Annotated in this window: 57 protein-coding genes and 1 pseudogene (2 of these 58 cut by a window edge); 29 read left to right on the top strand and 29 right to left on the bottom strand. The window is 71.3% G+C overall.

Features of this window, described 5'->3' with window-relative positions; translation table 11 throughout:
- Nucleotides 1-37 carry the 5' end (the start) of a glycosyltransferase family A protein gene (locus KKZ08_RS35200; protein ID WP_223778287.1) on the bottom strand. The gene continues 1,019 nt to the left of window position 1, outside the view, so 37 of the gene's 1,056 nt are visible here — the first part of the coding sequence; the start codon lies at nt 35-37; the stop codon falls past the left edge of the window.
- Nucleotides 38-277: 240 nt separating this feature from the next.
- On the opposite strand from KKZ08_RS35200, the gene KKZ08_RS35195 reads away from it, so the two are divergent.
- The 5 genes from KKZ08_RS35195 to KKZ08_RS35175 all read left to right on the top strand — a co-directional run bounded on the left by KKZ08_RS35195 (nt 278) and on the right by KKZ08_RS35175 (nt 5,584).
- Nucleotides 278-1,462 carry a pyruvate carboxyltransferase gene (locus tag KKZ08_RS35195; RefSeq protein ID WP_223778286.1) on the top strand — a complete coding sequence of 395 codons (1,185 nt, stop codon included), beginning with the start codon at nt 278-280 and terminating at the stop codon, nt 1,460-1,462.
- Complete coding sequence (gene leuC / locus KKZ08_RS35190; RefSeq protein WP_223778285.1) at nt 1,459-2,853, top strand: 3-isopropylmalate dehydratase large subunit; 1,395 nt, start codon at nt 1,459-1,461, stop codon at nt 2,851-2,853. Before KKZ08_RS35195 ends, leuC begins: the two co-directional genes overlap by 4 nt.
- Before the next feature lie 51 nt (nt 2,854-2,904).
- The gene (gene leuD / locus KKZ08_RS35185) at nt 2,905-3,510 is read left to right on the top strand and encodes a 3-isopropylmalate dehydratase small subunit (protein ID WP_223778284.1); all 606 of its coding nucleotides are present in this window, start codon (nt 2,905-2,907) and stop codon (nt 3,508-3,510) included.
- Between the two features lie 15 nt (nt 3,511-3,525).
- Nucleotides 3,526-4,560 carry an isocitrate/isopropylmalate family dehydrogenase gene (locus KKZ08_RS35180; protein ID WP_223778283.1) on the top strand — a complete coding sequence of 345 codons (1,035 nt, stop codon included), beginning with the start codon at nt 3,526-3,528 and terminating at the stop codon, nt 4,558-4,560.
- A gap of 97 nt (nt 4,561-4,657) precedes the next feature.
- A complete protein-coding gene (locus tag KKZ08_RS35175) occupies nt 4,658-5,584 on the top strand; it encodes a hypothetical protein (protein WP_223778282.1) in 927 nt (308 codons plus the stop codon).
- A 3-nt stretch (nt 5,585-5,587) separates the two neighbouring features.
- On the opposite strand, the gene KKZ08_RS35170 is transcribed toward KKZ08_RS35175, so the two are convergent.
- Nucleotides 5,588-6,751: an acyl-CoA dehydrogenase family protein gene (locus KKZ08_RS35170; protein ID WP_223778281.1), complete on the bottom strand. Its 1,164-nt coding sequence runs from the start codon at nt 6,749-6,751 to the stop codon at nt 5,588-5,590.
- A 293-nt stretch (nt 6,752-7,044) separates the two neighbouring features.
- Between KKZ08_RS35170 and KKZ08_RS35165 the strand changes: the two genes are divergently transcribed.
- The 6 genes from KKZ08_RS35165 to KKZ08_RS35140 all read left to right on the top strand — a co-directional run bounded on the left by KKZ08_RS35165 (nt 7,045) and on the right by KKZ08_RS35140 (nt 13,604).
- A complete protein-coding gene (locus KKZ08_RS35165; protein WP_223779320.1) occupies nt 7,045-8,052 on the top strand; it encodes a UDP-glucuronic acid decarboxylase family protein in 1,008 nt (335 codons plus the stop codon).
- Between the two features lie 1,139 nt (nt 8,053-9,191).
- On the top strand, nt 9,192-10,157 hold the full coding sequence (locus tag KKZ08_RS35160; RefSeq protein ID WP_223778280.1) for a hypothetical protein: 966 nt from the start codon (nt 9,192-9,194) through the stop codon (nt 10,155-10,157).
- Between the two features lie 153 nt (nt 10,158-10,310).
- Complete coding sequence (locus KKZ08_RS35155) at nt 10,311-10,484, top strand: CsbD family protein (RefSeq protein ID WP_223778279.1); 174 nt, start codon at nt 10,311-10,313, stop codon at nt 10,482-10,484.
- A gap of 468 nt (nt 10,485-10,952) precedes the next feature.
- Entirely contained in the window at nt 10,953-12,137 is a 1,185-nt protein-coding gene (locus KKZ08_RS35150; RefSeq protein ID WP_223778278.1) for an alcohol dehydrogenase catalytic domain-containing protein, read from the top strand.
- Nucleotides 12,138-12,197: 60 nt separating this feature from the next.
- Nucleotides 12,198-13,211: an SDR family NAD(P)-dependent oxidoreductase gene (locus KKZ08_RS35145; protein ID WP_223778277.1), complete on the top strand. Its 1,014-nt coding sequence runs from the start codon at nt 12,198-12,200 to the stop codon at nt 13,209-13,211.
- A 66-nt stretch (nt 13,212-13,277) separates the two neighbouring features.
- Nucleotides 13,278-13,604: a plasmid stabilization protein gene (locus KKZ08_RS35140; protein ID WP_223778276.1), complete on the top strand. Its 327-nt coding sequence runs from the start codon at nt 13,278-13,280 to the stop codon at nt 13,602-13,604.
- Between the two features lie 93 nt (nt 13,605-13,697).
- On the opposite strand, the gene KKZ08_RS35135 is transcribed toward KKZ08_RS35140, so the two are convergent.
- Nucleotides 13,698-14,681 carry a Ku protein gene (locus KKZ08_RS35135; protein WP_223778275.1) on the bottom strand — a complete coding sequence of 328 codons (984 nt, stop codon included), beginning with the start codon at nt 14,679-14,681 and terminating at the stop codon, nt 13,698-13,700.
- Entirely contained in the window at nt 14,681-15,601 is a 921-nt protein-coding gene (locus KKZ08_RS35130) for a hypothetical protein (protein ID WP_223778274.1), read from the bottom strand. The genes KKZ08_RS35135 and KKZ08_RS35130 overlap by 1 nt, the downstream gene beginning before the upstream one ends.
- 164 nt (nt 15,602-15,765) lie before the next feature.
- Here KKZ08_RS35130 and KKZ08_RS35125 point away from each other — a divergent pair, with 164 nt between their 5' ends.
- Nucleotides 15,766-16,815: a glucose 1-dehydrogenase gene (locus KKZ08_RS35125; RefSeq protein WP_223778273.1), complete on the top strand. Its 1,050-nt coding sequence runs from the start codon at nt 15,766-15,768 to the stop codon at nt 16,813-16,815.
- Nucleotides 16,816-16,855: 40 nt separating this feature from the next.
- Here the strand turns inward: KKZ08_RS35125 and KKZ08_RS35120 are convergent, their stop codons facing one another.
- From KKZ08_RS35120 to KKZ08_RS35110, 3 genes are all read right to left on the bottom strand, one after another.
- Entirely contained in the window at nt 16,856-17,959 is a 1,104-nt protein-coding gene (locus KKZ08_RS35120; protein ID WP_223778272.1) for a metallophosphoesterase, read from the bottom strand.
- Nucleotides 17,902-18,069, bottom strand: coding sequence for a hypothetical protein (locus tag KKZ08_RS35115; protein WP_223778271.1), 168 nt, complete (start codon nt 18,067-18,069; stop codon nt 17,902-17,904). Before KKZ08_RS35115 ends, KKZ08_RS35120 begins: the two co-directional genes overlap by 58 nt.
- Before the next feature lie 81 nt (nt 18,070-18,150).
- Nucleotides 18,151-20,058 (bottom strand): ABC transporter ATP-binding protein, encoded by a 1,908-nt coding sequence (locus tag KKZ08_RS35110; protein WP_223778270.1) that lies wholly within the window; start codon nt 20,056-20,058, stop codon nt 18,151-18,153.
- Between the two features lie 179 nt (nt 20,059-20,237).
- Here KKZ08_RS35110 and KKZ08_RS35105 point away from each other — a divergent pair, with 179 nt between their 5' ends.
- A complete protein-coding gene (locus tag KKZ08_RS35105) occupies nt 20,238-22,553 on the top strand; it encodes a glycoside hydrolase family 3 N-terminal domain-containing protein (protein WP_223778269.1) in 2,316 nt (771 codons plus the stop codon).
- Nucleotides 22,554-22,644: 91 nt separating this feature from the next.
- Entirely contained in the window at nt 22,645-22,836 is a 192-nt protein-coding gene (locus KKZ08_RS35100) for an antitoxin (protein ID WP_223778268.1), read from the top strand.
- Nucleotides 22,837-22,958: 122 nt separating this feature from the next.
- Here KKZ08_RS35100 and KKZ08_RS35095 read toward each other — a convergent pair whose 3' ends face one another.
- Complete coding sequence (locus tag KKZ08_RS35095) at nt 22,959-23,816, bottom strand: GNAT family N-acetyltransferase (protein WP_223778267.1); 858 nt, start codon at nt 23,814-23,816, stop codon at nt 22,959-22,961.
- Nucleotides 23,817-24,070: 254 nt separating this feature from the next.
- On the opposite strand from KKZ08_RS35095, the gene KKZ08_RS35090 reads away from it, so the two are divergent.
- Nucleotides 24,071-24,961, top strand: coding sequence for a glycoside hydrolase family 19 protein (locus KKZ08_RS35090; RefSeq protein ID WP_223778266.1), 891 nt, complete (start codon nt 24,071-24,073; stop codon nt 24,959-24,961).
- Nucleotides 24,962-25,001: 40 nt separating this feature from the next.
- Here the strand turns inward: KKZ08_RS35090 and KKZ08_RS35085 are convergent, their stop codons facing one another.
- Entirely contained in the window at nt 25,002-25,439 is a 438-nt protein-coding gene (locus tag KKZ08_RS35085) for a nitroreductase family deazaflavin-dependent oxidoreductase (protein WP_223778265.1), read from the bottom strand.
- Between the two features lie 29 nt (nt 25,440-25,468).
- On the bottom strand, nt 25,469-26,020 hold the full coding sequence (locus KKZ08_RS35080; protein ID WP_223778264.1) for a TetR/AcrR family transcriptional regulator: 552 nt from the start codon (nt 26,018-26,020) through the stop codon (nt 25,469-25,471).
- A 145-nt stretch (nt 26,021-26,165) separates the two neighbouring features.
- On the opposite strand from KKZ08_RS35080, the gene KKZ08_RS35075 reads away from it, so the two are divergent.
- The 3 genes from KKZ08_RS35075 (at nt 26,166) to KKZ08_RS35065 (ending at nt 28,758) form a co-directional block, all read left to right on the top strand.
- A complete protein-coding gene (locus tag KKZ08_RS35075) occupies nt 26,166-26,645 on the top strand; it encodes a nuclear transport factor 2 family protein (protein ID WP_223778263.1) in 480 nt (159 codons plus the stop codon).
- Between the two features lie 132 nt (nt 26,646-26,777).
- The gene (locus KKZ08_RS35070; RefSeq protein WP_205036042.1) at nt 26,778-27,194 is read left to right on the top strand and encodes a CBS domain-containing protein; all 417 of its coding nucleotides are present in this window, start codon (nt 26,778-26,780) and stop codon (nt 27,192-27,194) included.
- A 166-nt stretch (nt 27,195-27,360) separates the two neighbouring features.
- A complete protein-coding gene (locus KKZ08_RS35065; protein ID WP_223778262.1) occupies nt 27,361-28,758 on the top strand; it encodes an NADP-dependent succinic semialdehyde dehydrogenase in 1,398 nt (465 codons plus the stop codon).
- A 37-nt stretch (nt 28,759-28,795) separates the two neighbouring features.
- On the opposite strand, the gene KKZ08_RS35060 is transcribed toward KKZ08_RS35065, so the two are convergent.
- On the bottom strand, nt 28,796-29,023 hold the full coding sequence (locus tag KKZ08_RS35060; protein ID WP_223778261.1) for a DUF5133 domain-containing protein: 228 nt from the start codon (nt 29,021-29,023) through the stop codon (nt 28,796-28,798).
- A 163-nt stretch (nt 29,024-29,186) separates the two neighbouring features.
- Here KKZ08_RS35060 and KKZ08_RS35055 point away from each other — a divergent pair, with 163 nt between their 5' ends.
- Nucleotides 29,187-29,708 (top strand): DUF6328 family protein, encoded by a 522-nt coding sequence (locus KKZ08_RS35055; protein WP_223778260.1) that lies wholly within the window; start codon nt 29,187-29,189, stop codon nt 29,706-29,708.
- Nucleotides 29,709-29,751: 43 nt separating this feature from the next.
- Here KKZ08_RS35055 and KKZ08_RS35050 read toward each other — a convergent pair whose 3' ends face one another.
- Nucleotides 29,752-30,930, bottom strand: a complete 1,179-nt coding sequence (locus KKZ08_RS35050) for a 4-hydroxybenzoate 3-monooxygenase (RefSeq protein WP_223778259.1) — start codon at nt 30,928-30,930, stop codon at nt 29,752-29,754.
- A 228-nt stretch (nt 30,931-31,158) separates the two neighbouring features.
- On the opposite strand from KKZ08_RS35050, the gene KKZ08_RS35045 reads away from it, so the two are divergent.
- From KKZ08_RS35045 to KKZ08_RS35035, 3 genes are read left to right on the top strand one after another with little or no spacing between them, the layout of a single operon-like run.
- Nucleotides 31,159-31,854: a HemK2/MTQ2 family protein methyltransferase gene (locus tag KKZ08_RS35045; protein ID WP_223778258.1), complete on the top strand. Its 696-nt coding sequence runs from the start codon at nt 31,159-31,161 to the stop codon at nt 31,852-31,854.
- Nucleotides 31,838-32,095: a CDGSH iron-sulfur domain-containing protein gene (locus KKZ08_RS35040; RefSeq protein WP_223778257.1), complete on the top strand. Its 258-nt coding sequence runs from the start codon at nt 31,838-31,840 to the stop codon at nt 32,093-32,095. The genes KKZ08_RS35045 and KKZ08_RS35040 overlap by 17 nt, the downstream gene beginning before the upstream one ends.
- Complete coding sequence (locus tag KKZ08_RS35035; protein ID WP_223778256.1) at nt 32,092-33,138, top strand: iron-containing redox enzyme family protein; 1,047 nt, start codon at nt 32,092-32,094, stop codon at nt 33,136-33,138. Before KKZ08_RS35040 ends, KKZ08_RS35035 begins: the two co-directional genes overlap by 4 nt.
- Nucleotides 33,139-33,155: 17 nt before the next feature.
- Here KKZ08_RS35035 and KKZ08_RS35030 read toward each other — a convergent pair whose 3' ends face one another.
- The 4 genes from KKZ08_RS35030 to KKZ08_RS35015 all read right to left on the bottom strand — a co-directional run bounded on the left by KKZ08_RS35030 (nt 33,156) and on the right by KKZ08_RS35015 (nt 35,965).
- The gene (locus KKZ08_RS35030) at nt 33,156-33,839 is read right to left on the bottom strand and encodes a DUF6766 family protein (protein WP_223778255.1); all 684 of its coding nucleotides are present in this window, start codon (nt 33,837-33,839) and stop codon (nt 33,156-33,158) included.
- An 83-nt stretch (nt 33,840-33,922) separates the two neighbouring features.
- Nucleotides 33,923-34,327, bottom strand: coding sequence for a hypothetical protein (locus KKZ08_RS35025; RefSeq protein WP_223778254.1), 405 nt, complete (start codon nt 34,325-34,327; stop codon nt 33,923-33,925).
- Nucleotides 34,328-34,505: 178 nt separating this feature from the next.
- Nucleotides 34,506-34,922: a hypothetical protein gene (locus KKZ08_RS35020; RefSeq protein WP_223778253.1), complete on the bottom strand. Its 417-nt coding sequence runs from the start codon at nt 34,920-34,922 to the stop codon at nt 34,506-34,508.
- A gap of 77 nt (nt 34,923-34,999) precedes the next feature.
- Nucleotides 35,000-35,965 carry an LLM class F420-dependent oxidoreductase gene (locus KKZ08_RS35015; protein WP_223778252.1) on the bottom strand — a complete coding sequence of 322 codons (966 nt, stop codon included), beginning with the start codon at nt 35,963-35,965 and terminating at the stop codon, nt 35,000-35,002.
- 146 nt (nt 35,966-36,111) lie between these two features.
- On the opposite strand from KKZ08_RS35015, the gene KKZ08_RS35010 reads away from it, so the two are divergent.
- The 3 genes from KKZ08_RS35010 to KKZ08_RS35000 all read left to right on the top strand — a co-directional run bounded on the left by KKZ08_RS35010 (nt 36,112) and on the right by KKZ08_RS35000 (nt 38,054).
- Entirely contained in the window at nt 36,112-37,251 is a 1,140-nt protein-coding gene (locus tag KKZ08_RS35010) for a glutamate--cysteine ligase (RefSeq protein ID WP_223778251.1), read from the top strand.
- Nucleotides 37,252-37,335: 84 nt separating this feature from the next.
- Nucleotides 37,336-37,833: a DUF2975 domain-containing protein gene (locus KKZ08_RS35005; protein ID WP_223778250.1), complete on the top strand. Its 498-nt coding sequence runs from the start codon at nt 37,336-37,338 to the stop codon at nt 37,831-37,833.
- Complete coding sequence (locus tag KKZ08_RS35000) at nt 37,833-38,054, top strand: helix-turn-helix transcriptional regulator (RefSeq protein WP_223778249.1); 222 nt, start codon at nt 37,833-37,835, stop codon at nt 38,052-38,054. Before KKZ08_RS35005 ends, KKZ08_RS35000 begins: the two co-directional genes overlap by 1 nt.
- Nucleotides 38,055-38,084: 30 nt before the next feature.
- Here the strand turns inward: KKZ08_RS35000 and KKZ08_RS34995 are convergent, their stop codons facing one another.
- Together KKZ08_RS34995 and KKZ08_RS34990 are read right to left on the bottom strand one after the other, a co-directional pair.
- Nucleotides 38,085-38,492: a RidA family protein gene (locus KKZ08_RS34995; protein ID WP_223778248.1), complete on the bottom strand. Its 408-nt coding sequence runs from the start codon at nt 38,490-38,492 to the stop codon at nt 38,085-38,087.
- 107 nt (nt 38,493-38,599) lie between these two features.
- Nucleotides 38,600-39,070 (bottom strand): MarR family transcriptional regulator, encoded by a 471-nt coding sequence (locus KKZ08_RS34990; protein ID WP_223778247.1) that lies wholly within the window; start codon nt 39,068-39,070, stop codon nt 38,600-38,602.
- A 170-nt stretch (nt 39,071-39,240) separates the two neighbouring features.
- On the opposite strand from KKZ08_RS34990, the gene KKZ08_RS34985 reads away from it, so the two are divergent.
- Nucleotides 39,241-40,764, top strand: a complete 1,524-nt coding sequence (locus tag KKZ08_RS34985; RefSeq protein ID WP_223778246.1) for an MFS transporter — start codon at nt 39,241-39,243, stop codon at nt 40,762-40,764.
- A gap of 110 nt (nt 40,765-40,874) precedes the next feature.
- Here KKZ08_RS34985 and KKZ08_RS34980 read toward each other — a convergent pair whose 3' ends face one another.
- The 11 genes and pseudogenes from KKZ08_RS34980 to KKZ08_RS34930 form a co-directional block, all read right to left on the bottom strand.
- Nucleotides 40,875-42,449 carry a carbohydrate-binding protein gene (locus KKZ08_RS34980; protein ID WP_223778245.1) on the bottom strand — a complete coding sequence of 525 codons (1,575 nt, stop codon included), beginning with the start codon at nt 42,447-42,449 and terminating at the stop codon, nt 40,875-40,877.
- 221 nt (nt 42,450-42,670) lie between these two features.
- Nucleotides 42,671-43,062 (bottom strand): annotated as a pseudogene (locus tag KKZ08_RS34975) (sigma factor-like helix-turn-helix DNA-binding protein); the annotation flags it as partial.
- Between the two features lie 99 nt (nt 43,063-43,161).
- On the bottom strand, nt 43,162-45,015 hold the full coding sequence (locus tag KKZ08_RS34970; protein WP_223779319.1) for an ABC transporter ATP-binding protein: 1,854 nt from the start codon (nt 45,013-45,015) through the stop codon (nt 43,162-43,164).
- Nucleotides 45,016-45,083: 68 nt separating this feature from the next.
- Nucleotides 45,084-45,518, bottom strand: a complete 435-nt coding sequence (locus tag KKZ08_RS34965; RefSeq protein ID WP_223778244.1) for a lasso peptide biosynthesis B2 protein — start codon at nt 45,516-45,518, stop codon at nt 45,084-45,086.
- Entirely contained in the window at nt 45,515-45,769 is a 255-nt protein-coding gene (locus KKZ08_RS34960; RefSeq protein WP_223778243.1) for a lasso peptide biosynthesis PqqD family chaperone, read from the bottom strand. Before KKZ08_RS34960 ends, KKZ08_RS34965 begins: the two co-directional genes overlap by 4 nt.
- A gap of 49 nt (nt 45,770-45,818) precedes the next feature.
- On the bottom strand, nt 45,819-47,675 hold the full coding sequence (locus KKZ08_RS34955) for a lasso peptide isopeptide bond-forming cyclase (RefSeq protein ID WP_223778242.1): 1,857 nt from the start codon (nt 47,673-47,675) through the stop codon (nt 45,819-45,821).
- A gap of 26 nt (nt 47,676-47,701) precedes the next feature.
- Entirely contained in the window at nt 47,702-47,812 is a 111-nt protein-coding gene (locus KKZ08_RS34950; protein ID WP_223778241.1) for a keywimysin-related RiPP, read from the bottom strand.
- Nucleotides 47,813-48,198: 386 nt separating this feature from the next.
- Nucleotides 48,199-49,029, bottom strand: coding sequence for a TIM barrel protein (locus KKZ08_RS34945; RefSeq protein ID WP_223778240.1), 831 nt, complete (start codon nt 49,027-49,029; stop codon nt 48,199-48,201).
- 37 nt (nt 49,030-49,066) lie between these two features.
- Nucleotides 49,067-49,903 carry a carbohydrate ABC transporter permease gene (locus KKZ08_RS34940; RefSeq protein WP_223778239.1) on the bottom strand — a complete coding sequence of 279 codons (837 nt, stop codon included), beginning with the start codon at nt 49,901-49,903 and terminating at the stop codon, nt 49,067-49,069.
- On the bottom strand, nt 49,897-50,790 hold the full coding sequence (locus tag KKZ08_RS34935; RefSeq protein ID WP_223778238.1) for a sugar ABC transporter permease: 894 nt from the start codon (nt 50,788-50,790) through the stop codon (nt 49,897-49,899). Before KKZ08_RS34935 ends, KKZ08_RS34940 begins: the two co-directional genes overlap by 7 nt.
- A 21-nt stretch (nt 50,791-50,811) precedes the next feature.
- Nucleotides 50,812-52,131, bottom strand: coding sequence for an extracellular solute-binding protein (locus KKZ08_RS34930; RefSeq protein ID WP_223778237.1), 1,320 nt, complete (start codon nt 52,129-52,131; stop codon nt 50,812-50,814).
- Nucleotides 52,132-52,491: 360 nt separating this feature from the next.
- Here KKZ08_RS34930 and KKZ08_RS34925 point away from each other — a divergent pair, with 360 nt between their 5' ends.
- The 3 genes from KKZ08_RS34925 to KKZ08_RS34915 form a co-directional block, all read left to right on the top strand.
- Nucleotides 52,492-53,493, top strand: coding sequence for an SIS domain-containing protein (locus KKZ08_RS34925; protein WP_223778236.1), 1,002 nt, complete (start codon nt 52,492-52,494; stop codon nt 53,491-53,493).
- 172 nt (nt 53,494-53,665) lie between these two features.
- The gene (locus KKZ08_RS34920; RefSeq protein WP_223778235.1) at nt 53,666-54,577 is read left to right on the top strand and encodes a PfkB family carbohydrate kinase; all 912 of its coding nucleotides are present in this window, start codon (nt 53,666-53,668) and stop codon (nt 54,575-54,577) included.
- Between the two features lie 13 nt (nt 54,578-54,590).
- Nucleotides 54,591-55,093, top strand: partial view of a LacI family DNA-binding transcriptional regulator gene (locus KKZ08_RS34915; RefSeq protein WP_223778234.1) — the 5' portion only. Its footprint extends 595 nt past the window's final position; 503 of the gene's 1,098 nt are visible here — the first part of the coding sequence; the start codon lies at nt 54,591-54,593; the stop codon falls past the right edge of the window.

Here is a 55,093-nt window from a genome sequence, read left to right as displayed (position 1 = left end):
CGCAGAGGACGTCGATCCGGGAATCATCGGGAGACATACGGTGTCCACACTCCTGCACGCTGAGTCGTGAGTCGGCCGAGTTACGCTAGCGCGGAAATCGGTCGGCGACGCAGGCCGCATTTCACTGATATCTGGGTCTTTCAAGCGAGCATGAAAAACTGTTCGCGAGCTGTCCCCGACATTTAGCATCCCCCCATGCCGATGCCCGACGGGCAGCCGCCGACGAGCGCACCCGTCCGAAGAGGAACGGCACTTGCCACGGTCAGGGGGCCAGCACGTGACCACAGAAAGCGCATCCCATCTCCGCCGCATCTCGGTCTTCGACGCCACGCTGCGAGACGGCGAGCAGGCGCCCGGCAACGCCATGTCGGCGCGGAGCAAAGTCACACTGGCCCTGGCGGCCGAGGCGTACGGCGCCGACGTGGTGGAGGCCGGCTTTCCCGGCTCCTCCGCCGAGGACGCCGAGGCGACCCGGTTGATCGCCGAGGCGCTGACCACCGCGAAGTTCGCCACGTTCAACCGCGCCTTCACCTCCGACGTACGGCAGTCCATGCTGGCCGGCGGCGCCCGCCCCAACCATCAGGTGCAGATCTGCGGCACCGGCAGCGACATCCACCTGGAGCACAAGCGCGGCATCACGCGCGCGGAGTCGGTCCAGGAGGTGCGCGACTCGATCGGGCTCGCCGTGGAGATGGGCGCGACCGACATCTCGTTCGGCGTGGAGGACGCGAGCCGCAGCGCCAAGAGCCATGTCAGGGCGCTGGTCACCACCGCGGTCGAGTGCGGCGCGGGCACGGTCATACTCGCCGACACGACCGGCTGCGCGACGCCCGGCGAGTACGGCGACCTGTGCGCCGCCGTGCGGTCGTGGATACCGGACGAGGTGATCCTGTCCACCCACTGCCACGACGACATGGGGCTGTCGCTGGCCAACGCCCTGGCCGGCGTCGAGGCCGGCGCCGACCAGATCCAGGCGACCCTCGGCGGCATCGGCGAGCGGGCGGGAAACACCGCTCTCGAAGAGCTGTCCGCCGTCCTCACGTACAAGGGCGAGCAGTTCGGCGTCACCATCGACGTACGACTCGACCTTCTCTACCCCGCCTACCAGCTGCTCGCCGAGACCATCGCGCTGCCGCCGTACCGCAACAAGGCCGTGTTCGGCGTCAACTCCTTCGCGACGGAGGCCGGCATCCACCAGGACGGCATCCTCAAGAACCCCGTCAACTACGAGTACCTGAACCCGCACCGGTTCGGCCGGGAGCGGTCCCTGCTCGTGGGCCGGCACTCCGGCCGGGCGGTCCTGCGCTACCTCCTCACCCGCACCGGGATCGCCCAGGACGAGGCCCTCGTCGACGAGTTGTACGAGGAGTTCATCGCGTCGACGCCCCTGGGCGCGTGCGAGGAACTGGACGACCTCGCCAAGCGGCTCGCCGACCGCACCACCGCGCGGGCCGACACATGAGCCGTCCCACCACGCTGATCGACAAGGTGTGGGACGCGCACGTCGTGCAGCACCAGGATGGCGCCGACCTGCTCTACGTGGACCTGCACCTCATCCACGAGGCCACGTCGGCGCAGGCGTTCGACGGGCTGGCGCTGGCCGGGCGCCGGGTGCGCCGCCCCGATCTGACGCTGGCGGTCGAGGACCACAACGTACCGACCGACTCGCTCACCATCGGCGACCCGGTGGCGTCCCTCCAGGTGCGCACGCTGCGGCGCAACTGCGCGGAGCACGGCATCCGGCTGTTCCGCCACGGTGACGCGCGCCAGGGCGTGGTGCACGTGGTCGGCCCCGAACTGGGCGTCGTCCTGCCCGGGACGACCGTCACCTGCGGCGACAGCCACACCTCGACCCACGGCGCGTTCGGGGCGCTGGCGTTCGGCGTGGGCACGAGCGACGTCGAGCACGTACTCGCCACCCAGACGGTCGCGCTGCGGCGGCCGGGAACGATGGCCGTCGAGTTCGCCGGCCTGCCCCCGGACGACGTGACGGCCAAGGACCTGGCGCTCGCCCTGCTGGCACGGCTCGGCGCCAACGGCGCGCACGGGCACGTGCTGGAGTACCTCGGCGACGCCGTGCGGGCGCTGTCGGTCGAAGGCCGGATGACCTTGTGCAACATGAGCGTGGAGGCGGGCGCGCGGGCGGGACTCGTCGCACCGGACGAGACGACGCTCGACTATCTGCGGCAGCGGCCCGAGAGCCCGCGGGGCGCCGCCTGGGAGCGGGCCGCGGCGCACTGGAGCGGGTTGCGCACCGACGCGGGGGCCGTGTTCGACCGCACGGTGCGCATCGACGCGACCTCCCTGACGCCGCACGTCACCTGGGGGACGAACCCCGGGCAGGCGGTGGGCATCGGCGACCGCGTTCCCGACCCCGGCCGGTTCACCGGCGCCGAGCGGGCCGTGGCCCTGCGGGCACTCGAGTACATGGCTCTGACGCCCGGCACAGCGATGCGGGACATCGCGGTCGACACGGTGTTCATCGGCTCCTGCACCAACGGCAGGCTGGAGGACCTGCGCGCCGCGGCCGACGTGCTGCGCGGCCGGGCCGTCGCGCCCGGGGTGCGGATGCTGGTGGTCCCCGGATCGACGCAGGTGCGCCGCGCCGCGGAGGCGGAGGGCCTGGACGAGGTGTTCCTCGCCGCCGGCGCGCAGTGGCGTCTCTCGGGCTGCTCGATGTGCCTCGGCATGAACCCCGACCGGCTGCCCGGAACGCAGCGCTGCGCCTCCACCTCCAACCGCAACTACGAGGGGCGCCAGGGCAACACGGCCCGCACCCACCTGGTGTCGCCCGCCATGGCGGCGGCGACCGCCGTCACCGGGCGCTTCGCCTCGCCCGCCGACCTGGACTGACCGCCCGGGCGGTGCGAGCGGCGCATTGCCACCAAGCGAGAGAGCCCCGACATGGACCCGCTCACCGAGCACACCGGCAGGTGCCTGCCGTTGCGACGCAGCGACGTGGACACCGACCAGATCATTCCGGCTCGGCACTGCCGCAGACTGACCAAGACCGGTTACGCCGACGCGCTGTTCGGCCACTGGCGCAAGGACCCCGGGTTCGTGCTGAACCGGCCGGAGCACCAGGGGGCGAGCATTCTGCTGGCGGGCCCCCACTTCGGCACCGGCTCCTCGCGTGAGCACGCGGTGTGGGCACTGCGGGACTGGGGGGTGCGCGCGGTGCTCGCCGCCAGCTTCGGCGACATCTTCCAGCGCAACGCGCTGCGCAACGGCGTGCTCGCGGTGCGGTTGCCGGACGCGGTCGTGGACGGCCTGCTGGACCGCGCGGAGCTGGACCCCGCGGTCACGCTCACCGTCGACCTGCGCGGGCAGGAAGTGCGCGCCGACGGCCGGCGGTGGCCCTTCGAGGTCGACGCGCGGGCCCGCCGGCTGCTGCTCGAAGGGCTCGACGACATCGAGGTGGCCCTGCACGCCCAGGACGCCATCACCCGGCACGAACAGACCCGGCCCGACTGGATGCCCCGGCCGTCGGCGGCCGTGAGGCGCCGCTGAAGGAGGAAGCGAACCGTGCGACGCATCGCCGTGATCCCGGGTGACGGGATAGGCCCAGAAGTCACGGCGGAGGCGCTGCGGACACTGCACGCGGTGGCGCCCGATCTGGAGTTCGACGTGCTCGACCACGTCAACGCCGACCGGTTCCTCGCCACCGGAACCGCGCTGTCCGACGACGACTTCGCACGCGTGGCGAGCTGTGACGGCGCCCTGTTGGGAGCGGTCGGCGACCCCCGTGTCACCAGCCCCGACTACGCGCGCGACGTCCTGCTCCGCCTCCGCTTCGAGCTGGATCTGTACATCAACCACCGCCCGGCGCAACTCCTGCACGACCGGCTCAGCCCGCTGCGCGACCGGGGCCGCAGGCCGATCGACTGCACGGTGGTGCGCGAGAACACCGAAGGTCCGTACGTGGGCGTCGGCGGCGCGCTGCGCGTCGGCACCCCGCACGAGACGGCGATCGACACCGAGGTGAGCACCTACCGCGGGGTGCGCCGGGCGATGGAGTTCGCGTTCGCCAGGGCCACCCGGTCGGTGTGCCTGGTGGACAAGGCCAACGCCGTACCGCACAACGGAACACTGTGGCAGCGCTGCTTCCGCGAGGCGGCGGCGCTCCGTCCGGACCTGCCCACCCGCCACTTGTACGTGGACGCGGCGGTCATGCTGCTCGTGCAGGACCCGACGGCCTTCGACGTGATCGTGGCGAACAACGCGCACGGTGACGTGCTGAGCGACCTCACCGCGCAACTGGCGGGCGGCCCCGGCACGGCGGCGTCGGCGAACCTCAACCCGCAGACGGGTTACGCGCTGTGCGAGCCCGTCCACGGCTCGGCGCCCGACCTCGCGGGCACCGGCCGGGCCAACCCGCTGGCGGCCGTCCTCAGCGCCGCGCTGCTCCTGGACTGCGCGGGCCGCGCCGAGCAGGCGGAGCGGATACGCACGGCGGTGCGCACCGTGGTGCGGGACCTGCGGTGCACGGCCGACATCGGGGGCTCCCTGACCACGTCCGGCGCGGGCGCCGCCGTACGCGACGCGTTGCACGGGGAGTGACGACACAACACCACATCTCTATCGCCTTCTGCTCAACTCCAGGTAAATTCCGCCTGTTTCGTATCCGACCGTCATCCATTCCGAAGGGCATCCCGTGATGACCGGAGTACGCGGGTCCTACCACCTCCGCCCCGTGGCCGGCCGGGTCGAGGGCGAGGTGGGTGACACGCCCTTCGCCGTCACGACGTCCCACGGGCTACTGCTGTGGAACGGGCGGCACTTCGAGCGCATCACCCGGGGTCCGGCCTGCGGCCTGACGGTGCGGGACGGGGCGCTGTGGGTCTTCCAGCGCGCCGGGCGCCACGGCCGTGTGCTCTCCGTGCACCTGGAGGGGGAGGATGTCGAGGTCGTCCCGCGCATCTGGGGTCTGCCGGGTAACGGGTACTGCATCGACTTCGTCGACGACGAGCTCATGGTCACCGACCCCTCCCACAACCAGGTGCTCGCCTACCGGATCGGCGACGGCGGACCCGCGGTGCACGCGGCGCACGCCGCACGCTCCTTCTGCCTGGAGGACCGGGCGGCCCGCGTCCCCTTGCGCATCAGCGCGCTGCTCCGGCACGGGCCGCTCCTGTTCGTCATGGCGAGCAAGGGCCGCGGGCACGACTCCCGGCAGAGCGAGATCTGGGCCTTCGACAGCCGGGCGCGGCTGGTCGCGGTGGTCCCCGCGGGCGGCACCCACTGCCATGACCTGTTCTTCGACGGCGAGCAGTTCGTGCTGTGCAGGTCACGGGAGCGGACGGTGGTGCGCGGCCCGCACCCGGTGTACCGCGCGGACGGCTTCCCGCGCGGTCTCGCGGTGGGCGAGGACCGGGTTCTCGTGGGCGTCTCGGCCCACGCGCGCTCCCGGCACGCCCGCGAGTCGGGCGCGGCGAGCGTGGACTTCCTGGACCGCGACTTCCGGTGGCAGGGCCGGATCACGTTGCGCCACGGCCAGATCAGGAACGTGCGGCTGCTCTCCGACGACATCGCCACCAGCAACGCGGTGCGCCGGACGGCGAAGACGAGCGCGCACACGCGGTGAAGGTCATCCCAGCACCACCGAGCGGTCGAGGAGCATGAGCGACCCGGTCGCGGTCAGCAGACGGTCGTTCGCGTAGTTGAGGCTGGCCGCCCGCAGGTCGCGGAAGGTCCGCTCCACGGGGAGCGGGGACGTCTTGGAGTAGCCGGCGGCGAGCCCGGCGAACTGCATCATGCGGTCGGCGGCGCGGAAGGTCAGCTCGGACGCGGCCACCTTCAGCGTGTTCAGGTGGATCTGCACGACCGTCTCCCCCAGCGACCGGCCGGCCGCCCGCGCGGCACTGACCTCCTGCTCGACGCGGTGGAGGTATCCGCTGGTCAGCTCCAGGTCGATGCGTATCCGGGCCAGCCGCTCCCGTACGAGCTCGGACGCGGTGTCCGGGCCCCGGCGCCCCGGCCCCCGCAGTCCGGTGACCAGCTCGCCCAGTGCCGCGCGCGCCGCCCCCAGCCAGCAGGCGGACCAGCCCAGATGGGCCATGGGGATCATCGACTCCACGGCCACGTCGCGGAACCCTCCGGGGCCGCCGACGACCTGGTCGGCGGGGACCTCACCGGACAGCCGGACGCCGAGGCTCTGCGTCCCGCGCATGCCGAGGGTGTCCCACTCCCCGGTCTCCGCGACCGAGAGGGCGTCCCGGTCGGCGTACACCAGGGACACCGCGTTGGCGGGCAGCTCGGCACCCTCCTTCATCGTGATGAGGAATCCCTCTGCGACGGAGGCCCCCGTCACGACCGGCGCGTCCCGCTCGATGCGCAGCCGTCCGCCCCGTGCGTCCAACGGGGCGTCGGCGGACAGGAGATGGCCGCCCTTGCCCCGCTCCGTGGTCACCGACGCGATGTACAACTCGCCGCGGGCGACGCGGGGCAGCACGCGCTCGCGCAGCTCGGGGCCGCCGAAGCGGGCGATGGCATCCGTCTGCTGGCAGTGCATTGCCCAGGCGAGGGCCGTGGACAGACAACCGCCCGCGAGCACCTGGGCCACGTCGACGTAGACGTCCAGACCGGCGCCGGCGCCTCCGTACCCGGTCGGCACCACGAGCCCCAGCAGCCCCGCCTCGCGGAGCGCGGCGAAGCTCTCCACCGGGAACCTCGCCTGATCGTCCACTTCCGCCGCGTACTTGCGCAGCACGCTCGCGGCCGTCAGCGCCGCCTCATGGCACGAGTCACTCATCGCTGCCCTCTTCCCTGCCCCGCGCAGGCATTCCCGTACGCGACGCATTCGCTGCCTCGGACGGCGAGGAATTCCATGGCCCAGGGGGAATGCTCAAAGTGAACGGAATTAGATGTCGGCAGGCAGCCTAATGGCGCAACCTGCCGCACCGTCAAGAACTTTCAGCCTCTGCTGCATGACCGAGCACACCGCTGCCGTCGATCCGAAACGGCTGCTAGGCTCCCGTTTTCAAACCGGCGCCCGTGCACCACTCATGCGCCAGGACAGTGCACACGGATTTCTTTCCCATGGATATGGACACCGGTGACGGTGAGAGATGCGGAGGCGGCATGGGCGGCGACCGGCGAAATGCGGTGGTGACCGGCGGCGCCGGCTTTCTGGGGTCGCATCTGTGTGAACGTCTGCTGCGCGAGGGCGCGTCCGTGGTGTGCGTGGACGACTTCTCCACCGGGAACCCGGACAACATCGCCCACCTGATGTCGGACGACCGCTTCAGCCTGGTGAAGCGGGACATCTGCACCGGTCTCGAGATCGACGGCCCGGTGGACGCGATCGTCCACCTCGCGTCACCGGCCAGCCCGCAGGACTACCTGCGCCTGCCCGTGGAGACGCTGCGCGTGGGGTCGGCCGGCACGCTGGCCGCCCTGGAGCTGGCCAGGCGGACGGCCGCGCGCCTCGTCTACGCCTCGTCCAGCGAGGTGTACGGGGACCCGCTGGTCCACCCGCAGGACGAGACGTACTGGGGCAACGTGAACCCGCTCGGCCCGCGCTCGGTGTACGACGAGAGCAAGCGGTTCGGCGAGGCCGCGGTGGCCGCGTACGTCCGGGAGCACGGCGTCGACGCGTGCGTCGTGCGGCTGTTCAACACCTACGGGCCGCGCATGAAGCCCGACGACGGACGCATGGTGCCGAACTTCGTCGTCCAGGCCTTGGAGGGCAAGCCGCTGACCGTCTACGGATCGGGGCGGCAGACGAGGTCGCTGTGCTACGTGTCCGACACCGTTGAGGCCCTCCTGCGCGCGGTCGGAAGCGACCACCCGGGGCCGATGAACCTCGGCAACCCGGTGGAGATGACGGTCCTGGAGGTCGCCGAACTGATACGCGACCTCACCGGGTCCACGTCGGAGATCACCTTCCTGCCCGGCATGGAGGACGACCCGCGGCTGCGTCGCCCGGACATCGCCCTCGCCCGCCGGGTGCTCGGCTGGCAGCCGGAGGTGCCCCTGCGGCAAGGCCTGGCCGAGGTCATCTCGTCGTTCAGGGACCTGCGAGCGGCGGCGCGGCTCGGCGCAGTCGACTGACCGTGCATGTGCCAGGTCGACCGTCGTGACCTCTCAGAAGGTAGACGCGACGAGCTCACCCGCTAGCGGCGGGGGCTCGGCGCGGGGACGGTGAGCAGTCGCATGGAACAGGCGGCGGTTCCCTGACGTTGTTCCGCGCGCGTAGACCCGTCCTGCCACTGAGCCCACCACGTGAAAGCTCCCGCTGCCGCCCGCCAAAGTCGCTTCGGGACCACCGACGTCGTGAACGCCACGTAGTCGGTGCTCCAGTTGCGCCGGGGCGAGACTGCACACGCCGAATACCGCCAGCCGAACCTCACCGACCTCGACCGCTTGCATTTCGTCCGCAGTCCAGCAACCCGCCAGCCAGGGACGCCCGGAGTCATGCCGCAGAACCTGGCACGCCGAGGAGCGGAAATAGTGCTCGGAAACGGCGGACGCCGCCTCGCAGTGCGAAAGGACCACAAACCAGCGACCACAGCGCGAAGGCATTACCACGAGCGGTGGAAGCCGGCCCAGCCATTCCTTCAGTCGCGCGGCCGGCACCGAGCGACACGCCGTCGATTCCCTCACACGAAAGGCGGAACCCGCCTCACCCCAAGTGGGTTATTGACATGAATCACCGATATGTCGCGCGGTGTCCGTCCAGCCGCCCATAGCGCCGTGTCGTCGGCGGTACAGCCCAGCAGCCGCGCCACCAGGCCTCGGGCCCGATCACGCAGCGCGCCGAGCGCCTGGTGCTGAGCGGTACCCGAGACGGCAGGGCACGTCAGTGCGCGCTCTACTACCGCCCCACATCCCGCGCGGCCGCGCAGGGGGCCAAACCGACGCAGGCGGCATCCAGGTAGGCGAGTCCCGCCAATGCCGGGAACTGGCTACGGGCCGCGGACAGCCACCAGGCTCTGACGTCACCCACCTGGGACCACTCTATGCGTTCAGTTGACCGCGCACGGTCACTCTTGCGCGGGACTACGTGGCGTCCCCCAGGAATTTCAGGGCTCACGCCAGTTCCTGTCAGGAACAGGGCAACCATTCGAGGCAGGTGCGGGTCTACCGACCGAGCACACCACGAGGAGACCATCATCATCGCCATACGCAAGACCCTGACCGCCACCGCAGTCGTCGGCGCGGTTCTCGCCGGTTCGGCCGCCTGCGGCACCGTGGAGCAGCTGTCCGCCGGCCAGAAGCTCGACGAGGCCTTCGAGAAGCTGAACCAGGAGAAGTCACTCTCCTTCGAGTTCTCCCTGGACACCGACGCCGCGTCGCTCAAGGCGATGGACGGCTCCTCGTCCCCGGAGCCCGGCGAGGAGATGCCGGACGAGGTCGCGCAGCTGCTCAGCGACGCGAAGGTCAGCGTCACCGTGCAGTCGAAGAAGCCGTTCGGCAAGTCCGGCGAGAAGGACTTCGACCGCATGGCCATGAAGGTCAGCGGCCCGGACGGGCGCCTGGTCGAGTACCGGGTCATCGGCGACCAGACGTACCTCCGCACCGACGCGAGCACGCTCGGCAAGGCCATGGGCGCCCCCCTGCCGAAGGCGGCGGATCTGCCCCCGGAGGCCGGGGCGCTCAAGAAGGTTCTCGAGGGCGATTGGGTGAAGATCGACACCAAGCAGATGGAGGAGCTCGCCGCCGAGAACGGCGCAGAGCCCGGGGCCGAGCCCTCGCCGCAGCCCACCCTCGACGCCGCGACGCAGAAGAAGCTCATGAAGGCCGTGCGCGAGGTCGTCGCCCGTGAAGTCACGTTGAAGTCGGCCGGGAGCGGGGACGGGACCGAGCGCGTCACCGCCACCGCACCCTTCCGCACCCTGGCCACGGAACTGGTCGGCGAGCTGCGCCCGCTGGCGAAGAAGCTGCCGACGGACAAGGAGCTGAAGGACGCCCCGGACGGCAAGGTCAAGGCGGACATCACGCTGAAGAACGGGGAGCTGAAGGAGGTCCGTCTCGACCTCGCCAAGCTCGCCGAGAACACCAAGGTCAAGAAGCTCGGCCTGGTCATACGGATGACGGACGGCGTCAAGCCGACCGCCCCGGTCGGCGCCACCGAGCTGGACGTCGAGCAGCTGATGGCGGGAATGTTCGGCGGGATGGGCGCGGAAGGCCCGGGCGGGGCTGTCGACGGCATGTGACGGCAGGGCGGCTTCCCCGAGAGCGGGCCGGTCGGGGAAGCCGCCCACGCGGTCGGTCGGCGCAATGTGTGACGGGGACGTTTGGACGGTGGATGAGCGGCCAGACGAACCTCAGAACACGATGTTGTCGATGCCAAGGGAGCGTGAGCGGACATGACCGCCGACGAGAAGGCCAAGGCGAAGACCGAGCAGGCCAAGGGCGCTGCCAAGGAGGCCGCGGGCCGAGCCGTGGGCAACGAGCGCCTGACCGCCGAGGGCCGCGCGGAGCAGATGAAGGGCGACGCTCGCCAGGCCAAGGAGAAGACCAAGGACATCGGCAAGCACTAGCTCCATCCATCACGCGCGTGTCCGGGCCCCGGGGAATCCTCCCCGGGGCCCGAGCCGTGCGGGTCGTAGGACGGGTCGGCGCACTGGGAATTCCGTGGTGAAGAACTGGGGAAATCAGGGTCGGCCCTCTTTTCCGGCGAGTTCTGCGCTGACCGGGTGGAAGCGGTGGCGGTGGCCGCCGACGACCCGGCGTACCGGCGGACGGTCAGGCACCGGCCTGTATCTGGCGAGCCGGGTGTACCCCGAGTGCAACCCCTCCTCTTTGGGCGAGTTGCAGGCGGCGAGTGACGGCACCCGAACGCGCCGCTGCTGTTGGCAGGCCCGCGCGGATCTGGGTTTGCTGGACGACGAGGTACGCGCGCCGCATCGCCGCAGTCGTGCTCGCATGACGCCACCGGCCCGGGGAACCCGCGCACCGTAGACCTCCTGGTCCCTAACACCATCACCAGCTGCCACGAGGAGAGAGTCATGCGGGCACTGACGTGGCACGGCAGGCGCGACGTGCGGGTCGAGACCGTACCGGACCCCGTGCTGAAAGAACCGACCGACATCGTCATCCGCGTCACCTCCACCGGCATCTGCGGATCCGACCTGCACCTGTACGAGGTGATGGGCCCCTATCTGGACGCCGGTGACATCCTCGGCCACGAAGCCATGGGAATCGTCGAGGAGATCGGCTCCGGTGTGACGGAGCTGGCCGTGGGCGACCGCGTCGTCGTGCCGTTCAACGTGTCGTGCGGCGACTGCTTCATGTGCGACGCGGGGCTGCACTCCCAGTGCGAGACGACGCAGAACCGCGAGCACGGCACGGGTGCCTCGCTCTTCGGTTACACCAAGCTGTACGGGCAGGTGCCCGGCGGCCAGGCGGAGCTGCTGCGCGTGCCGTTCGGCAACACCCTTCCGATCAAGGTCCCCGAGGGTCCGCCCGACGACCGGTTCGTCTACCTCTCCGATGTCCTGCCGACCGCCTGGCAGGCCGTGGAGTACGCCGCTATCCCGCCCGGCGGCACCGTGACCGTGCTGGGCCTCGGGCCGATCGGCGCGATGGCCGCCCGTATCGCCCTGCACCGCGGGGCCAGTCTGGTCGTGGGCGTCGACCTGGTCCCCGAGCGGCTGAGCCGAGCCGCGCGGGACGGCGTCAAGGCCCTGGACCTGCGCCGCCACGGCAAGGACATCGGTGAGGCGGTGCGCGACCTGACGCAGGGGCGCGGCACGGACGCCGTCATCGACGCCGTCGGCATGGAGGCCCATGGCGCGCCGCTGGTCAAGGCCGCGCAGTGGGGTGTGGGCATGCTGCCGGACGCCGTCGGCGCGAAGGTCATGGGGAAGGTGGGCGTCGACCGTCTCGGCGCCCTGTACGCGGCGATCGACATCGTCCGCCGGGGCGGCACGATCTCCCTCTCCGGCGTGTACGGCGGGGCGGCCGACCCGATGCCGCTCCTGACGATGTTCGACAAGCAGCTCCAGCTGCGCATGGGCCAGGCCAACGTCAAGCGCTGGGTCGACGACATCCTTCCGCTGCTGACCGACGACGACCCTCTCGGCGTCGACGGCTTCGCGACCCACCACCTCCCCCTGGAGGAGGGCCCGAAGGCGTACGCGACGTTCCAGGCGAAGGAAGACAACATGATCAAGACGCTCCTGCGGCCCTGACCGCGCCCGTGCCCGACCGGCAACCGGCTTGTACGAACCGAGCGATCCAAGGAGGCCCCAGTGGGCCAGGCATCACCTCTCCCCGGCCGGGGCGCCGACGACCTCAGCGGGCGCTCGGCCGTCGTGGCCGGCGGGTCCCGCGGGCTGGGTCTCCTGCTGGCGGACCGGCTGACCGCCCGCGGCTGCGCCGTCACGCTCGCCGCGCGCGACGGCGCGGAGCTCGACCGGGCGCGCGCCAAGCTGCTCAAGCGGCAGCCTGCGGCGACGGTCCGTACGGCGGTCTGTGACCTGCGTGAGCGGGCGGACGTGCGGGACCTCTTCACCACCACCCAGGACGCCTGCGGCGGCGTCGACCTCGTCATCGCGAACGCGGGCATCATCCAGGTCGCGCCGCTGGAGTCCCTGGACGCGGCGGACTTCGACGACGCGATGCGGTCGATCTTCTACGCGGCCCTGCACACGTCGCTCGAAGCCCTTCCGTACCTCAAGGAGAGCGCGAGCGGCGGGCGCCTCGCGCTCATCTCCTCCGTGGGCGGACTCCTCGGCGTCCCTCATCTGCTGCCGTACGCGTGCGCCAAGTCCGCGGTCGGCACCCTCGCCGAGGGGCTGCGCGCCGAGACCTCCGGGACCGAGGTGAGCGTCACGGCCGTGTACCCCGGCCTGATGCGTACGGGATCCCATCTGCACGCCATGTTCGGCGGCGCGCAGGGGCAGGAGTACGGGTGGTTCTCCACGGTGGCGGGCACCCCGCTGGTGTCGATGAACGCGCAGCGCGCCGCCGAGCGGATCGTGCGCGCCACCGTCCGGCGCCGGGCCCGGCTGGTCCTCACGCCCGCGGCGCGCGCCGCCGATCTTGCGCACGGGATCGCCCCCGCGACCACCACCCGGCTGAGCGGGGTCGCGGCGCGCCTGCTGCCCCGCGCGCCCGTCCGCCCCCGCGGCATGCGCGAGGGCAAGGACATCGACCCGCCGCGGGGGCCGGTGACGCGGAGCGTCCAGCGGGCCGGGAGCGCGCTGAACGAACGAGCCGCCGACGCATACAACGAACGGGACCGGGACACCCCAGAACGGTGAGCCCAACACCCGTCGCAGGGGGGCCGGAAGAACTGGGCGACATGCCCGAGAGAGAGCGAGGTCACCATGCCGGCTGGATCCAGCAACAAGCGTGAGCGTCAGTACGAGCACATCAAGGAGAGCGCCGAGGAGCGCGGAGCCTCCAAGGGCCGGGCCAAGGAGATGGCGGCCCGTACGGTCAACAAGGAGCGGGCCCGCTCCGGGGAGTCGAAGACGGCGAGCAGGACGTCGACGAAGGACCCGAAGTCCGCGTCGCAGCGCGGCGGCGAGCGCTCGCACAGCGGCTCCGAGGGCCCCACGAAGGACCAGCTCTACGAGGAGGCCAAGAAGAAGAACATCGACGGCCGTTCCTCGATGAACAAGCAGGAGCTGAAGAAGGCGCTCGGCCGCTGAGCGAAGGGCTGTCGGTGGCTGTCTGCGGCTGTCGGTGGCTGCCTGTGGGGTTTCATGGCGGGTGTCCGCCGCCATGAAACCCCACCGCCGTGTTCAGGCCGCGGCCCGCTGCTTGCCGAGGGCCTCGACCAGCTGCTCGCGGGTCATCTTCGAGCGGCCCGGGATCTTCGCGTCGGTAGCGCGCCGGTACAGCTCGCTCTTGGTGAGCGCGGAGACGTCCTCCTGCTCGCTCTCGCTCTCCTGTGACTGCTCGCTGCGGCCCTTCTTGGTGGCGCTCTTCCCGGTACCGCCCTTGGCGCGGTTGCGCTCGACGCTCTGCTTCAGCGCCGACATCAGGTCGATGACGTTGGTCGCCTCCGGCGGCCCGGCCTCGCCGACGATCTCCTTGCCCTCGCGCTTGGCCTCGACGAGTTCCTTGACGCGCTCCTCGAAGGTGTCCTGGTAGTCCTCGGGGTTCCAGTCGACGGTGAGCGCGTCGATCAGCTGTCGCGCGGTCCTGAGCTCGCCCGAGGTGACCTTCTGGCGCCGGTCGGGCAGGTTCTCGACCTCGTCGCGGGGGTCCCGTACCTCGTCGGCCCACCGCATGGTGTGCATCACCAGGACGTTCTCCTGGGCGCGCAGAGCGGTGAGGTACTGCTTGCCGCGCATCGTGAAGGTGGCGATGCCCGCCTTGTTCGCCTGCTCCAAGGCGGCGCGCAGCAGTTCGTACACCTTGAGGTACTCCTTGCCGCGCGGCGCGACGTAGTAGGTCCGGTCGAAGTAGACGGGTTCGATCTGGCCGAGGTCGACGAAGCCGGCCATGTCGACGACCTTCGACTTGCCCGGGGCGATCTCGTCCAGCTCCTCCGGCTCGATGACGACGTACTCGCCGTCCCCGAGGTCGTAGCCCTTGACGATGTCGCGGCTGTCGACCTCTTCGCCGGTGCGTTCGTTGATCCGCTTGTAGCGGATACGGTCGCCGGTGCCGCGTTCGAGCTGGTGGAAGTGGACGGTGTGGTCCTCCGTGGCCGTGAACAGGCCGACGGGGACCGTGACCAGTCCGAAGGTCAGTACGCCGCTCCAGATCGATCTCGCCATCACCCATCGCCTCCTTCGGTCCCCCGGTGGTCACGTGTCTCGCCGGTCAGCCGCTCGACGAGGGCGGCGGCGGTCCCGGCCCGGCCCGCGGCCTCGCGCACGGCGTGCTCGGCCGCCCGCGCCCGGTCCCGCGCCTCACGCTCCTCGGCGCGGGCGTGCCGGTGCCGCTCCTCGGTGCTCTCGCGCTCCCGGGCGAGTTCTTCGAGGCGCCGCCGGAGGTCTTCCGTCAGCTTCGCGGCCCGCTCCGCGTCGCGGTCGGCCGCCGCGGCCTCCTTCTCGCGGTCCCGGAGCCGGCGCTCGGCGTCCTCCGCGTCCTGGCGGGCCTCGGCCAGCTTCTGCCGCCGCCGCTCCCGCGCCCGCGCGTCCCGCTCGGAGTGCGGCGACTTCGCCGGGGCCCGTGGGGCGGAGGCCCGGCGCGGTGGCGCGGCGTCGGCGGCGACCGCGACGACATCGAAGCCGGTGGTCGCGCTGAGCGCCTTGGTCAGGCGTCCCGAGGCCCAGTCCCGGGCGGCCCGCTCATCGGCGAGGACCGCGTGCAGGGTCTCCTCGATCTCGCGCCGGGCGCCTTCGCCGACCGGGTGACCGGCCTCGTCGGCGAGCTGCCCGGCCTGCCGGGCCAGCGCGTGGATCAGGGCGTGCTGCTGACGGGACAGCTCGCGCAGCCGCTCGCCGTCCAGGCCCCGGTGCGCCTGGCGCAGTCCTTCACCCAGTTGGACGAGCGGTTCCACTTCGTCGGGCTGCTCGCGTACGAGGAGGTTGCTGGCCCAGGCGGCCAGGCTGGGGCGCCGCAGCGCCTTGATCCGCTCGGCCAGGGGGCGGTCGCCGCTCTCACGGGCCTGTGCCGCACGCTGGTCCCGGGCGGCGGTGAACTCGTCCGGCCGCAGCCCGTACAGCTCGTCGGTGACGGTCTCCAGGTCCACGGCCGCCCTCCCTCCTGCCCCTTATGCCTTTTACGGGTAGTTATGGGGTGATTGTTCCGGGTCGTCGGTGAAGCCGAAACCCGCCCCGTTCGGTTTCGACCGCTGATCCGGTGAAAAGCGAGAAACGACAGCAGAGGGGGGCACAGCACGACCGGGAGATACGTATGCGCGCCGTCACCGTCCGTCCGTCGTCCGCCGATTCCCTGGAGGTGCGCGACGTACCCGATCCGGTCCCCGGCGACGGTGAGCTGCTGGTGGACGGGCTTGCGGTCGGGGTGTGCGGCACCGACAAGGAGATCGTCGCGGGCGATTACGGGTGGGCGCCGCCCGGCGAGGACCGCCTCGTCATCGGCCACGAGTCGCTGGGCCGGGTCCGCGAGGCACCGCGGGACAGCGGGTTCGCGGCCGGGGACCTGGTGGTCGGGGTGGTGCGCCGTCCGGACCCGCAGCCGTGCGGGGCCTGTGCGCGCGGCGAGTTCGACATGTGCCGCAACGGCCGCTACACCGAGCGCGGCATCAAGGAGCGCCACGGCTACGCCAGTCAATCCTGGACGGTGGAGAGCGACTACGCCGTACGCCTCGACCCCGGCCTGGAGTCGGTGGGGATGCTGCTGGAGCCGACCACGGTGGTGGCCAAGGCGTGGGAGCAGGTGGAGCGGGTCGGCGGCCGGGCCTGGTTCGAGCCCCGGCGGGCGCTGGTCACCGGGGCGGGCCCGATCGGCCTGCTGGCCGCGCTGCTCGGCGTGCAGCGCGGCCTGGACGTACATGTGCTCGACCGGGTCACCGAGGGGCCGAAGCCGGAGCTGGTCGCCGCCCTCGGCGCGACGTACCACAGCGCGGACATCGGCGACGTGACCTCGGCGATCGAACCCGACGTGGTCATCGAGGCCACCGGTGCGGGCTCCCTGGTCTTCGCGTCGATGGCGGGCACCGCGACGTACGGGGTCGTGTGCCTGACCGGCGTCTCACCCGCGGGGCGGAAGCTGTCGGTGGACGCCGGCTCGATCAACCGGGACCTGGTCCTGGAGAACGACGTGGTCGTGGGCTCGGTCAACGCGAACCTCCGCCACTACCGCAAGGGAGCCGACGCCCTGGCCAAGGCGGACCGCGCCTGGCTGGAACGGATGATCACCAGGCGCGTACCGCTGGAGCGTGCCGCCGAGGCCTTCACCCCGCAGGACGACGACATCAAGGTCGTCATCAGCCTCACGTGAGACGACCCCCGCATAAGACGACCCTCACGTAAGACCGCCCTCACATAAGGGCGGCCGCCGACCGGACAGGGCTCTTCGTGCGGACGCTTCGGGCGAGGCGGGCCGTGCGGGTGGCGACATCGACCGTATACGCGTCCACGGTCATCGCCCGCCCTGACACCTTCAGCACCATGAAGCCGTGGTCGGAGAAGTTCTGCCAGGTCGCCGGGTGGCCGAAATGGGCTCTGCCGTCACCGGCCTTGCCCGCGGCCCCGCACACGATCTGCCGCGTGCCGCCGGTGCGGGTGGTGGGCTCCAGGATCTGGAGCGTGTGGTCGTGCCCGGACAGGATCAGGTCGGCGCGGCCGCACACCACCTCCTCGTACAGCTCCTTGAGGTGGATGCCGCTGGTGTAGTGGCCGATCACGAAGCCGTCGTACGAACCGGCGCTGCCGTGCTTGCCGTTGTTGAGGTAGGGGTGGTGACCGAGGACGATCTTCCAGCGCGCCCGCGACGCCTTGAGCGCGCCGTCCAGCCACCGGCACTGCTCGCGCATGTAGGGGCCGTCCCACCGGTAACGCGGGTCGAGTTGGGCGACGTAGGAGGAGACGGGGTTGGTGTCGATGGCGAAGAACTCCACCAGCGGATCGCCCCCGTCGGCCGAGGGCAGCGCGACGTTGTAGTAGCGGCTCGGCATGTACCAGCGGGGCGACCCCTTGGCGTACGAGACCTCGCGGTCGCCGCGCGAGGGGTCGCCGCCGCTGCCCGGGATCAGCCCCGAGCAGTCGTGGTTGCCGAGGGCCATCAACCACGGGAAGTCCAGTCCCGAGTTGGGCTCCTCGAACTTGGTGCGGAACTCCGAGTCGTGGTCGGACTCGGGGCCGTTCTCGTAGATGTTGTCGCCGAGGCCGACCGCCAGAGAGACCCCTTCGGCGCGGCAGACCGCACGCGCCGCGGCGGCCACCGCGTGCTGCGCCTCCTCACCGGTGCCGGCGTCGCCGGTGAGGAGCACCGCGTACTCCCCGGACCGGTTCGGCGCGGTCGGCAGCGGGAACTTCCCGTCGCGTGCGGCCGCGGCGGCCCGCGTCCCGCCGCCCGGCAGGACCGTCAGCGCCGCGGCCCCGCGACCACGCCGCCGAGGACGGCCCGCCGCCGGGGCGCGCACATGGCGCGGACCCGCTCCCCCACCGGTCCTTCGGCGAGGGCCGGGTCCGCCCGCAGCCACTGCTCCTCCGTCATGTCCGCGCTCGGCGGTATCAACTCGTCGTCGCACATGGGGGGTTTCTCTCACGGCGGGGCGTGAGGTTGGTGGGGAATCGATGAACTCCTGGTGGACGTCCGGCCACGGACGACGCCTCAGACCGCGGCCGCGTCCGTGGACTCCACCTCGGCCGTCCCTTCCGTCCCCTTGGCGAACTGCGTCCGGTAGAGCTCGGCGTACCGCCCGTCCATCGCGAGCAGTTCGTCGTGCGTGCCGCGCTCCACGATCCGGCCCGCCTCGACGACGAGGATGAGGTCGGCGGAGCGCACGGTCGACAGGCGGTGGGCGATCACCACGGCGGTGCGTCCCGCGAGGGCCTCGGCGAGGGCCTCCTGGACGGCGGCCTCGGAGGTGTTGTCGAGGTGGGCCGTCGCCTCGTCGAGGATGACGACCCGCTGGCGGGCGAGGAGCAGTCGCGCGATGGTCATCCGCTGCCGCTCGCCGCCGGAGAGCCGGTAGCCGCGCTCGCCGACCACCGTGTCCAGGCCGTCGGGCAGGGAGCGCACGAGGTCTTCGAGCCGGGCGCGGCGCAGCACGTCCCACAGTTCGTCCTCGCTCGCGCCGGGCCGGGCGAGGAGCAGGTTGTCGCGGACGGACTCGTGGAAGAGGTGGCCGTCCTGGGTGACCATGCCGAGAGTGGCCCGCATGGACGCGGCGGACAGGTCCCGTACGTCGACGCCGCCGATCCGCACGGTCCCCTCGTCGGCGTCGTACAGCCGCGGCAGCAGTTGGGCGATGGTCGACTTGCCCGCTCCGGAGGAGCCGACGAGGGCGACGGTCTGGCCGGGCTCGGCGCGGAACGACAGTCCGTGCAGGACCTCGTCGCCGCCGCGGGTGTCGAGTGCGGCGACCTCTTCGAGGGAGGCGAGGGAGACCTTGTCGGCCGCCGGGTAGGCGAAGCGGACGTCGTCGAACTCGACGGCCACGGGCCCGTCGGGGACCGGTACGGCGTCCGGCTTCTCCTCGATGAGCGGCTTCAGGTCGAGGACCTCGAAGACCCGCTCGAAGCTGACGAGCGCGCTCATCACCTCGACGCGCGCTCCGGCCAGGGACGTCAGCGGCGCGTACAGCCGGGTCAGGAGCAGGGCGAGCGAGACGATGGCACCGGCCTCCAGGGTGCCCTCCAGCGCGAAGTACCCGCCGAGGCCGTAGACGAGCGCGAGGGCGAGGGCTGAGACCAGCGTGAGCGCGGTGATGAACGCGGACTGCGCCATGGCGGTACGTACGCCGATGTCACGCACCCGGCGGGCCCGCGCGGCGAACTCGGCGGACTCGTCGCCGGGCCTGCCGAAGAGCTTGATCAGGGTGGCACCGGGCGCCGAGAAGCGCTCGGTCATCCGGGTGCCCATGGCGGCGTTGTGGTGCGCGGCCTCCCGCTGGAGCTTGGCCATGCGGGCCCCCATGCGGCGGGCGGGCACGACGAACACCGGCAGCAGCACCAGCGCGAGCAGCGTGATCTGCCACGAGAGGGTGAGCATGACGGCGAGTGTGAGCAGCAGCGTGACGATGTTGCCGACGACTCCGGAGAGCGTGTTGCTGAAGGCGCGCTGGGCGCCGATCACGTCGTTGTTCAGGCGGCTGACCAGCGCGCCCGTGCGGGTGCGGGTGAAGAAGGCGACGGGCATGCGCTGGACGTGGTCGAAGACGGCGGTGCGCAGGTCGAGGATGAGGCCTTCCCCGAGGTTCGCCGAAAGCCAGCGGCTCAGCAGGCCGAGGCCGGCCTCGGCGAGCGCGATGGCGGCGATCAGCAGGGCGTAGCGCACGACGGTCGAGGAGTCGGCGTCGGAGACGATGGCGTTGACGACTCCGCCGGCCAGGACGGGTGTGGCCACGGCCAGGAGCGCGGTGATGACGCTCAGCAGCACGAAGTACCAGATACGGCGGCGGTGGGGCCGCGCGAAGGCGCCGATGCGGCGCAGTGTGGCGCGGGCGAAGGGGCGGCGGTCCTGCTGTGCGTTCATGACGCTGTGCAGCTGACTCCAGGCGGTGACTTCCATGCTCATGAGGAGAACGTTAAGACCTCGACCAAACTTGAGGTCAAGGGTTCACCCGCCCGCGTGGATCTCGTGGCTTCCGCCCCTGCCGCGTCTGTTGACCCGCGTGTATCAGGAACGTACTTTCGCTTCAACTCTTGTGGCCACCACAGAAGTTAACCCCCGCCCCGAGGTGAGAAGGCGAACGCATGCGTGATGTACGAAGGCGTACTCTGCTGTCCGCGATCGGCGCTACGGCGGCCACGGGAGGCGCGGTGGGCGCCGCCGGAGCAGCGGGGGCGGCCGCCGACCCGCACGACCCTCGCGTCCGGCGGCTGCTGGACCGTATGACTGTCGAAGAGAAACTGGGGCAGCTCCAGCAGCTGCCGTGGGGCTGGGACACGGGCCCCGGCGGCGGCGCGTCCGAGGCCGTCAGGAAGGCCGAGGACGCGGCGCGCGCGGGCCGGCTCGGGTCCGTCCTGAGCATCTTCGGCGCGAAGGCCACCAACGCCCTCCAGCGCATCGCCGTCGAGGAGTCCCGGCTCGGGATCCCGCTGGTGTTCGGGCTCGACGTCATCCACGGCTTCTGGACGACGTTCCCGATCCCGCTGGCGCAGGCAGCGAGCTTCGACCCGGAAGTGGCGCGGAAGGACGGCGAGGTCTCGGCGAAGGAGGCACGTTCGAACGGCGTGCACTGGACGTTCTCGCCGATGATGGACGTGACCCACGAGCCGCGCTGGGGCCGTATCGCCGAGGGCAACGGCGAGGACCCGTATCTGACGGCGGCGTTCGCCGCGGCGAAGGTGGCGGGCTACCAGGGCGAGCGGGGCGAAGACGGCTCGGACGGCTCGGCGGCGTACGGCGCGAAGGACCGCGTCGCCGCCTGCGCCAAGCACTTCGTCGCCTACGGCGGCGCGGAGGGCGGGCGCGACTACAACACCGTGGACGTCTCGGAGTCGCGCCTGCGCAATCTCTACCTGCCGCCGTTCAAGGCGGCGCTGGAGGCCGGTGCGGCGACGGTGATGGCCTCCTTCAACACCATCAGCGGCGTCCCGGCGCACGGCAACTCCCACACGCTGACCGACATCCTGAAGAAGGAGTGGGGCTTCGACGGTGTCGTCGTCAGTGACTGGAGCGGTGTCCAGGAGCTGATCCCGCACGGCTTCGCCGAGGACGGCGCGGCGGCGGCCCGCCTCGCCCTCAACGCGGGCGTCGACATGGAGATGACCAGCACGCACCTGCTCACGTACGGCAAGAAGCTGCTGCGCGAGGGGAAGATCAGCGGGGACCGGCTCGACGACGCGGTCGCCCGCATCCTGCGCCTCAAGTTCGACCTCGGGCTCTTCGACGATCCGTACGTCGACGAGGGCGACGCCGTCGACGGGCCGACCGCCGCCGCGCGCGAGGCGGCTCGCGAGACCGCCGCGCGCTCGATGGTCCTCCTGAAGAACGAGGAGCACGCGAAGAGCAAGCAGAAGGTGCTGCCCCTGAAGCCGTCCGTCCGGTCCATCGCGGTCGTCGGCCCGTTCGGCGACTCCGACGACCTCCTCGGCACCTGGTCCTTTCCGGCGGCCGTGAAGAAGTACCCCTCGGTGAAGGTCCTGGGCGCCGTCCGGCGCGCGGCTCCGGGCGCGAAGGTGACGTACGCCCGAGGTGTGGGTCCCGGGGGCGAGGACACCGGTGGCATGGGGAAGGCGGTGGCCGCGGCGGGGGCCGCCGAGGTGACGGTGGTGGTGGTCGGGGAGCCGCCCGCGATGAGTGGCGAGGCGGCGGCGCGCGGCGACATCGGTCTGCCCGGCGGGCAGGGGAAGCTGGTGGCGGCCGTCGCCGCGACGGGGAAGCCGTTCGTGGTCGTCCTCGTCAACGGCCGCCCGCTGACCATGGGCGGCTGGCTGGACTCGGCCCCCGCCGTCCTGGAGGCCTGGCATCCGGGCCTTGAGGCGGGGAACGCCATCGCCGACGTGCTGTTCGGCAAGGTCGTGCCCGGCGGCAAGCTGCCCGTGTCGTTCCCGCGCGCGGTCGGCCAGATCCCGGTCCACTACAACCACGAGTCGACGGGCCGCCCCTACGACGCGGACAACAAGTACTCGTCGAAGTACCTGGACCTGCCCCCGGACCCGCAGTTCCCGTTCGGCCACGGCCTGAGCTACACGACGTTCGAGACCGGCGAGCCGAAGCTGAGCCGCGACCGGATCGCGGCGCACGCGCTGCGCCGGGGCGACACCCTGGAGGTCTCGGTGGCCGTCACCAACACCGGGGACCGGGCGGGCGACGAGGTCGTCCAGCTGTACGTCCATGACGTCACCGCGAGCATCACCCAGCCGGTACGCAGGCTGCGCGGCTTCCGGCGGGTGACGCTGGGGCCCGGCGAGTCCCGGACGGTCCGCTTCCGGATCAGCGCCGACGACCTCGGCTTCTGGACGAACGCGCCGGACGGGGAGTTCCGCGTCGAGGAGGGCGCGGTCGATCTCTACGTGGGCAGCAGCTCGCGGGCCACGGCCAGGCGGAGGCTGACGATCACCTGACGGAGAAGACGAGCACCCGATGGGGGCGAGATGCGGTGAGCCGGACGAGCCTCCATGCTGAGAAGAACGGCTCACACCTAGGAGGCCGACGATGTCTGTGATGGACAAGCTCAAGCAGATGCTCAAGGGTCACGAGGACAAGGCCGGCCAGGGCATCGACAAGGCCGGCGACTTCGTCGACGGCAAGACCCAGGGCAAGTACCAGGGTCAGGTCGACACGGCTCAGGAGAAGCTCAGGGGACAGTTCGGCGGGGATCAGGGCCACGAGCCTCCGCGGCAGTGACGCGCGCGGCCGCCGCCTGAAGCGGCTGCGACCGATATGAACGCCTGAGCGCCACGGGCCAGGGCATACACGCCCGGCCCGTGGCGCTCAAGCGTTCATGAGCGGCCGCGGCCCCAGGGCCGCTAGCCCAGTTCGAGCGTGGTGACCCCGAAGACCCGCTCCTGCGCGAACTCCCTGATGGGCCCGGTGTACATACGGGCCGTGTCGAAGGTCGGCTTCATGCCGCGTGCCTCGGCCAGCGCGACGGCCTCGGCGTTGGACTCGGGCACGTCCATCGCGACCGGTCCGCCGTCCGCCTCGGCGACCAGCGCGTCCAGGAGCGCCTCGGCGTCGGCGCGGGTGTCCGCGAACAGCGGCCCGACGCGCAGGGCGTCGCGGCCCGGCCGCAGCACGCCGTACCCCGTCAGCCTGCCGTCGACGATGCGGGCGAGGGCGCGGTGGCCGGGGGCGGCGAGCCAGGACTCCAAGAAGCGCGGCCGGTCGGCGGGCAGGCACGCTCCGTCGTACGCGAGAAGCGCCCGCAGGCCCGCCGCCTCGACGGGGCGTACGTGCCGGTCGGGCGCCCCCACCGCCGACAGCGGGCCGATGTAGCGCAGCGTGCCGTATTCCCGGGCGAAGCCGGAGCGGCGGTAGTTGTCCTGCTGGCCGGGGACACCGTCCAGGCCCACCGTCCGGCCGTCGGCGTGCGCGAGGCCGGCCTGCCACGTGGCGAGGCCGAAGCCGCGGCCTCGCTGGTCGGGGCGGACGAGGTAGAAGCCGAGGAACGCGTAGTCCCGCCCGTAGTTGACGACGGAGACCGCGGAGACGGGCTCGCCGTCGAGGCGTCCCACGAAGAACCCTTCGGGGTCCTGCGCGAAGAACGAGGGGGCGTCGCCGAGTCCCGGGTTCCAGCCCTCGTCCGCCGCCCACCCGGTCACCACACGCCAGTCGTCGAGCGTCGCCCGTGAGATCGCGAGCCGCCCGGGGGCCGTATCCGTCATCGCCGCACCCTTCTCGAACCGACATGGTGCGCAGAGAGAAAAGCGCACGCACCGGATGCATCCTGCCCGAGCCCGCCTTGGCCGATGCCCACGTAGTGCCGGTTCCCTAGCGGGCACGGCAGGGATTCGTTCGAGGTTTTACCTTCCCAACCTGGTCTAGACCTTGACAGGTTCAGACCATTTTCGCTTGAGTCACCGACATCCCCCATGGCGGCGCGGGCCCATCCCCCGCCCCGCCCGTTAGGAGATGTCGCATGCTCAAACGCCTCACCAGCCTCGCGGCCGCACTGGCGGCGGTCGGCGCGCTGATCGTCCTGGGCCCGGCCGCTACCACGGCGTCCGCCGCCGAGTGCGCCTCGCCCTGGAGCTCCTCGACCGTCTACACCGGCGGCAAGTCCGCCTCGTACAACGGACACAACTGGACCGCCAAGTGGTGGACCCAGAACGAGACACCGGGCCGCTCCGACGTCTGGGCGGACCAGGGCACCTGCGGTGGCGGCACGGGTCCGGGCAACCCCGACCCGTCCGGCTTCGTCGTCAGCGAGGCCCAGTTCAACCAGATGTTCCCGAACCGGAATTCGTTCTACACGTACAAGGGCCTGACCGACGCGCTCAAGGCCTACCCGGGCTTCGCGAACACCGGCAGCGACACCGTCAAGCGCCAGGAGGCCGCGGCGTTCCTCGCCAACGTCAGCCACGAGACGGGCGGCCTGGTCCACGTCGTCGAGCAGAACCAGAACAACTACCCCCACTACTGCGACAAGACCCAGCCCTACGGCTGCCCCGCCGGACAGGCCGCCTACTACGGCCGCGGCCCGATCCAGCTGAGCTGGAACTTCAACTACAAGGCGGCGGGCGACGCGCTCGGCATCGACCTGCTCAACAACCCTTACCTGGTGGAGCAGAACCCGGCCATCGCCTGGCAGACGGGCCTTTGGTACTGGAACACCCAGAGCGGCCCGGGCACCATGACCCCGCACAACGCGATGGTCAACGGCGCCGGTTTCGGTGAGACCATCCGCGCGATCAACGGCACCCTGGAGTGCAACGGCGGCAACCCCGCCCAGGTCCAGAGCCGCATCGACAAGTACAAGGCGTTCACACAGATCCTCGGCACCACGACCGGCGCGAACCTGAGCTGCTGATCCCCGCGGGCGGGCCTGCGCGGCAGGCCCGCCCGGCACTTCACGTCAGCGGCTCCAACCGGAACACCGGATGGCGTGCCGCCTCGGCGGCGAACTCCTCGTCGGACGACTCGCCGGTCACGTCGAAGTAGGCCCGGGTGACGGGCACTTCCCGCAGATACTGCCGCAGCACCGGCACGCTCTCCTCGGGCCCGAGCTCGACCACCTTGTGCGTCCGCGACCTGCCACCCCTGCCGAGTCCCACCTGCCCGGCCGCGCGGGCGTTGCGCACCCAGTCGCTCACCCCGTAGGCAGCGACGAGCCAGCGCTCGTCGCCGTCCGACATCACATCGACCGGCGTGGAGTAGGAACGGCCGGTCTTCCTGCCGCGCACCGTCAGGTTGTAGCGGTAGCCCTTGCCGACCCCGAGCCGCGTCATCGTGTGGAACACGCGATTGATCACACGTGTGCCGGCGTTCATGCGATACGTCTTCGCCATCACCCCTCCATATGCCGAAAGGACGGAGCTTACGGCGCGGCCAGCAACTGGGCGGCACCGAGGCGGGCTTGACGTGCCGGTTCGGGTGAGCCGGAGATCGCGGCGGCCGTCATGGCCCCCTCCGCGAGGAGGACCAGCGGGGCGACGGCGCGTTCGGACCCGCCCGCTGATGCCACAAGACCGGCGAGGTAGTCGTGGAACGCGCTCTTGTGCGCCCTGACGGTGTCGGCGACCGCCTGATCGACGGCGCCCAGCTCTCCGTAGGCGTTGATGAAGGCACAGCCCCTGAAGTCCGGTTCGGTGAACCACTCGTACAGCCAGTCGTAGACCGCGAGGACCCGCTCCCGGCCCGCGGGGCAGCCCTCCACATGGGCGGCGAGCCGTGCCCGCCAGCGGCGGTCGTGGCGGTCGAGACAGGCGCGGACCAGCTCCGACTTGGACGGGAAGACCTGGTAGAGCCGCTTGAGCGAGACGCCCGAGGCCGTGCGGACCTGATCCATGCCGACCGCCTGGACGCCGCGTTCGTAGAACAGCTTCTCCGCGGCGTCGAGGAGCCGGGCCTCGGCTTCGGCGTGATCCATGGGGTCTCCGACGGGTCGGTCGAGAACGGGGCGAGAACAGGTCGAGAACGAACGTTCTCTCAGCCTACTACGCGCCTTTCGCCCCCCGCCGCCATTGTGCGAGAACGATCGTTCTCGCTAAGGTGACGCCCCACGAAAGGAAGCCATGACCACACCCTCCACCCCTCGCCCGCCCGTCCCGCCCTTCAGCCACCGGTCGGCCGTCGAGAAGGTCCGTCTCGCCGAGGACGGCTGGAACAGCCGCGACCCCGAGAAGGTCGCCCTCGCCTACAGCGAGGACTCCCACTGGCGCAACCGCGCCGAGTTCGTCACCGGGCGCGACGCCATCGTCGCCCTCCTGTCCCGCAAGTGGGCCCGCGAGCTCGAATACCGCCTGATCAAAGAGGTGTGGGCGCACTCCGACGACCGCATCGCGGTGCGCTTCGCGTACGAGTGGCGCGACGACTCCGGCCAGTGGTACCGCTCGTACGGCAACGAGAACTGGCAGTTCGACGCCGACGGCCTGATGCGCGCCCGCCACGCCTCCATCAACGACCTCCCCATCCAGGAGTCCGACCGGCTGTACCACTGGCCGCTCGGCCGCCGCCCCGACGACCACCCGGGCCTCACCGAACTCGGCCTGTGAACGACGCACGGACCGGCCGGGCGAACGGACCCGGGCGGCCGTGTGTCATCTCCCCCCGTGCGGGGCACCCGGTCGACGACGACGGCCTGGGTCACCAGGCCCGACCGCCCATCGACCGCCAAGGAGGTCCACGTGACCACCGCACGCGACATCATGACGCCGGGCGCCGAGTGTGCCGGAGCCGAGGAGACCGTCACCCAGGCGGCCACGAAACTCACCGAACTCGGCGTCGGCGCCCTGCCCATCTGCGGCACCGACGACCGCCTCAAGGGCGTCATCACCGACCGGGACATCGTGGTCAAGGTCCTCGGCAAGGGGAAGGACCCCGCCAAGGTCCTGGTGAAGGAGCTCGCGCAGAGCGAGGCCGTGACGATCGGCGCGGACGACAGCGTCGACGAGGTCTTCGCGACCATGACGAGTCACAAGGTCCGCCGGCTGCCCGTGATCGACGGCCACACCCTCGTGGGCATGGTGGCGCTCGCCGACGCGGCCCGCGCGCTCTCCGACCCCAAGGCCGGACAGCTCCTGGAGGCCCTCTCCACCGACTGACGGCACGCGCCGCCCGGGGCGGAGCGCGCGACCCCCCCGGGCGGCGCGCTCCGCCTCTCCGCATGCCCCCGCGCATGCGCCGACCTAGGGTGGAACGGCGGCGGGCCGCCGCCCCCGCCCCCACCGCACCAGCCCGGCCGCGCCAGGCGTCACCAGGAGGAACGGCATGCCCATCGCCACGGTCAACCCCGCCACCGGCGAGACGCTCGAAACCTTCGAGCCGATCGCGCCCGCGGAGATCGAACGCCGACTGGCGGCGGCCCACGCCGCGTACGGCCACCACCGCACCACGAGCTTCGGGGAACGCTCACGCCTCCTGCGCCGGGCCGCGGAGCTGCTGGAGGAGGACACCGAGAGCATCGCCCGCACCATGACCACGGAGATGGGCAAGCCGATCAAGGCCGCGAGGGCCGAGGCGGCGAAGTGCGTCAAGGCCATGCGCTGGTACGCCGACCACGCCGAGGGCCTCCTCGCGGACGAGCACCCCGCCGAGGCCGACGTGAGGGACTCCGGGGCGTCCCGGGCGGTCGTCCACTACCGCCCGCTCGGGGTCGTGCTCGCCGTGATGCCGTGGAACTTCCCGCTCTGGCAGGTCGTCCGCTTCGCCGCCCCCGCGCTCATGGCGGGCAACGTCGGCCTGCTCAAGCACGCCTCGAACGTGCCGCGGACGGCGCTGTACCTGGAGGACCTCTTCCGCCGGGCCGGCTTCCCCGAGGGCTGCTTCCAGACGCTGCTCGTCGGCTCGGACGCCATCGAGGACATCCTGCGGGACCACCGGGTGGCCGCCGCGACGCTGACCGGCAGCGAGCCCGCCGGCCGCGCGGTGGCGTCCGTGGCGGGCGACGAGATCAAGAAGACCGTCCTGGAACTGGGCGGCAGCGACCCGTACCTGGTGCTGCCGAGCGCCGACGTCGAGCAAGCCGCGAAGACCGCGGTGACCGCCCGGGTGCAGAACAACGGCCAGTCCTGCATCGCCGCCAAGCGCTTCATCGTGCACGCCGACGTCTACGAGGCCTTCCGCGAGCGTTTCGTCGCGGGAATGCGGAAGTTGACCGTCGGCGACCCGCTGAGCGAGGAGACCGACGTGGGCCCGCTCTCCAGCGAACGGGGCCGCGCCGACCTGGAGGAACTCGTCGACGACGCGGTGGCCCACGGCGCGACCGCGCTCTGCGGCGGGCAGCGCCCCAAGGAGCAGGAGCGGGGCTGGTTCTACGCCCCCACCGTCCTCGCGGACATCACCCCGCGGATGCGGATCCACCGCGAGGAGACGTTCGGTCCGGTGGCCACGCTCTACCGCGTGGACGACCTGGACGAGGCCGTGGCGCTCGCCAACGACACGCCGTTCGGACTGAGTTCGAACGTGTGGACCCGCGACGAGGCCGACATCGCGCGCTGCGTACGGGACCTCCAGGCGGGCGGTGTCTTCTTCAACGGCATGACCGCCTCCCACCCCGGCCTGCCGTTCGGCGGCGTCAAGCGCTCCGGCTACGGGCGGGAGCTCTCGGGCCACGGCATCCGCGAGTTCTGCAACGCCACGACGGTCTGGCACGGCCCGGCGGAGTAGGCCCGGCAGGCCCCGGCACGAGAAGGGGTCACAGGAGTCACGCGGACAGCAGCGAGTCGTCCGTGACCCTCGCTCCCGGCAGCCGGTGGCTGGCCGCCACGAGCGCCGCGTCGACGTCGCTGGTACCGGTGGCCAGGCAGAGGCTGTACGCGACGTCCTCGAACTCCTGCCGGGCCGCGGCATCCCCCTGGTCGGCACGGAGCACCGCCAGGGCCTTGTAGCGCTCCACCAGGTCTTCCAGCACGGCGGGGTGTGCCAGCAGCACGAGGTCCTCCCTGAGGTTCGGGTCCGACGTTCACTCAAGGCCCGCCTGCCCCGCCTCACACGGTCGAATCAGCGAAGTCGCGATCAATTGCCATGATCAATCGCCGTGGCCGGCGGTCGCTTCCGAATTGTTGTTTCCGCGGTTCGTGGGCAGACTCGGTGGCGTGAACACGTCGGACGGCAAGCCCCGGGGCGGGGCCGGAGCAGAAGACACGGACGACGACCGCCGCGAGACGGAGAGCGAGCGCGCCGACCGCCGCTGGACCGAGCTGATCCAGGAAGTGCGGGTGGCCCAGACCGGGGTGCAGATCCTGTTCGGCTTCCTCCTCACCGTGGTCTTCACCCCGCGCTACGCGGAGCTGGGCGACACCGACCAGAAGATCTACGTCGTGACCGTGATCCTCGGTTCGACGGCCACGGGAGCCCTCATCGGCCCCGTCTCCTTCCACCGCATCGTCTCGGGCCGCCAGATCAAGCCGCAGGCGGTGGTGTGGGCGTCGCGTCTGACCCTGGCCGGCCTGATCCTGCTGCTCGGCACGTCGACGGCGGCGCTGCTGCTGGTGCTGCGGATCGCCACCGACGACACCGTGGTGCCGTGGCTGGTGGCCGGTGTCGTCGCCTGGTACCTGCTGTGCTGGTTCGTGCTGCCCGCCTGGGCGCGGTACCGGCACACGTCGGCGGACTGACCGGCGTACCCCCCTGCCCCTCGCGCCTCGCGGCAGCGGGGCGTCAGCCGACGGACACCTTGCCGATGTAGAGCTCCGCGAAGGCGACCGCAGCGGCCGGCGAATCGAACAGCCTGCGCAGCCGGGCGTCCGCGATCCCCGCCGCGAAGGGGTCACCGGATGAGGCTCCGTGCAGGAGGTCCGCGAACCACTGGGAGAACTCCTGGTACTCCCACACCCGCCGCAAGGCGGCCGCCGAGTAGCCCCGCAACCCGCGCTCGTCCCCTTCCCCGACGTACGCGACGAGCGCGTCGCCGAGGAGCAGCGCGTCGTGCAGGGCGAGGTTCATGCCCTTCGCGGCGATCGGCGCGGTGAGGTGGGCGGCGTCTCCCGCGAGGTACAGGCGCCCGTACGCCATGGGTTCCACGACGTAGTTGTGCATGTCCAGGACGCGCTTCTCGATGAGCCGCCCCTCGACGAGCGGCGGCGCGCCGTCGGCGGCCAGCCGCTGGTGCAGCTCGGCCCAGACGCGCTCGTGCCGCCAGGTCGCCGGGTCGTCGCCGGGCGGGCATTGCAGGTAGTAGCGGGTGACCTCGGGACTGCGCGCCATGTGGGCGGCGAAGCCGCGGGGGTGGAGGCCGAAGACGACGCGCTCCGATGAGGGCGGCGCCTCGGCGAGCAGCGCCAGCCAGCCGATGCCGTAGTCGCGGCGGGCGACCGTGACGTGCTCGGCGGGCAGGCAGGCACGTGTCACACCGCGCGCGCCGTCGCATCCCGCGACGGCGTCGCAGTCGATCCGTACGCGCTCCCCCGTCGCGGGGTCCGTGTACGCCACCGACGGGCGGTCGGTGTCGATGCCGTGCAGGGCGACGTCGCGTACGCCGAACCTGATGTCGCCTCCCGCTTCGTCGGCGTAGGCCCGCACCAGGTCCGTGACCAGCAGGGGCTGGGGGTAGACGAAGTGGCGGTGCCCGGACAGCTCGCCGTAGCGGAAGCGGTGGCGCCGCCCCGCGCCGCGGAACTCGCACTCGCTGTGCGCCTGCGCCCGCGCGAGGAGCCGGTCGGCCAGCCCGCGCAGTTCCAGGGCGCGTACCGCCCACTCCTCCAGGAATCCCGCGCGGGGCCGCTGTTCGATGAACTCCCTGCTCTCCGTCTCCAGGACCACGCACTCCACGGAGGCGGCGCGCAGGATGTTGGCGACGGTGAGGCCGGCGGGACCGGCCCCCACGATGACGACGGGCATGCGCAGAGTATGGCGGCCCCGCTCCGAGCAGGCAGGACCGGGTCCCGCACGCGCAGGTGTGGATCACCGGCGGGCGGGCACCCTGGGTCAGGACAGACGCAGGAAGCGATCCGCGCTGTTCGCGACACGTCACCACCTGTGACGCCTCAAGTGGTGACCGATGACGAACCGGCGGAGTGTGGAGGGAGGAACGCCCCTCGTGGAGTTCCCACAGACGGGAGATGCCGCATGACCACGCAGACGCGGACGTCGATGCCGCCGCCGGTCCGTCCGGCACATCTGCTCGCCCCGCCCGGGGTGTACGCGCCCCAGTACGACACCGAACTCCTGACCCGTGCCCTGCACCGCGAGGGCATCGACGAGGGCACTTCCGTCCTGGACCTGGGCACCGGCACCGGAGCACTCGCCGTCGCGGCGGCCCGCCGGGGCGCGCGGGTCACGGCGGTCGACATCTCCTGGCGAGCGGTGCTGACCGCGCGCCTCAACGCGCGCCTGGCCGGGCAGTCGGTCACCGTGCGCCACGGCGACCTGCGGACCGCGCTGCCGAAGGGCCCCTACGACCTCGTGGTCAGCAACCCGCCCTACGTGCCGTCTCCTTCTCCGCGGCTGCCCCGGCGCGGCGCGGCGCGGGCGTGGGACGGCGGCCCCGCCGGGCGGGCCCTCGTGGACCGTGTCTGCGACGCCGCGCCCCGCGCCCTGCGCCCGGGCGGCGTCCTGCTGATGGTGCACTCCGCGCTGTGCGACGCCGACGCCACGCTCGACCGGCTCGCGAAGCTCGGCATGCGGGCCGAGGTATCGGACCGGGAGTTCATCCCGTTCGGGCCCGTGCTGCGATCCCGCAGGGGCTGGCTGCGCCGGCGCGGTCTCCTCGGCGAGGACGACAACCGCGAGGAGCTGGTGGTCATCCGTGCCGAACTCCGCTGAACAGCCGCGCCGCGTCACGATCGACCCCGAGGGCCCACTCCTGGTGGAGGGTCCGGTCGAGGTGGTCGGGGACGACGGCGCCGTCCACACCTCGCGGCGCTTCGCCGTCGCGATCTGCACGTGCCGCCGCAGCCGTACGTACCCCTGGTGCGACACCAGTCACCGCCGCCGGGTCAAGCCCGACGGCGGGCGGGCGCGTACGGCGGGTCGCCAGGACCAGGAAACGGACACCTCGTCATGACGGTCTTTGTCGAGTCCCGCCTCCACAGCCCCGAACTCCCGGCCCCGCGCGGCGATCTGTCCGACGCCGTCGCCGCCGCGCTGCTGTACGACGGGCCCGTCGCGACGCCGCGACAGCAGCAGGCGGAGCGCGCCGACCCGTACGGCGACGACCTCCAGCTGGCGCTGTACATCCTCTACGAACTCCACTACCAGGGCTTCCAGGGTGTGCCCGACGAGCGGGAGTGGGATCCCGCGCTGCTTGCCCTGCGCCACACGCTGGAGCAGCGGTTCCTGACGGCCCTGCGGGCCGATGTGCCGTCCGACCAGAGCGCCGAAGAGGCCCTGGCCGCGCTGCTGGTGGAGCCCGTCGGGCACGACGAGTCGAGCGTCAGCCACCATCTCCAGCGCGACGGGGAGCTGTGGGAGCTCAGGGAGTACGCGGCGCTGCGCTCCCTCTACCACCTGAAGGAGGCCGATCCGCACGCCTGGGTCATCCCCCGGCTGCACGGCCGGGCCAAGGCGGCCATGGTGGCCATCGAGTTCGACGAGTTCGGCGCGGGGCGTGCGGAGGAGATCCACGCCCGGCTCTTCGCCGACCTGATGGCCGATCTGGGCCTGGAGACGGCGTACGGCCACTACGCCGACGCGGCTCCCGCCGAGGCCCTCGCCTCCGTCAATCTCATGTCGCTCTTCGGTCTGCACCGCGCCCTGCGCGGCGCGCTGGTCGGCCACTTCGCGGCTGTCGAGGTGACCTCGTCGCCCGGTTCGCGACGGCTGGCCAATGCCCTGCGGCGAGCCGGCGCGGGGCCTGCCGCCCAGCGGTTCTACGACGAGCACGTGGAGGCGGACGCCGTGCACGAGCAGGTGGTGCGCCGCGACGTGGTCGGCGGACTGCTGAGCGCGGAGCCCGCGCTGGACGCCGATGTGGCCTTCGGTGTCCGGGCCACCGGCTTCCTGGAGGACCGTCTCGGCGCGCGCCTTCTGGAGCACTGGCGGCAGGGACGCCCTGCGCTGCGTGTGCCGCTGCCCGGTGCGCTCGGTCCGAGCGCACCGGCCGAGTGAGCCGTTCGCCCGCCCGCTCAGCCCTCGACGCCGGTCGCGCCGTGGGCTGAGCCCACGGGCTTCGACTCGGGGGAGCCGCGCTGGCGCAGATAGACGGAGAAGATGGCCATCGAGCCGACGGCGAGCAGCTCGGACTGCCAGTTCTGCAGGGTGCGGGACCAGAAGTCGGCGGCGCCGAGATAGTCGAACCAGCCGATGGGCGCCTGGAGTTCGCGCAGGTGCTCTTCGTTGTAGGCGGCCACGCCGGTGACGGACTGGGCGAACCACGAGAGCAGGAACAGTACGCACATGAGGGTGCCGAGCGAGCGGGAGTACCAGGCCTGACGCGCCCCGCCGACGCCGGCCCAGCGCGGCGATTCGGGTCTCGCGCGCTCCCCGGTCTTCTGTTCCTCGTCGCACTCCGGGCCGGCCTTGTGGAGTTCCTTGGACTCGGGCGAGCCGCGCTGGAGCAGCCAGACCGTGCCGAAGATGTAGAGGAAGAACTGGAGGTACTCCGACTGCCAGTTCTCCGTCACGTCGACGGCGAAGTCGGAGGTGAGGAGATAGCCGCCGAAGCTCAGCGGGTGCAGCTCCTCGGCGATCAGCCGGTTGTTGAACTCGGCGTGCCCGGCGATGGCCTGTCCGGCCAGGGTCAGCAGGAAGCCGGCGCCGAACGCCAGGGTCAGGCCGTTGTCGCGCAGGAAGCTCCGGTCCCGGGTCACCGCTGCATCACCCCCAGCGCCACGCAGTAGGCGAGCCCACCGACCACCGTGAGCAGATACGCCGTGAACAGGGTCCGCATGCGTCAACCACCCTTGATCAGACACTGATAGGGCTTCTCGGGGCGCGGGGTGCACCCGGCCCCGGTGACCTTCCAGCCGCCCGGGAAGGACGACAGGAAAAGCGTGTCGCGGTCGGTCACGACACGCGCCTGCCGTCCGTACGCGTCGACGCCGCAGATCTCCTGCGCGAGGGGCAGACCCGCCTCGGGCAGGGCCCGCACGCAGGGCTGTTCAGAGGACTGCTCCAGTTCGTCGCGGGTCCCCGGGGCGAGCGCCGCGCAGCCGCGTACCGCGTCACTCGCGCGCAGACTCGCCTCGAAGCGGGACGCCGCCTCGGCGGCGGCGTCCTCACGCGCGTCGGCGTTGCCGCAGCCGGTCAGCGCGCCGAGGAGCGCCGCCGCGAGCAGTCCCGACCTCGTTGCGCGCACCAGTTCTGCTCCCCTCCGCGGCGGCCGGTTCGTCGGCTGCCGCACCCGGCGGTGGTCCGCGCGGGTGCGAGCGCCTCACGACACGATGCCCGTAGGCCGCCAAGGGGAGCGGAACGTGTGCGTCCGACACGCGAGGGTGCGCCCGATCGAGGTGTGTCCGGCGGAGGCCGCCGCCCGTTCAGGCCTTTTCGCGCGGCTCCCCGCGTTCGGCGCTCCTGAGGCGCAGCTGGGTCTGGACCTCCTGGTCGCCGGAGACGGTGCCGGTGACCTTCGCTTCGAAGGCCGATTCGAGCGCCGCGCGCAGCCTGTTCACCGCGACGGGACCGCCTTGCAGGTCGGCGGTGACGGAGCCCGCGAGCAGGACGCCGGGGACGGTCTCCGGGGTGTGCGAGGCGCAGAAGACGCCGGTCCAGACGGCGGGCCGCGTGTCGCTCGTCTGGTGAGGCGCGTCGTAGCCGCGGTCGGACGGGAAGTACTCGTTCAGCACGGTGAAGACGGTGTCCGCGTCGGCCGGGGAGCAGTCGTCGAGCGCGACTTGCACCAGGTCGGAGTCGGGCTGCTGGGTGGGGGAAGCGGGGTTCGGTGTGTCGTTCACGCTTGACTCTCTCCGGTGGGGTCGCTGATGCCTGACGGGGGCGCGGGTACCCGGTGAAGTGGCGGGTACCCGGCGGGTCACAAGTCGCGCAGGGCGGGCAGCAGGTTCTTCTCGGCCCATTCGATGAAGGGACGCTGATGGTCGCCGCCCACCTGGACGAGGGCGATCTCGGTGAAGCCGGCCTCGGCGTAGGGGCGTACGGCCTCGACGAAGTCGTCGACCTTGTCGCCGCAGGGGATCTGCTCCGCGATGTCCTGCTCGGTGACGAACTGCGTGGCGCCCGTGAAGCCCGAGGGCCCCGGCAGTTCGGAGTTGACCGGCCAGCCACCCATGGACCAGCGGAACTGGTCGTGGGCGCGGGCCACGGCCGCGTCCTTGTCGGGGTCGTAGCAGACGGGCAGCTGGCCGACGCGGGGCTTGCCGCTGCCGCCGTGCCGGTCGAAGGAGTCGAGCAGCTCGGCCTTGGGCTCGGTCGCGATGACGAGGTCGGCGAGCCGTCCGGCCAGGGCGCAGGAGCGCCCGCCCGAGACCGCGACGCCGATGGGCGGCAGCTCGTCGGGGAGGTCCCACAGGCGGGCGTTCGCCACGTCGAAGTGGGTGCCCTGGTGGTTCACGTTGTCACCGGCGAAGAGGGCGCGGATGATCTCGATCGCTTCCTCCAGCATCTCGAGCCGGGTCTGCGGGGAGGGCCAACCGGCGCCGACGACGTGCTCGTTGAGGTTCTCGCCCGAGCCGAGACCGAGCCGGAAGCGGCCTTCGGAGAGCAGCTGCATCGTCGCGGCCTTCTGCGCGACCACGGCCGGGTGGTAGCGGACCGTCGGGCAGGTCACGTACGTCATGAGCGGGATCCGCGAGGTGGCCTGTGCCGCGGCGCCGAGTACGCTCCAGGCGTACGGGGAGTGCCCCTGGGACTCCAGCCACGGGAAATAGTGGTCCGAGGTGACGGAGAAGTCGAAGCCCGCCTGCTCGGCGGCGACCACATCCTCGACCAGGGCGCGGGGCCCGGCTTGCTCAGTCATCATTGTGTAGCCGATTTGCACCATAAACCATCGCTTTGCCGAAATGCTCTCGCTGAAACCTCCGGCAGCTCCGAGGCCACCGAAGGCGGTGCGAACCCGGCATGCGGGTACGTGGACGACCAGGGCGGCATCCGCCGCCGGAGAACGGTCACGGAGAGAGGCGGCATCGGTTGCGCACTGTAGGAGTAGAGGAGGAGCTCCTCCTCGTCGATCGAGAGAGTGGCGAGCCACGGGCCCTGTCCTCGGCGGTCCTGGCCCGGGCGGCCAAGGACATCGCCGAGACGTCCGGGGGCGCCGAGCGGCAAGCGAACGACTACCGCGACCCCGGGGAAGAGACGTTCGAGAAGGAGCTGACCGGCCAGCAGCTGGAGTTCGCGACCCAGCCCAGGACCAGCATGGACGACCTCATGCAGGAGATCGTCCGGTGGCGTTCGGAGGCGGCGCGGCACGCGGGTGACCTGGGGGCGGGGGTCGCCGCCCTCGCCACCTCTCCCCTGCCGGTCAGCCCCTCGATCAACGTGGGCAAGCGCTACCAGTGGATGGAGGAACAGTTCGGCCTCACCACGCAGGAGCAGCTGACCTGCGGCTGCCATGTCCACGTCTCGGTCGAGTCGGACGAGGAAGGCGTGGCCGTGATCGACCGGATCGGCCCGTGGCTGCCGGTCCTGGTGGCGCTGAGCTCCAACTCACCCTTCTGGCACGGGAACGACACCCTGTACAGCAGCTACCGCAGCCGGGTGTGGGGGCGCTGGCCGATGTCGGGGCCCACCGACCTCTTCGGTTCCGCCGAGCGGTACGAGGAGCGGGTGAGCGCCATGGTCGCCACCGGCGTCCTGCGCGACCGGGGAATGGTCTACTTCGACGCCCGGCTGTCCCACCGCTACCCCACCGTCGAGATCCGCGTCGCCGATGTGTGCCTGGACGCGTCCACGACCGTCCTGGTGGCGACCCTCGCGCGGGCCCTCGTCGAGACGGCCGCACGGGAGTGGAAGGCGGGGCGCCCGCCGCTGGGGCACGGCGTGAGCCTGCTGCGTCTCGCCGGGTGGCGGGCGGCGCGGTCCGGCATGGACGACGCCCTGCTGCACCCGGTGACCATGCTTCCCGTCCCCTGCGAGGAAGCCGTGACCGCGCTCCTGGACCACGTGCGGGACGCCCTGGAGGAATCGGGGGATCTCGACATGGCACGCAAGACGGCGATGAGCCTGCTGGAGCACGGCACCGGGGCCCGCGTCCAGCGGGAGCTCCTGGAACGCACGGGGAGCCTGGGCGCCATGGTCGCGGAGTGCGCCCGCCGGACCCAGGCGACGTGACGCCGCCGCGTCCGCCGTCGCGGCCCTTGCCGCCCCTATCGAATTTCGATACATTCCCATCGTGTATCGATCGAAGGAGCGGTGATGGGAAAGCTGACGGTGGGCGCGTTGCGCGTCGTACTGGTGGCGCTGCTGGCCGGTTCGGTGTTCGTCCAGGCGGTGCTGGTGCCGCTCCTGGCCGCCGACCTGCGGGGGTCGGACGGTGACCTGGCGTCCCGGGGCGTCCCGGTCGTCGTCATCGTGCTGCTCGGCTTCGTCGCGGCCGAGGTCGTCATGGTCTGCGTATGGCGGCTCGTGACGATGATGCGGCGCGGCACGGTGTTCTCCCACGCCTCGTTCCGGTACGTGGATGTCGTGACCGGCGCCTTCGTGGCGGCCGCCCTGCTGGTGTTCGCACTCGGGGCGGTCCTGGCACCCGGCGAGGCCGTCGCGCCGGGTGTGGTCCTGCTGGTGGGCGGGGTCGGCGTGGCGGTCCTGGGGGTCGCGCTCATCGTGCTCGTCCTGCGGATGCTGCTCGCCCAGGCCGTCGCGCGTGACGTCGAGGCGAACCGGCTGCGGGCCGAGCTGGACGAGGTGATCTGATGCCGATCGCCGTCGACATCGACGTGATGCTGGCCCGGCGGAAGATGTCCGTGGGCGAGCTCGCGGAGCGCGTCGGGATCACGCCGGCCAACCTGGCGGTACTGAAGAACGGCCGCGCCAAAGCGGTGCGCTTCACGACGCTCGCCGCGCTCTGCGAGGTGCTGGACTGCCAGCCGGGGGACTTGCTCCGCTGGGAGACCGAGGACGCCGCGGGCGGATGACTCCGGCCGCGACGGCCGCCGGCGCCGCCGTCAGTCGAGGACCGCGGCGGCGTCGATCTCGACCAGCAGACCGGGGGCGGCCAGCGCCGCGACGCCCAGCAGCGTGCCCGGCGGCACCGGTGCGACCCCCAGCTTCGCGGCCGCCCGCGCGGCGCCCTCCAGGAACAGCGGCATCTTGTCGGGGGTCCAGTCGACGACGTACACGGTCAGTTTCGCCACGTCGTCGAAGGATCCGCCGATCTCCGCAAGGGCGGTGCCGATGTTGAGGTAGCACTGCTCGACCTGGGCGGCGAGGTCGCCTTCGCCGACCATGACCCCCTCGGCGTCCCAGGCGACCTGCCCGGCGACGAAGACCAGCTTCGACCCGGTCGCGACCGAGACCTGCCGATAGGCGTCGATCTTCGGCAATCCAGTGGGGTCCACCAGGGTGATGGCCATGGTTCCCGCCTCCTCGCGCTGCGTTCGTGCTCTCCAGTGGTTACTCGGAAACCGTAGGAGAGTGACCGCTGACGTGGAAGAACGCACTTTTTAGTGCCTGGGGAACCTCAAGGTGCCTTCGACCCCCGGGGGGCGGCGCCCGCATCCGGCGACAGGCGGGCGAGGAGGCCCTGCAGGGTGGCCCGCTCCTCCTCGCTGAGCGCGTCCAGCGCCTCATGGGTGGCGTGCATGCCGGCGCGGATCTTCTCCACCGCCGCCACGCCCTCCTCGGAGAGGACGACGTTCTTCACCCGCCGGTCCGTCGGGCTCGGTTCGCGGCGGACCAGGCCGCGGCTCTCCAGGCGGTCGACGATCCCGGTCATGTTCGAGGCGTCACACCGGAACGAGGCGGCCAGCACCCGCATGGGGGCCGGGCCGTTCCGTCGCAGCACGTTCAGCGCCTTGGCCTGGCTGTAGGTGAGCCCCTGCGCCGCGGCAGCCGCGGTGAGGTCTCCGTAGAGGCCCGCCATGGAGACCCACAGGGCGTCGAGCAGCGGGGCGTGGGACGCGCCGGGGCGCACGTCGGGTGTCTCGGGCATGGGACCAGCGTAACCCGAAACTTGACGACTTCAACTTTCGATGTTTACCTCTACCGAGTTACTTGAGGACATCAACCTTCCTGGTTCTTCACTTTCACAGGCTTCAAGTTCCCGCCCTCGCTCCGACGAGGCCGCCATCCCCCACGCGCTCGACCAACGGAAGTAACCCCGTGACATCCACAGCTCGCGCGGCGCACGGACGCCCCGCAGGAGACACCTCGCTCGTCCTGGTCCTCGGCCTCGCCACCATGATCGTCTCGATGATGCAGACCCTCGTCGTGCCGATCATGAGCATCATCCAGGGCGACCTCGGCACCTCCACCGCGAACGTCAGCTGGGTCACCACGGCGACCCTGCTGTCCGCCGCGGTCTTCACCCCGCTCCTCGGCCGCTTCGGCGACATGCACGGCAAGAAGCCCACCCTGGTCGGCGTCCTGCTGCTGATGATCGCCGGATCGGTCCTGGCCGCCACCACCAGTTCGCTGCTGTGGCTCGTCGTCGGCCGCGTCCTCCAGGGCGCCGCCACCGCGATCTTCCCGCTCGCCCTGTCGGTCCTGCGGGAGGAGATGCCCCCGGCGAAGCTGCACGGCGCGATGGCCATGGTCAGCGGGACGCTCGCGGTCGGCAGCGGCCTCGCGCTCGTCGCGGCGGGCCTGCTCACCCAGGGCCCGGACCCCGACTACCACCGGGTGTTCTGGCTCGCGGCCGCTCTGGCGGTGGTGGCCCTCGTAGGCGTTCTGGTGCGCGTTCCCGCGTCGCGGTCCACGACGGGCGGCCGGACCGACTGGCTCGGCGCGGCGACCCTGGCCGCGCTTCTCGTCCTGCTCCTGCTGCCGATCTCGCAGGGCCACGAGTGGGGCTGGACCTCGGGGCGCACCCTCGGCCTGTTCGGCGGCGCCGTCGTGATGGCGGCCGTCTGGACCCTGGTGGAGCGCACGGTCCGCGAGCCCATGGTGGACATGCGGATGTTCGCCCACCGGCCGGTGCTCTTCACCAACCTCGCCGGACTGTTCCTCGGCTTCGCGATGTTCTCGCAGTTCATCGGCGTCGCCTACCTGGTGCAGATGCCGAAGGAACTCACCGGCTACGGCTTCGGGGCCTCGGTCCTGCGGTCCTCCGTCGAGTACCTGCTGCCGGCCACGCTGATCTCGCTGATCGCCGCGCAGTTCGGCGGCATGCTGGTCGGGCGGATCGGGCCGCGGCTCACCCTCGCCACGGGCGCCGTGTTCGGCGTCGGCGGCTTCGCCTGGCTGACCGCCGCGCACGACTCCTCGGCGTCGGTCATCCTCGCCGGGATGCTGATCGGCGTGGCCATCAGCTTCGGTTACGCCGCCATGCCCGCGCTCATCGTGGCCGGCGTCCCGCACCACCAGACGGGCATCGCCAACGGCCTCAACTCCATCTCCCGGTCCGTCGGCAGCGCGATCGCCAGCGCGATCATCACCTCCCTGCTGGCGTCCAAGACGCTGGAGAACCTGCCGGCCGGTGCGCCCGCACTGCCCGCCGAGAGCCAGTTCACGCTGAGCTTCGCCCTTGCCGGGGCGGCGTTCGTCCTGATCGTCGCGGTGGCGCTGGTCGGCCTCGCCCGGGGCGGGACCCGGTCGCGTACGTCGGGGACGGCGGGCGGCGCGGGGACCGAAACGGAGCCCGCTGAGACCGCCGAGCCCGTCAAGGCGGCGGCCGTCACCGCCTGACGCGACGTCAGGACACCATGGGCACGCCCCCCGGCCCACCCCGACCGGACGGTCCACGAGACCCGGTCGGGGTGCTGGTCGGGGGGCGGCTTGCGTGGTGGCGGGGCCGGTTACGGCTTCACTTGGCTGCCACCGAAGGACACCACCAGGCGGCCGTCCGCGGCGAAGGACCACTTCAGCGCGCCGGTGTACGCGGAGCACCGGGAGCCGTTCACACCGGACCAGAACTGGTTCGAGCCGTCCGCGTCGCCGACGACCTTGTCGTTCGAGCCGCTGCCGGTGCGGCAGGAGACGTTGTCCCGGAAGACCGTGGTGCCGGCGTCGAAGGAGAAGTTGCGCTGGGCGTTGCCGACACTGATGTTGCCGGACATCGTCATCTTGCCGGGGTTCCTGTTGTACGTGAACCCGTGCTTGCCGTTGTTGTGGGCGATGCTGCGCTTGATGACGTGGCCGACCGCGATGTCCTCGCCGCCGAGCTTGTAGCCGTTGCGGTCGCCGTTGGCGTTCACGGTGCCGTCGGACAACGTGCCGTTGGTGTGGGCCAGGGAGTCCTCGATGGTCACCGGGCCGATGGGTCCGGTGTCCGTCTTGGTGTAGAGGTCCCAGCCGTCGTCGATGTTGTGGTGGGCGACGGCGTAGCGGAAGACGTTGCCGGGGCCGGTGGTGAGCTTCGAGGCGAAGCCGTCGGCGTCCTCCCCGTCGGAGTCGGCGTTGTCGTGCGACTCGGCGCTCAGGATGAGGTTGTTGGACGGCCACTGGTCGCGCGGGGTGGTGGAGGCCATCCGCGAGAGCTGGAGCCCGGAGTCGCGGTTGAAGCGGGTCACGGTGCGCTCGATGACGTTGCCACTGCCGCCGACGAAGATGCCGTTGTCCCCGGCACGTTGGACGACGATGCCGTTGACGTGCCAGTACGCGCCGTTCACGGCGAGCCCGCGGTTGGCGGGGTCCTCGCTCATGGCCGAGAAGTCGAGCACGGGGGTCTCGCCCGGGTAGGCGGAGAGTTTCGTGCGGGCGGCGGGGGTGCCGTTGTTGCCCGCGGGGATGGTGACCGTCTTCGCGTGGCGGTACGTCCCGCCGCGCAGGTAGATCGTGCCGCCGGGAGTGACCCGGGAGATCGCCGAGGTGAGCGTCGTCGGGTCGGCCTGGGTTCCGGCCGCGCCGTCGGTGCCGTTCGGCGCCACGTACAGGGCCGTCGCGGAGGGCGGCGGGGTGGTCCCGACTCCGTCGGCCTCGACGTAGTCGACGTTGGGCAGACCGGCGGCCGTGGTGGGGCTGAGCCGGACGGTGTTGCTGCCCGAATTGACCGGCACGGTCAGCGACTTCGTCACCCACGTGTCCCACGCGCCGGTGGTCTCGAACGACGCCGACGCGGCCGTCGAGCCGTTCACCGTGATGTTCGCGGGCCGCGCGGTGCCGGATCCGTTGGCGAAGCGGACCGTGAGGGTCGCCGTGCCCGAGGCGGGCGCGTTCACCGTGACCTGTACGTGGGCGCCGACCGCGTTGTCGGCGTTGCAGAAGCCGCTGCCCGAGTAGCCGCCCCAGTCGGAGTCGATGGTGCCGGTGCAGACCGCGGGGGCGTTCTCGGCCTCGTGACGGGTGGGCGCGGCCTGCGCCGTGGTTCCGGACAGAGCGACGAGTGAGCCGGCGAGGAGGCCGACGGACGCGATGACTGGTCTCGATTTCACCGTTCGTCTCCAGGTTGTTGGTCTGAGCGGGGGGTTCGGATGCGTGAACGCCAGAGCGCTCCGGACGCCGCACCCCTGAGGGGAAAGCGCTTTCGCCGGGACGTTAATTGCCTGCCGTGGGCACGTCAATAGACATGTACGTGATTTTGGTTCATGTAGGCGAACATTGCTCAACCGGCTGAAAGGGGGCGCGCACTGCCCCCTCCCCCGTCACCGGCTAAGTCGAGCAGGCGCCGCGTGTCGCCGGTCTCGACCGCCCGTTGGAAGGCCGGAGCGCGGCGCGGGTCTCGGCCGGGGAGAAGGTGCCGCGCGGCCGCCGCGCGGCGGCGTGTGCCCGTGCTCGGTGGGCGATCTGGCGTACGGCGGCGGGGGTCTTGCCGACGGCTTCGTCGATGTCGTCGTACTCCGACTCGGACACCTCGCGCAGCACGAACACCGCACGCTCGGTCGGCGTGAGCGTCTCCAGCACCAACGGCTCGGGCAACCACGGCCCGACGCAGTACTCCTTGCGCCGGCCGAGCGCGCGCAGCCTGTCCAGCGACTGCCGGGTGACGATCCGCACCAGGTAGGCGCGTCAGTCCCGCACGGCGTCGACGGCTCCAACTACCCCGATGCCGAGATGGCCGCCCGCGGCGGGCTCCTGCCCGGCCCGCACGCCAAGCTCGCCGGCCCCGGCCTCCGGGAGTGGCTCGACGGCCAGGCGTGAGGGGAGTCAGGGCGAGGGGCTCGCACCCGGGCCGTTCTCCGAGTCGGTGTCCGGGGCGTTCTCCGAAGCTTTCTCCCAGGCTTTCTCCGAGGCCCGGCTCCGCAGAACGTGCGTGGTGGCCAGTTCGCGGTAGGCCGGGCTGGTGGTGAGGAGTTCGTCGTGGCGGCCGGAGGCCACCGTGCGACCGTCTTCGAGGACGACGATCCGGTCGGCGTGCCGCACGGTGGAGAGGCGGTGGGCGATGACGAGGACCGCGCACTCCCGGGTGACGGCGCTCAACGCCCGGGTCAGCGCCGTCTCGTTGACGGCGTCCAGGTGCGAGGTGTGCTCGTCGAGAAGGAGCAGCCGTGGACGGGCGAGCAGCGCGCGGGCCAGGGCGATGCGCTGGCGTTCGCCCGCCGAGAGGGTGCCGCCGTGGTCACCGAGTCTGCCGTCCAGGCCCCCGGGCAGGCGCCGCACCACGGGGTCGAGCCGGGTCAGCCGTACGACACGGAGGATGTCGTCGTCCCCGGCGTCGAGGGCTCCGTAGGTGATGTTCTCGCGGAGTGTGCCCTCCAGTACGTGGGTGTTCTGGTCCACGAGCGCGATGCCTTCGCGGCACTGCCCGCGGCTCAGGGCCGTCGTCGGGAGGCCGTCGAACCGGATGGTCCCGGCGTCGGGGTCGTACAGGCGCGCGATCAGTGAGAAGAGTGTGCTCTTGCCGGCTCCCGAGCGGCCGACGAGAGCCACGAGTCCGTGGTGCGGCACGGTGAAGGTGGCCCCGCGCAGGACCGGCCGGTCCGGGACGTAGGCGAAGTGGATGTCGGTCAGTTCGAGTGCGGGGGCGGCCGGGGCGCGTGGGGTGGCCGGCGGGGCGCAGGTGGTGCCGCGGCCGGGCCGCTGTGCCGGTTCTTCGGGGAGGGCGAGGACTTCGTCGATCCTCAGGTACGCGCCCGTGCCGCGCTGGATCAGGCCGATGGCACGGAACACCGACGACAGGGGCATGACCAGGTACGAGGCGTACAGCAGGAAGGCGACCAGGTCTCCCAGCGAGTCCGCTCCCCCGCTCCCGACCCGCATGCCGCCGACGACGAGGACGAGCAGGAAGGAGCCCTGGACCGCGAGTTCGACGGCGCTGCTCATGACCGCCGCCAGCTTCGCCGTCCGTACGCCCGACCGGTAGGCCGAGTCCACCCGCTCGCCGATGCGGTGCGCTTCCCGCTCCTCGGCCCGGTACACCCGCACCACCGGCAGGGCGCCGAGGGCGCGCTCCAGTTCCGCGGCGACGGCGCCCACGGAGGTCTGCATGTGCTCCGACGCCACCCGTATGCCTTTCAGGAGCGTGGCGACGACGGCCGCGGCGAGGGCGACCGTCGCCACGACCAGGAGCAGCAGCAGTGGGTCAAGCCAGAGCATCAGCAGCAGCGCCCCGGCCGAGACGAGGCAGCCGGTGAGGAGGTCGACCAGGGCCTGGGACACGACGTCCCGCAGCAGGGTGGTGTCGGCGGTGACGCGGGAGACCAGGTCACCGCGGCGGTGCCGGTCCATCTCGCGCATCTCAAGGCGCAGCAGCCGCGAGACGAGGCCGTGGCGCACCATGCGGACCACGCCCTCGCCCATGCGGTCCAGCAGGAAGCGGCCGGTCGCCCCCGCGGCGGCCTCGGCGGCGAAGAGCCCGGACAGGAGCAGCAGGAACGGCCACAGCACCTCGCCGCGGGCGCTGGAGTCCACGACGTGCTTGGCGACGAGCGGCTGGGCGAGCCCGAGGGCCGAGGCGGCCAGGGTCAGCCCCGTGGCCACGGCGATGCTGGGGCGGTGACCGGCCGTCAGACGGAACAGGGAGGCGACGGAACCTCCCGTCGTCCGGTCCGCGGGCGGCACCGGCCGTCCCGTTCCGCGGCCGTCCGGGCCGGTGCCCGCCGGGGCGTCGTCCGTGACGGCCGTGTCGCTCACGTCCCCGCCCGTCGCGCCGGGGCCACCGTCACCAGCCGCGCGAAGTAGTCGTCAGGGACGCCCTCGCCTACGGGACGGCCGCCGGCCTCGATCCAGGCGTGGGCGGAGAACGGCGGCACCTTGCGCACCCCGGCGCACCAGGTGGGCCAGGTGCCGTGCGTCCGGCACAGCAGGACCGCCCCGAGCGACCTCGGGAGGCAGCCGCGCGGTCCCGCGCAGCGCAGGCTCACCGCGCACAGTGCCTCACGGGCCGCCGCGGCCTGTGCGGGGGTGGCGGGCCGCGCGCCACGGCGTATCCGCTCCAGTACGGCGCGGATGTGCCGCGGCGGCAGGAACGACAGGGCCAGCGCGGGAAGGAGGACGAGGCGGGCGGTCAGGCGCCGGGCGAACGGGACTCCGGTGGGCCGGTCCAGGGCGCTGGGCGTGGTCATGAGACGAGTCCCGCGGTACGCAGGTCGCGGACGAGCGCGGCCACGTCCTGCTCCGCGCGGTCGCGGTCGATGTCGAACTGCGCGACGAGCGCCGTGATGGCGGCCGCCTCGTCGCCGTCGTCCATGAGTGTTCTCACGACCAGCGCGCCCGTGGGGTTGAGTTCCCAGTAGTCACCGGTGCGCTGGTCGAGGAGCACCGTTCCGTACTGTGTCTGTGCGGTGGAGACGTCGGTCGCGAATCGGAGCGTCATGGGATCGGCGTGCCTTTCTGCGGTCTGTGTCATCCGACTCCGCGGCCTGTCATCCGACGGCGGAGCCGGGTCGTGGGGCGTGGTCGTGGGAGCGCAGCCACACCTCGCACGCGATGGTCGAGTAGAGGATGGCGTCGCGCAGGCCCGGCGCGGAGGGCCGCTGCGCGAGTCGGCGCAGTTCCGCGCCGTCCACCAGGCCGAGGCTCTCCAGCCGGGAGTCGGTCCACAGGGTCATCAGGTCGCCCCGGTGGCGGCGCAGCCCGTCCGACGCGTCCATCGATGCCTCGGCCTTGTTGGCACGCCGCAGGCACTCCTCCGGGACGACACCGCGCATCGCTTTGGTGAGCAGCGGTTTGTACTGCCAGGGGGTGACGCGTTCGTCCGGCCGCACCGCCAGGCATGCCTCGATCACGCGGTCGTCCAGGTACGGCGACGCCATGGGAAGCCCCGCCCTGGTCGCCATCCGCTCCCACTGGCGGATGATGCGCGTGCAGGTGCGGATCAGCTCCAGGTCGGTGTGCAGGCCACGGTCCGTGTGCAGGGGCTCGGCCCGCGCGGCCGAGTCCAGCAGGGCCCGGCGGGCGAGCCGTTCCGTCTCGGTGGTCATCCAGGGGAACAGGCGGGGCGACATCCCCCAGCCGAGGCTTCCGGTCACCGAGGACTCCGGCATGGGAGCGCGCAGATGACGGACGGAGTCGGCCAGCCAGGCCGGGTACGCGCGGGAGTCGGCGAGGGCGCGTGCCGTCGCGCCGAGCGGCCAGGTCCACAGGGCGCGGAAGCCCCGCAACTGGCGCAGCGCGAACAGCGGACGGGTGCGCAGCAGCCGGTGGTAGTACGCCTCCGAGCACCAGGCCACGTGGTCGCCGCCGATGCCGGTGAGGTGCACCCGGCTGCCGCGTCCGGCCAGCCACGGCAGTTGCTGGAGGACGCGTGAGCGGTCCATCACCCCGATGGTCGGCTCGTCGAGCAGGTCGTCGATGCCGAGCAGGTCCGAGTAGACCAGGGCCGAGGCGTCGGCGTCCCAGACGACGTGGTCGACCTTCGGCAGGTGCTCCGCCGCCTGCCGGGCCCACGCCAGGTCGGTGTCCGCGGGGTCGCGGCCCGGCCAGGTCGCCGCCACCACGGAGGCGGTGGAGCGGGCGGCCAGGAAGCAGACGGAGGTGGAGTCGAGGCCGCCGGACAGGTCGCAGCTGACCACGCCGCCCGGCCGGGTCCGCACGTCCACGGCCTCGGCCAGCGCCGCGCGGACGGCCGGGGCGCCCCGCGCGAGGGTGCGGGTCGGCTCCGGGGGCCGCCACCAGCGTGAACGGCGGACCCGTTGGCCGTCGGCGGAGACGATCAGGGCCTCCTCCGGGGAGAGTGCCTCGACTCCCTGCCAGACCGAGGTCTCGTACAGCGGATGGGGCACGGGCCACAGGAGCCGGATGGCCAGCTGTCCGGTGTCGGGCTTGCTCCCGAGGGCCGTGGCGAGCAGGTCGGCGCTCGTCGCGGCCACGTGGACGCCGCCGATCCGCGCGTGGAAGACCAGCCGCAGCCCGGAGGCGGTGCCCTGCACCCTGAGCTGCCCGTCGTGGGTGGCCACCAGATGGAAGCTGCCCGGCAGGGACCGGGCGAGGACGTCGAGTTCGGTGAGGTCGCGCATGCGGGCGGCCCTGCGTTCCAGCTGCTGCCGGTCGGCCGCGCACCATCCGACGGCGGCCAGGGCCGTGCCGCCGGCGCGGGCCGTGACGATCTCTGTGCCGGACCAACGGCCGATGAGCCAGGGCCGGCCCGAGGCATGGGCCAGGACGTGGGTACCGGGGTGGCGGAAGAAGCGGGCCGCGGCGGCCGCCTCCTCGCAGTCGGGGAAGACCGCGAAGTGGGCGTCGCCGCGGCCCGGTTCCGCGCTCTCATGCATGTCTGACATGGAGTCGCGTTACCTGCCGGCTGCCGTCAGTTCTTGCTGAGGATCAGACGGTCGTTGCCGTTGCGCTGCAGCAGGCCGGTCTTCTCGCGGAACGAACCCAGTCGGGCGAGTGTCGGAGCCTCGTACGCCTTCTTCATGTCATCACCTCGATGTGAGCGGTGCCATCGGCCTTCCGTGCGGCCGGCGGCGGTGTCTCCAGCTAGCGGCGTGGCACGCGGCACGAGCAAGGTGCGCGGAATAAGTCATATCGACATACTTTGAAGGGCCCGGCCCGGGCGCCCCGCGCACTGCCGGTCGCCCACGGCCTGAGCGGACGGGGGTGGCGTGGGGAGGCGATCGCGGCAGCGGATGCGTCCGACCTGCACGGTGCCGTCGGAGCGCCGGCCGAGGCGGCGGCCGGGCCGCGCACGGGGAGGTGGGGGCGCCGCCCGGCGCACTGCGCGCCGGCTACGCAACCGGCACCGGGAACGGATGCGGTGCGCCGGTCCCGGCGAGCGGCTCCCGAGGCGTTCGCGGCCTCGCGTCAGGCGAGGCCGACCCGCGCATGACACTGCTCGACCGCCGGCCGCGGGTCGCGTGCGTAGGTGCCGTCGCCGAACAACTCGAACGTCATCCAGCGGTCGTACCCTCGCCGGTCGAGGGCCGACAGGTACTCGTCCAACGGCAGCTCCCCGTCGCCCCACGCGAGGTGTCCGGCAGGCCGCCCGTCGATGAGGTGGACGTGCCGGACGCGGTCGCCGCCGAGTGCCTCGAAGGCGTCGTCGACATTCTCACCGGCCACGGCCATCGTCACGGTGTCCAGGACGGCTCCGAGGTTCGCCGCGCCGATCTCGTCGAGCATGGCCGCGAGCGTGCGGGAGTCGTTGACCAGGTTCGACTCCACGCGCTGCAAGGGTTCGAGCACGCACTCCACGCCGAGGGCGCCGGCGTACGCGGTGATCTCACCGATCGCGTCGGCGGAGCGGCGCCAGGCGGCGCCCGTGGCTTCGTTCTCGTAGCCGCGCCCGGGGGTCAGGAGGAGCAGTTCGGCGCCGAGTTCGACGCACAGTTCGGCCGCGCGGCGGAACAGGGCGATGCTCTCGGCGCGCAGCCAGGCGACCGGGGAGGCCACGTTGACCGGATACGTCACCTGCTCGGGGGTGAGGCAGTACACGCTGAGTCCGCGCGCCTCGATGGAGCGGCGGATGCTCCGTGCGTCGGCGTCACGGAGGCGCGGGATGTGCAGGTGCGGGGCGATGCCCCACAGTTCGAGCTTCTCGCGCCCGAGGTCCGCCGCGTCGTCGAGGAAGGTGTCGAACGGCAGGTGCTGGTAGGCGAAGTTGGACCCGGTGATCTGCCGGGAGGAGAGGGCCATGAGGCTGCGGGGCTCCTGTCACGGGTGGGGCGTTCGGTCACTTTCCGATGCCGTCGGCGAGGCCCTTGACGATGTAGCGCTGGCCGAAGAAGAACAGCAGCACCACCGGGACCGCGGCGATCGCCATGCCGGCGAAGACGACGGGGAAGTCCGTGCCGTGCTTGCTCATGAGGCTGGTCAGTCCGACGGGGAGGGTCTGGACGTCGCTGCCGTTGGTGAACACCATCGCGAAGAGGTACTCGTTCCAGGCGAACAGGACGTGCAGCAGGACGGTGGAGGTGATGATCGGCTTGCACATCGGCAGGATGATCCGCCAGAAGGCGGTCCAGCGGCCGGCGCCGTCGATCTCGGCCGCCTCGTCGACCTCGCGCGGGAGGTCGATCATGTAGGCGCGGATGAGGAAGGTGGTGAACGGGATCCGGAAGGCCGTGTACAGGATGAGCAGCGCCCAGTAGCTGTTGTACAGGCCCATCGACTGGAACATCTGCACCAGCGGCACCAGCGCCACGGTGGGGGTGAGCATGAGCCCACCGAGGATGACGGCGGTGAGCACCTTGTTGAGCGGGATGTTCACCCGGGTGAGGCCGTACGCGGCCCAGGCGCTGATGAAGACGGTCGCGACCGTCGACGTCACCGTGACGAGCACACTGGCCGTGAGGTAGTCGCTCACCCCGCGGTTCCACGCCTTCTGGTAGTTCTCGAAACTCCAGGTGTCCGGGAGCGCGAAGGGGTTGTCGAAGAGTTCGGCGTTGCTCTTGAAGCCGTTGAGGACCATCCACAGCAGCGGATAGAGCACGACCACCGCGAGGCCGAGCAGGAAGGCCCACATGAACAGGCGCGCGATCACGCCGAGGAAGCCGAGACGAGTCACCATTCCACCCTTTTCCTACGGGTGATCCACAGCTGCGCCATGGCGATGGTGAGCGTGATCACGAAGAGCACGGTGCCGATCGCCGCGGCCGACCCGAAGTCGTTGCGTACGAAACCGTTGCGGTACAGCCAGGTGCCGAGCACCTGGGTCGAGTTGTTCGGGCCACCACTGGTCATCACCATGACCTCGTTGAACACCTGGAACGCGCCCGAGACGGTCACCATCACCATGAGGCCGGTCATCTCGCGCACCAGCGGCAGCGTCACCTGGAAGAAGCGGCGCACGGGTCCGACGCCGTCGAGGGCGGCCGCCTCGTACAGCTCGGCGGGGATGCGCTGGATCGCGACGGCGAAGAGCAGGGTGCAGTACCCGAAGCCCTGCCACTGGCTCATGGCGATGACGGCGAACATCGCCGTGCTCTCCTGGCCCAGCCACGGCTGGGCGAACTCCCGCAGCCCGATCGCGTCGAGCACGTGGTTGAGCAGGCCGATGTTGGGCTCGTAGACGAAGTAGAAGAGCAGTCCGGCGACGGTCAGGGAGATCGCCGCGGGGATGAAGTAGACGGCGCGCAGGGCGCGTTGCCATCGCTCGCGGCGGACGCTCTCGACGAGCGCGGCGAGCAGCAGCGCGCCGAAGACCTGGAACACGATGGAGAGGACCGCGTACCAGAGGTTGTTGGCGAACGACGACCAGAAGACCGGATCGTCGAAGAGGCGTCGGTAGTTCTCCAGGCCGACGTACTCCTGGTCACCGCTGTAGATGTCCCAGGTGAGCGTGGAGAACCCGAAGTTCTGCACGAGCGGCAGATAGACGAAGACTGCGAGCATGACGAGGGCCGGAATGACCCAGGCCAGCCCGAGTGCCCTTCGGCACATGGTGCGCACCAGCATGTTTCCCTTCGGGAGCACGGGCTATCGGGCCGACTCGGAGGCCCGGCGCACGCTCTCGAGTACCTTCTCGGGAGACATGCCGCCGCTGATCAGCGCCTCGCCGCCGGCCAGCCAGGCGTCGGCGACCTCCGGAGCGGTGACCATGTCGAGCCAGCCGACCAGGCCCGGCGCCCCGTTGACCTTCTTGATGCCCTCGAAGACGGCCTTGCTCGACGTGTTCGGGGTGACGGCCCCGACCACCGTGCTGGGCTGACCGTACGGCGGCGAGGAGAGCGTCGCGGCGTTCTTCGGTCCGGTCACGAACTTCATGAAGTCGACGGCGAGGGCCGCGCGCGGCGAGCGCGCGTTGACGACATAGCCCTCAGGCGCCCCCTCGATCACCTTCGGGTCCCCCTTCGCGCCGCGCGGAGCGGGCAGGGGAATGATCCCCAGGTCCTTCGGCTTGAGGGAGCCGCCCGAGGTCGTGCTGTCGAATTCGAGGATCTCCTGGTAGTACATCGCCGCCTTGCCGCGGGCGAACGCCTCCTGCGCCGAGGTGTAGAGGACGCCGTTGGTGCCGCCCCGGGTGTCGGTGCACGAGTCGACGAGGGTCTTGAACTGCCGCAGGGCGGTGAGGTATCCGGGGTCTTCGAAGGTCGCCGTCTCGGGGTGGTTGTCGGCCTCACGGACGGCGGCGGGCACGTTGTACGCGAAGAGCTGCTGCAAGTAGTGCAGCGCGGGCCAGCCGTCCTTGTTGCCGAAGGTGATGGGTTCGTATCCGGCCTCGCGGAGGTCGGGGCAGCTGTCGATCAGCTCGTCGAAGGTGGCCGGGACCTCGACACCGGCGTCGGAGAACGCCGCCTTGTTGTAGCCCATGAACTTGCCGTTGTTGTAGAGGGGTATGCCGTAGTACTTGCCCTGGTGGGCGAAGGCGGACAGGGACGACTTGCTGAAGGTCTTCCCCCAGGTGGTGCCGGGACCGATGACCTCGGTGAGGTCCGCGGCCCGGCCGCCGCGGATGAAGTTCTCGGCCCAGTTCCCGGTCCAGGTGAAGTAGATGTCGGGCAGGGCGTTGGAGGCCGTGAGCGTCTTGGCCTTGTCCTTGATGCTCTGGTCGGTCTCCTGGATGAGCTCCACCTCCACTCCGGGGTGCTGCCGCTCGTAGGCGGCGGCGAGGTCCTCGAAGTAGGGGCTGAGCGGGTCCCCCGCGAACTTGGTGAGGACGCTCAGGGTGCCGGAGAACTCCGGCTCGGCGCCGACATCGGCCACCGGTGCTCGGGGCGGCCCGGCGAAGCAGCCGGTGAGGGCGAGCACCGAGGCCCCGAAGAGTGCCGCGTACCTCGTCGTCGCACGAGCGCGCATGGGCTTCCTTTCGCTCGGAAGGGGACCGCCGGTGCCGCCGGGCACCCCGGATCCGCCGCGGAATCCGTGACGTGGACCGCTTTGTGTGCGGCGACTGTACAGAGAATCTGATACCGGTACCAGAGTTGAGGCGGAGAACTTCCGCGGGACCCGGGCCGGCCCTCCCCCGGCCCTTCCGCCGAAGACCTACGACGGCTCAAGAACCCGCAGCTGAGGGCTGGTTAACGGGTGGCCTCCCGGCGCGGGGGCGGCTCCTCGGTGTTGACGCCCCCGATCTCTTGTGCCAGCGTGAGGCTCGCGTGATACCGGTATCAGGTCGCTCAGCGCCGCCGGCCGCATCCTCCCCGAAAGGACCCGCAGATGCTCGGATTCAACGAGCCGGAAGTTCTCTCCCAGCTGGCGAGCACGGTGGCCCTGCGCCCCAGCATCGAAGAGCTCGCCGACCGCCTCGTGGACGAGGGGTTCGACCGAATCTTCCTCGTCGGCGCCGGTGGCACCTACGCCCAGATGTGGCCGTACGAGCACCTCGCCCGGAGCCGTTCGACGCTCCCCGTGCGTGCTGTGATCGCCGCGGAGCTGGTCGCCTCCGGCGACGCCACGCTCGGCGAGCGTTCGGTGGCCGTCTTCACGTCCGTGTCGGGCACGACGGAGGACAGCCTCAGCGCCATCGAGTTCTGCCGGTCCAAGGGCGCCCTCACGGTCGGCTTCACGGGGTACGCCGACTCCCCCGTCGCCAAGAGCGTCGACGTCGCCCTGGTGTCGGAGCCGAAGGCATGGCCCTTCGACCCGCAGATGCTGCTCTTCATGGGCCGGTTGCTCGCACGGCGGGGCGAGTTCGCGGACTACGAGAAGTTCGCCGACGAGCTCGCAAGCGTTCCGCGCCTCATGGTCGACGTGGCGAAGCAGGCCGATCCGGCCGCGAGCACCTTCGCCGAGACCCACCAGGACACCGACTACCACTTCCTCGTCGGCGGCGGGAACCTGTGGGGATTCACGTACCTCTACTCCATGTGCATCCTGGAGGAGATGCAGTGGCTGCGCACCACCCGCGTGCACAGCGCCGAGTTCTTCCACGGCTCCCTCGAACTGCTCGAAGAGGACACAAGCGTGATGGTCTTTCAGGGGGAGGACGAGACACGGCCGTTGACGGACCGTGTCGAGGCCTTCGCCAAGCGCATCTCCCGCGACGTGACCGTCTTCGACACACGTGACTACGCGCTGGAGGGCATCAGCCCCGAGTTCCGCGGCCTCCTCGCGCCGCTGGTGCTCGACACCGTGATGGGCAGGGTGAGCAAACACCTGGAGCGGGTGCGTGACCACTCGCTGGACCTGCGTCGCTACTACCGCGTCATGGACTACTGACGGATCCGGTCCGACGGGCCCGCCGCCCCTCCCCCGGCACCGCCTTCGGCCGGGCGGAGGCGGCGGGCTCCGCCCTCCGGCACCGGGCGCGCCCGTCCGTGCCGCTCACTCCCGCTCCGTGGCCGACCGCCCGGCGCCGCCCCCGCATCGCCCCTCGCACAGGAGAGCCCTCATGAAAGTCCTCGGCTTCGGCGACAACATCGTCGACCGGTTCGTCGACCGCGGTATCGACTATCCGGGCGGCAACAGCGTCAACGTGGCCGTGTACGCCCGGCGGCTGGGCGTCGAGGCCGCCTATCTCGGGGTCTTCGGCGACGACGAGCTCGGGTGTTTCCTGCGGGAGTCCATCGGCGCCCAGAATGTGGCCATGGACCACTGTGTCGTACGCGCGGGCGAGTCCGGCCTGTCCACCCTGCGCGTCGACGACGGCGAGCGCGTGTTCCTCGGCTGGAACGGCGGCGGCGTCACCGTACGGGAGCCGCTCCTGCTCGACGCCGAACTGACCGCGTACGTCTCGTCGTTCGACCTCGTGCACTCCAGCGTGTACTCCCGGAGCGAGGGCGAACTGCCCGCGCTCGCCCGGTCCGGCCCTCTCGTGATGTTCGACCTGTCGAGCGAGGACGAGTACCGCACCCCCTCCTACCTCGACCGTGTCTGCCCCTACGCGGACCTGGTCCTGCTGTCCTGCTCACACCTCGACGAGGCGGCGACCCACGCTCTCCTGGCGGAAGCCGTGCACCGGGGCGCCACGATGGCGCTCGGCACCCGTGGCGTCGGGGGGGCGATCGCCCGCACGGAACGCTGCGGCGTCACGGCGCCCGCGCGGGAGCCGGACGGCGCGAAACCGCTCGTCGACACCATGGGCTGCGGTGACGCGTTCCTCGCCGGTTTCGCGGTCTCGCTGGTACGCGAGGGCTGGGCCGCGCACACCCCGCCGCACCGGGAGGCGATCGAGCGCGCGCTGCGTGACGGGGCCGACGCCGCGTACGAACAGTGCTTCGTCGAGGGAGCCTTCGGTCACGGCCGGCCCGTCGGACGGCCCGCTGTGTCTAGCATGTGGCGAGCCATCGACCAGGAGAAGTGAGGTACGGAAGCCGATGCCAGCAGACCGGGGCCGCCCGCCCGCGCCGCCGACGATCTCGGAGGTGGCCGCCGAGGCAGGCGTCGGCCGCGCGACCGCGGCGCGCACCCTCGGCGGGTACGGATACGTCAGCCCCGAATTGAAGAAGCGTGTGCTCGCGGCCGCCGAGAAGCTCGGCTACCGCGCGAACGCGCTGGCGCGGAGCATGTCGACCGGGGTGAGCCACACTCTGGGCGTCGTCGTCGCGGACATCGGCAACCCCTTCTTCGCGGGCATGGTGCGCGGCATCTGTGACGCCTCCCGCGCACGGGGCTTCGACACCATCGTGCTCAGCACCTACGAGGACCTCGACGAGGAGATCGCGGCGACCGGCGTGCTGATAGACAAGCGCGTGGACGGTGTCATCATCGCCTCGGCCGCTGTCGGCCGCGGCGAGGTCACACATATCCGTACGGCCCTGAAGCAGGGTGTCCCGGTCGTGCTGGTGGACCGGGCGGTCGGTCCCCTCGATCTCGACAC

Origin of the sequence: Streptomyces sp. 135, assembly GCF_020026305.1 — a bacterium.
In the GTDB taxonomy this organism is placed as follows: domain Bacteria; phylum Actinomycetota; class Actinomycetes; order Streptomycetales; family Streptomycetaceae; genus Streptomyces.
This window is presented reverse-complemented; position numbering and strand designations above follow the sequence as displayed.

Coding starts and splice junctions, on each gene's coding strand:
- leuC (WP_223778285.1), top strand. CDS start 1,459: ATGAGCCGTCCCACCACGCTGATCGACAAGGTGTGGGACGCGCACGTC.
- KKZ08_RS35125 (WP_223778273.1), top strand. CDS start 15,766: ATGCGCGCCGTCACCGTCCGTCCGTCGTCCGCCGATTCCCTGGAGGTG.
- KKZ08_RS35105 (WP_223778269.1), top strand. CDS start 20,238: ATGCGTGATGTACGAAGGCGTACTCTGCTGTCCGCGATCGGCGCTACG.
- KKZ08_RS35150 (WP_223778278.1), top strand. CDS start 10,953: ATGCGGGCACTGACGTGGCACGGCAGGCGCGACGTGCGGGTCGAGACC.
- KKZ08_RS35110 (WP_223778270.1), bottom strand. CDS start 20,058: ATGAGCATGGAAGTCACCGCCTGGAGTCAGCTGCACAGCGTCATGAAC.
- KKZ08_RS34960 (WP_223778243.1), bottom strand. CDS start 45,769: ATGACGCTCCGATTCGCGACCGACGTCTCCACCGCACAGACACAGTAC.
- KKZ08_RS35045 (WP_223778258.1), top strand. CDS start 31,159: ATGACCACGCAGACGCGGACGTCGATGCCGCCGCCGGTCCGTCCGGCA.
- KKZ08_RS35165 (WP_223779320.1), top strand. CDS start 7,045: ATGGACACCGGTGACGGTGAGAGATGCGGAGGCGGCATGGGCGGCGAC.
- KKZ08_RS35115 (WP_223778271.1), bottom strand. CDS start 18,069: ATGTGCGACGACGAGTTGATACCGCCGAGCGCGGACATGACGGAGGAG.
- KKZ08_RS34995 (WP_223778248.1), bottom strand. CDS start 38,492: ATGGCCATCACCCTGGTGGACCCCACTGGATTGCCGAAGATCGACGCC.
- KKZ08_RS35005 (WP_223778250.1), top strand. CDS start 37,336: ATGGGAAAGCTGACGGTGGGCGCGTTGCGCGTCGTACTGGTGGCGCTG.
- KKZ08_RS34950 (WP_223778241.1), bottom strand. CDS start 47,812: ATGAAGAAGGCGTACGAGGCTCCGACACTCGCCCGACTGGGTTCGTTC.
- KKZ08_RS34920 (WP_223778235.1), top strand. CDS start 53,666: ATGAAAGTCCTCGGCTTCGGCGACAACATCGTCGACCGGTTCGTCGAC.
- KKZ08_RS34930 (WP_223778237.1), bottom strand. CDS start 52,131: ATGCGCGCTCGTGCGACGACGAGGTACGCGGCACTCTTCGGGGCCTCG.
- KKZ08_RS35075 (WP_223778263.1), top strand. CDS start 26,166: ATGACCACACCCTCCACCCCTCGCCCGCCCGTCCCGCCCTTCAGCCAC.
- KKZ08_RS34990 (WP_223778247.1), bottom strand. CDS start 39,070: ATGCCCGAGACACCCGACGTGCGCCCCGGCGCGTCCCACGCCCCGCTG.
- leuD (WP_223778284.1), top strand. CDS start 2,905: ATGGACCCGCTCACCGAGCACACCGGCAGGTGCCTGCCGTTGCGACGC.
- KKZ08_RS34940 (WP_223778239.1), bottom strand. CDS start 49,903: ATGGTGACTCGTCTCGGCTTCCTCGGCGTGATCGCGCGCCTGTTCATG.
- KKZ08_RS35085 (WP_223778265.1), bottom strand. CDS start 25,439: ATGGCGAAGACGTATCGCATGAACGCCGGCACACGTGTGATCAATCGC.
- KKZ08_RS35015 (WP_223778252.1), bottom strand. CDS start 35,965: ATGGTGCAAATCGGCTACACAATGATGACTGAGCAAGCCGGGCCCCGC.
- KKZ08_RS35175 (WP_223778282.1), top strand. CDS start 4,658: ATGACCGGAGTACGCGGGTCCTACCACCTCCGCCCCGTGGCCGGCCGG.
- KKZ08_RS35000 (WP_223778249.1), top strand. CDS start 37,833: ATGCCGATCGCCGTCGACATCGACGTGATGCTGGCCCGGCGGAAGATG.
- KKZ08_RS35135 (WP_223778275.1), bottom strand. CDS start 14,681: ATGGCGAGATCGATCTGGAGCGGCGTACTGACCTTCGGACTGGTCACG.
- KKZ08_RS34965 (WP_223778244.1), bottom strand. CDS start 45,518: ATGACCACGCCCAGCGCCCTGGACCGGCCCACCGGAGTCCCGTTCGCC.
- KKZ08_RS34945 (WP_223778240.1), bottom strand. CDS start 49,029: ATGGCCCTCTCCTCCCGGCAGATCACCGGGTCCAACTTCGCCTACCAG.
- KKZ08_RS35100 (WP_223778268.1), top strand. CDS start 22,645: ATGTCTGTGATGGACAAGCTCAAGCAGATGCTCAAGGGTCACGAGGAC.
- KKZ08_RS35155 (WP_223778279.1), top strand. CDS start 10,311: ATGACCGCCGACGAGAAGGCCAAGGCGAAGACCGAGCAGGCCAAGGGC.
- KKZ08_RS35095 (WP_223778267.1), bottom strand. CDS start 23,816: ATGACGGATACGGCCCCCGGGCGGCTCGCGATCTCACGGGCGACGCTC.
- KKZ08_RS35050 (WP_223778259.1), bottom strand. CDS start 30,930: ATGCCCGTCGTCATCGTGGGGGCCGGTCCCGCCGGCCTCACCGTCGCC.
- KKZ08_RS34955 (WP_223778242.1), bottom strand. CDS start 47,675: ATGTCAGACATGCATGAGAGCGCGGAACCGGGCCGCGGCGACGCCCAC.
- KKZ08_RS34925 (WP_223778236.1), top strand. CDS start 52,492: ATGCTCGGATTCAACGAGCCGGAAGTTCTCTCCCAGCTGGCGAGCACG.
- KKZ08_RS35090 (WP_223778266.1), top strand. CDS start 24,071: ATGCTCAAACGCCTCACCAGCCTCGCGGCCGCACTGGCGGCGGTCGGC.
- KKZ08_RS35140 (WP_223778276.1), top strand. CDS start 13,278: ATGCCGGCTGGATCCAGCAACAAGCGTGAGCGTCAGTACGAGCACATC.
- KKZ08_RS35080 (WP_223778264.1), bottom strand. CDS start 26,020: ATGGATCACGCCGAAGCCGAGGCCCGGCTCCTCGACGCCGCGGAGAAG.
- KKZ08_RS34935 (WP_223778238.1), bottom strand. CDS start 50,790: ATGCTGGTGCGCACCATGTGCCGAAGGGCACTCGGGCTGGCCTGGGTC.
- KKZ08_RS35035 (WP_223778256.1), top strand. CDS start 32,092: ATGACGGTCTTTGTCGAGTCCCGCCTCCACAGCCCCGAACTCCCGGCC.
- KKZ08_RS35170 (WP_223778281.1), bottom strand. CDS start 6,751: ATGAGTGACTCGTGCCATGAGGCGGCGCTGACGGCCGCGAGCGTGCTG.
- KKZ08_RS35065 (WP_223778262.1), top strand. CDS start 27,361: ATGCCCATCGCCACGGTCAACCCCGCCACCGGCGAGACGCTCGAAACC.